The organism is Gemmata sp. (assembly GCF_051859125.1).
Classification (GTDB): Bacteria; Planctomycetota; Planctomycetia; order Gemmatales; family Gemmataceae; genus Gemmata.
The window spans coordinates 1-52,520 of record NZ_JBHYGG010000249.1; the positions used below are offsets into that span (position 1 = coordinate 1).

46 protein-coding genes and 1 pseudogene are annotated in these 52,520 nt (G+C 70.3%); 20 read left to right on the plus strand and 27 right to left on the minus strand.

Annotation, left to right across the window (positions count from 1 at the left end):
• Positions 1 to 155: 155 nt before the first annotated feature.
• The 5 genes and pseudogenes from ACTIGN_RS21795 to ACTIGN_RS21815 all read left to right on the plus strand — a co-directional run bounded on the left by ACTIGN_RS21795 (position 156) and on the right by ACTIGN_RS21815 (position 4,070).
• On the plus strand, positions 156 to 647 hold the full coding sequence (locus ACTIGN_RS21795; protein ID WP_439627752.1) for a winged helix-turn-helix domain-containing protein: 492 nt from the start codon (positions 156 to 158) through the stop codon (positions 645 to 647).
• A gap of 25 nt (positions 648 to 672) precedes the next feature.
• On the plus strand, positions 673 to 1,218 hold the full coding sequence (locus tag ACTIGN_RS21800) for an IS630 family transposase (RefSeq protein ID WP_439627841.1): 546 nt from the start codon (positions 673 to 675) through the stop codon (positions 1,216 to 1,218).
• Between the two features lie 225 nt (positions 1,219 to 1,443).
• The gene (locus ACTIGN_RS21805) at positions 1,444 to 2,331 is read left to right on the plus strand and encodes a sulfurtransferase (protein ID WP_439627754.1); all 888 of its coding nucleotides are present in this window, start codon (positions 1,444 to 1,446) and stop codon (positions 2,329 to 2,331) included.
• Positions 2,332 to 2,393: 62 nt separating this feature from the next.
• A pseudogene (locus ACTIGN_RS21810) lies at positions 2,394 to 2,556 on the plus strand (chromate transporter); the annotation flags it as partial.
• Between the two features lie 110 nt (positions 2,557 to 2,666).
• On the plus strand, positions 2,667 to 4,070 hold the full coding sequence (locus ACTIGN_RS21815) for a M20/M25/M40 family metallo-hydrolase (RefSeq protein WP_439627756.1): 1,404 nt from the start codon (positions 2,667 to 2,669) through the stop codon (positions 4,068 to 4,070).
• On the opposite strand, the gene ung is transcribed toward ACTIGN_RS21815, so the two are convergent.
• Positions 4,071 to 4,853, minus strand: coding sequence for a uracil-DNA glycosylase (gene ung / locus ACTIGN_RS21820; RefSeq protein ID WP_439627758.1), 783 nt, complete (start codon positions 4,851 to 4,853; stop codon positions 4,071 to 4,073).
• Between the two features lie 161 nt (positions 4,854 to 5,014).
• Between ung and ACTIGN_RS21825 the strand changes: the two genes are divergently transcribed.
• Positions 5,015 to 6,328, plus strand: a complete 1,314-nt coding sequence (locus tag ACTIGN_RS21825; protein WP_439627760.1) for a cation:proton antiporter — start codon at positions 5,015 to 5,017, stop codon at positions 6,326 to 6,328.
• Positions 6,329 to 6,436: 108 nt separating this feature from the next.
• On the opposite strand, the gene ACTIGN_RS21830 is transcribed toward ACTIGN_RS21825, so the two are convergent.
• Positions 6,437 to 6,673, minus strand: coding sequence for a hypothetical protein (locus ACTIGN_RS21830; protein ID WP_439627762.1), 237 nt, complete (start codon positions 6,671 to 6,673; stop codon positions 6,437 to 6,439).
• Between the two features lie 811 nt (positions 6,674 to 7,484).
• Here ACTIGN_RS21830 and ACTIGN_RS21835 point away from each other — a divergent pair.
• Positions 7,485 to 8,432 (plus strand): calcium-binding protein, encoded by a 948-nt coding sequence (locus ACTIGN_RS21835; RefSeq protein ID WP_439627764.1) that lies wholly within the window; start codon positions 7,485 to 7,487, stop codon positions 8,430 to 8,432.
• Positions 8,433 to 8,520: 88 nt separating this feature from the next.
• Here the strand turns inward: ACTIGN_RS21835 and ACTIGN_RS21840 are convergent, their stop codons facing one another.
• Genes ACTIGN_RS21840 through ACTIGN_RS21850 form a run of 3 tightly spaced genes read right to left on the minus strand, consistent with a single transcriptional unit; the run spans position 8,521 to position 10,147 of the window.
• Complete coding sequence (locus ACTIGN_RS21840) at positions 8,521 to 9,243, minus strand: ATP-binding protein (RefSeq protein WP_439627767.1); 723 nt, start codon at positions 9,241 to 9,243, stop codon at positions 8,521 to 8,523.
• Positions 9,240 to 9,929 (minus strand): class I SAM-dependent methyltransferase, encoded by a 690-nt coding sequence (locus ACTIGN_RS21845; protein WP_439627769.1) that lies wholly within the window; start codon positions 9,927 to 9,929, stop codon positions 9,240 to 9,242. The genes ACTIGN_RS21840 and ACTIGN_RS21845 overlap by 4 nt, the downstream gene beginning before the upstream one ends.
• The gene (locus ACTIGN_RS21850) at positions 9,926 to 10,147 is read right to left on the minus strand and encodes a DUF1653 domain-containing protein (RefSeq protein WP_439627771.1); all 222 of its coding nucleotides are present in this window, start codon (positions 10,145 to 10,147) and stop codon (positions 9,926 to 9,928) included. The genes ACTIGN_RS21845 and ACTIGN_RS21850 overlap by 4 nt, the downstream gene beginning before the upstream one ends.
• A gap of 154 nt (positions 10,148 to 10,301) precedes the next feature.
• Here ACTIGN_RS21850 and ACTIGN_RS21855 point away from each other — a divergent pair, with 154 nt between their 5' ends.
• On the plus strand, positions 10,302 to 10,559 hold the full coding sequence (locus ACTIGN_RS21855) for a DUF3072 domain-containing protein (protein ID WP_439627773.1): 258 nt from the start codon (positions 10,302 to 10,304) through the stop codon (positions 10,557 to 10,559).
• Between the two features lie 19 nt (positions 10,560 to 10,578).
• Here the strand turns inward: ACTIGN_RS21855 and ACTIGN_RS21860 are convergent, their stop codons facing one another.
• Positions 10,579 to 10,833: a hypothetical protein gene (locus ACTIGN_RS21860; protein WP_439627775.1), complete on the minus strand. Its 255-nt coding sequence runs from the start codon at positions 10,831 to 10,833 to the stop codon at positions 10,579 to 10,581.
• Between the two features lie 74 nt (positions 10,834 to 10,907).
• On the opposite strand from ACTIGN_RS21860, the gene ACTIGN_RS21865 reads away from it, so the two are divergent.
• Positions 10,908 to 11,927, plus strand: a complete 1,020-nt coding sequence (locus tag ACTIGN_RS21865) for a hypothetical protein (protein WP_439627777.1) — start codon at positions 10,908 to 10,910, stop codon at positions 11,925 to 11,927.
• A 25-nt stretch (positions 11,928 to 11,952) separates the two neighbouring features.
• Here ACTIGN_RS21865 and ACTIGN_RS21870 read toward each other — a convergent pair whose 3' ends face one another.
• The 6 genes from ACTIGN_RS21870 to ACTIGN_RS21895 form a co-directional block, all read right to left on the minus strand.
• Positions 11,953 to 12,360 carry a hypothetical protein gene (locus ACTIGN_RS21870; RefSeq protein WP_439627779.1) on the minus strand — a complete coding sequence of 136 codons (408 nt, stop codon included), beginning with the start codon at positions 12,358 to 12,360 and terminating at the stop codon, positions 11,953 to 11,955.
• Positions 12,361 to 12,382: 22 nt separating this feature from the next.
• Positions 12,383 to 13,315, minus strand: coding sequence for a DUF1559 family PulG-like putative transporter (locus ACTIGN_RS21875; protein ID WP_439627781.1), 933 nt, complete (start codon positions 13,313 to 13,315; stop codon positions 12,383 to 12,385).
• Positions 13,316 to 13,508: 193 nt separating this feature from the next.
• Positions 13,509 to 16,436: a VIT domain-containing protein gene (locus tag ACTIGN_RS21880; RefSeq protein ID WP_439627783.1), complete on the minus strand. Its 2,928-nt coding sequence runs from the start codon at positions 16,434 to 16,436 to the stop codon at positions 13,509 to 13,511.
• Positions 16,437 to 16,513: 77 nt separating this feature from the next.
• Positions 16,514 to 17,131 carry a MerR family transcriptional regulator gene (locus tag ACTIGN_RS21885; RefSeq protein ID WP_439627785.1) on the minus strand — a complete coding sequence of 206 codons (618 nt, stop codon included), beginning with the start codon at positions 17,129 to 17,131 and terminating at the stop codon, positions 16,514 to 16,516.
• A gap of 260 nt (positions 17,132 to 17,391) precedes the next feature.
• Entirely contained in the window at positions 17,392 to 18,453 is a 1,062-nt protein-coding gene (locus tag ACTIGN_RS21890) for an Ldh family oxidoreductase (RefSeq protein WP_439627787.1), read from the minus strand.
• A gap of 21 nt (positions 18,454 to 18,474) precedes the next feature.
• Positions 18,475 to 19,146, minus strand: coding sequence for an HAD family hydrolase (locus ACTIGN_RS21895; protein WP_439627789.1), 672 nt, complete (start codon positions 19,144 to 19,146; stop codon positions 18,475 to 18,477).
• A gap of 130 nt (positions 19,147 to 19,276) precedes the next feature.
• Between ACTIGN_RS21895 and ACTIGN_RS21900 the strand changes: the two genes are divergently transcribed.
• A complete protein-coding gene (locus tag ACTIGN_RS21900) occupies positions 19,277 to 20,905 on the plus strand; it encodes a hypothetical protein (protein ID WP_439627791.1) in 1,629 nt (542 codons plus the stop codon).
• Positions 20,906 to 21,071: 166 nt separating this feature from the next.
• Here ACTIGN_RS21900 and ACTIGN_RS21905 read toward each other — a convergent pair whose 3' ends face one another.
• Positions 21,072 to 22,142 (minus strand): hypothetical protein, encoded by a 1,071-nt coding sequence (locus tag ACTIGN_RS21905; RefSeq protein ID WP_439627793.1) that lies wholly within the window; start codon positions 22,140 to 22,142, stop codon positions 21,072 to 21,074.
• Positions 22,143 to 22,245: 103 nt separating this feature from the next.
• Here ACTIGN_RS21905 and ACTIGN_RS21910 point away from each other — a divergent pair, with 103 nt between their 5' ends.
• The 4 genes from ACTIGN_RS21910 to ACTIGN_RS21925 all read left to right on the plus strand — a co-directional run bounded on the left by ACTIGN_RS21910 (position 22,246) and on the right by ACTIGN_RS21925 (position 27,983).
• Positions 22,246 to 23,562: a Na+/H+ antiporter gene (locus ACTIGN_RS21910; RefSeq protein ID WP_439627795.1), complete on the plus strand. Its 1,317-nt coding sequence runs from the start codon at positions 22,246 to 22,248 to the stop codon at positions 23,560 to 23,562.
• Between the two features lie 40 nt (positions 23,563 to 23,602).
• Positions 23,603 to 24,016, plus strand: coding sequence for a hypothetical protein (locus ACTIGN_RS21915; RefSeq protein ID WP_439627797.1), 414 nt, complete (start codon positions 23,603 to 23,605; stop codon positions 24,014 to 24,016).
• Between the two features lie 219 nt (positions 24,017 to 24,235).
• Entirely contained in the window at positions 24,236 to 24,781 is a 546-nt protein-coding gene (locus ACTIGN_RS21920; protein WP_439627799.1) for a hypothetical protein, read from the plus strand.
• A gap of 100 nt (positions 24,782 to 24,881) precedes the next feature.
• A complete protein-coding gene (locus ACTIGN_RS21925; protein WP_439627801.1) occupies positions 24,882 to 27,983 on the plus strand; it encodes a hypothetical protein in 3,102 nt (1,033 codons plus the stop codon).
• 26 nt (positions 27,984 to 28,009) lie between these two features.
• Here ACTIGN_RS21925 and ACTIGN_RS21930 read toward each other — a convergent pair whose 3' ends face one another.
• Entirely contained in the window at positions 28,010 to 28,405 is a 396-nt protein-coding gene (locus ACTIGN_RS21930) for a response regulator (RefSeq protein WP_439627803.1), read from the minus strand.
• A 217-nt stretch (positions 28,406 to 28,622) separates the two neighbouring features.
• Between ACTIGN_RS21930 and ACTIGN_RS21935 the strand changes: the two genes are divergently transcribed.
• Together ACTIGN_RS21935 and ACTIGN_RS21940 are read left to right on the plus strand one after the other, a co-directional pair.
• On the plus strand, positions 28,623 to 29,138 hold the full coding sequence (locus ACTIGN_RS21935) for a general stress protein (protein WP_439627805.1): 516 nt from the start codon (positions 28,623 to 28,625) through the stop codon (positions 29,136 to 29,138).
• Between the two features lie 300 nt (positions 29,139 to 29,438).
• Positions 29,439 to 29,588: a hypothetical protein gene (locus tag ACTIGN_RS21940; RefSeq protein WP_439627807.1), complete on the plus strand. Its 150-nt coding sequence runs from the start codon at positions 29,439 to 29,441 to the stop codon at positions 29,586 to 29,588.
• Between the two features lie 97 nt (positions 29,589 to 29,685).
• Here ACTIGN_RS21940 and ACTIGN_RS21945 read toward each other — a convergent pair whose 3' ends face one another.
• Positions 29,686 to 29,925, minus strand: coding sequence for a hypothetical protein (locus ACTIGN_RS21945; protein ID WP_439627809.1), 240 nt, complete (start codon positions 29,923 to 29,925; stop codon positions 29,686 to 29,688).
• A 288-nt stretch (positions 29,926 to 30,213) separates the two neighbouring features.
• On the opposite strand from ACTIGN_RS21945, the gene thiC reads away from it, so the two are divergent.
• The 3 genes from thiC to ACTIGN_RS21960 all read left to right on the plus strand — a co-directional run bounded on the left by thiC (position 30,214) and on the right by ACTIGN_RS21960 (position 33,208).
• Positions 30,214 to 31,563: a phosphomethylpyrimidine synthase ThiC gene (thiC, locus tag ACTIGN_RS21950; protein WP_439627843.1), complete on the plus strand. Its 1,350-nt coding sequence runs from the start codon at positions 30,214 to 30,216 to the stop codon at positions 31,561 to 31,563.
• Positions 31,564 to 31,763: 200 nt separating this feature from the next.
• Positions 31,764 to 32,741 carry a DUF1559 family PulG-like putative transporter gene (locus tag ACTIGN_RS21955; protein ID WP_439627811.1) on the plus strand — a complete coding sequence of 326 codons (978 nt, stop codon included), beginning with the start codon at positions 31,764 to 31,766 and terminating at the stop codon, positions 32,739 to 32,741.
• Between the two features lie 23 nt (positions 32,742 to 32,764).
• On the plus strand, positions 32,765 to 33,208 hold the full coding sequence (locus ACTIGN_RS21960; protein WP_439627813.1) for a hypothetical protein: 444 nt from the start codon (positions 32,765 to 32,767) through the stop codon (positions 33,206 to 33,208).
• Positions 33,209 to 33,217: 9 nt separating this feature from the next.
• Here the strand turns inward: ACTIGN_RS21960 and ACTIGN_RS21965 are convergent, their stop codons facing one another.
• Together ACTIGN_RS21965 and ACTIGN_RS21970 are read right to left on the minus strand one after the other, a co-directional pair.
• Positions 33,218 to 34,951 carry a protein kinase domain-containing protein gene (locus ACTIGN_RS21965; protein ID WP_439627815.1) on the minus strand — a complete coding sequence of 578 codons (1,734 nt, stop codon included), beginning with the start codon at positions 34,949 to 34,951 and terminating at the stop codon, positions 33,218 to 33,220.
• On the minus strand, positions 34,948 to 35,565 hold the full coding sequence (locus tag ACTIGN_RS21970; RefSeq protein ID WP_439627817.1) for an RNA polymerase sigma factor: 618 nt from the start codon (positions 35,563 to 35,565) through the stop codon (positions 34,948 to 34,950). The genes ACTIGN_RS21965 and ACTIGN_RS21970 overlap by 4 nt, the downstream gene beginning before the upstream one ends.
• Positions 35,566 to 35,710: 145 nt before the next feature.
• Between ACTIGN_RS21970 and ACTIGN_RS21975 the strand changes: the two genes are divergently transcribed.
• The gene (locus ACTIGN_RS21975) at positions 35,711 to 37,957 is read left to right on the plus strand and encodes a cellulase family glycosylhydrolase (protein WP_439627819.1); all 2,247 of its coding nucleotides are present in this window, start codon (positions 35,711 to 35,713) and stop codon (positions 37,955 to 37,957) included.
• A 70-nt stretch (positions 37,958 to 38,027) separates the two neighbouring features.
• On the opposite strand, the gene ACTIGN_RS21980 is transcribed toward ACTIGN_RS21975, so the two are convergent.
• The 10 genes from ACTIGN_RS21980 to ACTIGN_RS22025 all read right to left on the minus strand — a co-directional run bounded on the left by ACTIGN_RS21980 (position 38,028) and on the right by ACTIGN_RS22025 (position 52,339).
• A complete protein-coding gene (locus ACTIGN_RS21980) occupies positions 38,028 to 38,423 on the minus strand; it encodes a hypothetical protein (protein WP_439627821.1) in 396 nt (131 codons plus the stop codon).
• Positions 38,424 to 38,497: 74 nt separating this feature from the next.
• Complete coding sequence (locus tag ACTIGN_RS21985; protein WP_439627823.1) at positions 38,498 to 39,424, minus strand: DUF1559 domain-containing protein; 927 nt, start codon at positions 39,422 to 39,424, stop codon at positions 38,498 to 38,500.
• Positions 39,425 to 39,620: 196 nt separating this feature from the next.
• A complete protein-coding gene (locus ACTIGN_RS21990; protein WP_439627825.1) occupies positions 39,621 to 45,530 on the minus strand; it encodes an alpha-2-macroglobulin family protein in 5,910 nt (1,969 codons plus the stop codon).
• Positions 45,527 to 46,096: a sigma-70 family RNA polymerase sigma factor gene (locus ACTIGN_RS21995; protein WP_439627827.1), complete on the minus strand. Its 570-nt coding sequence runs from the start codon at positions 46,094 to 46,096 to the stop codon at positions 45,527 to 45,529. Before ACTIGN_RS21995 ends, ACTIGN_RS21990 begins: the two co-directional genes overlap by 4 nt.
• A gap of 129 nt (positions 46,097 to 46,225) precedes the next feature.
• The gene (locus tag ACTIGN_RS22000) at positions 46,226 to 47,059 is read right to left on the minus strand and encodes a hypothetical protein (RefSeq protein ID WP_439627829.1); all 834 of its coding nucleotides are present in this window, start codon (positions 47,057 to 47,059) and stop codon (positions 46,226 to 46,228) included.
• On the minus strand, positions 47,056 to 48,222 hold the full coding sequence (locus tag ACTIGN_RS22005; protein ID WP_439627831.1) for a Gfo/Idh/MocA family protein: 1,167 nt from the start codon (positions 48,220 to 48,222) through the stop codon (positions 47,056 to 47,058). The genes ACTIGN_RS22000 and ACTIGN_RS22005 overlap by 4 nt, the downstream gene beginning before the upstream one ends.
• A gap of 7 nt (positions 48,223 to 48,229) precedes the next feature.
• Positions 48,230 to 48,835: a Uma2 family endonuclease gene (locus ACTIGN_RS22010; RefSeq protein ID WP_439627833.1), complete on the minus strand. Its 606-nt coding sequence runs from the start codon at positions 48,833 to 48,835 to the stop codon at positions 48,230 to 48,232.
• 15 nt (positions 48,836 to 48,850) lie between these two features.
• Positions 48,851 to 49,786, minus strand: a complete 936-nt coding sequence (gene ispH / locus ACTIGN_RS22015; RefSeq protein ID WP_439627835.1) for a 4-hydroxy-3-methylbut-2-enyl diphosphate reductase — start codon at positions 49,784 to 49,786, stop codon at positions 48,851 to 48,853.
• An 85-nt stretch (positions 49,787 to 49,871) separates the two neighbouring features.
• Entirely contained in the window at positions 49,872 to 50,585 is a 714-nt protein-coding gene (locus ACTIGN_RS22020) for an SOS response-associated peptidase (RefSeq protein WP_439627837.1), read from the minus strand.
• 125 nt (positions 50,586 to 50,710) lie between these two features.
• Positions 50,711 to 52,339, minus strand: a complete 1,629-nt coding sequence (locus ACTIGN_RS22025; RefSeq protein ID WP_439627839.1) for a hypothetical protein — start codon at positions 52,337 to 52,339, stop codon at positions 50,711 to 50,713.
• Positions 52,340 to 52,520 lie beyond the last annotated feature (181 nt).

Genomic DNA, 52,520 nt, shown 5'->3' on the forward strand with positions numbered 1-52,520 from the left:
CCACGCGGCGGGTGCGCACCGGCACCGAGCTTATCGTGAAGAACATCTAATGGTTCCGGACCTGGAACGCTTGGTTCCGGACGTGGGGTGTCTGATACCGAATCCGATTGATGCGTTCCTCACTCCAAAGTGGTGTCACCTGGGAGGAGAACACCATGGCTCGGATCGACGTGGCTCCGCACCTGACGGCGGACGAGATCGAGGAGCGGTACCGGAGCTGCCGCGACGCGGCGGAGAAGACCCGCTGGCACCTGCTGTGGCTGGTCACCCGGCCGGACCCGTCCCGGTCCGTGGCCGACGCCGCGCGGGTGGTCGGCCTCACCCCGCGGTGGGGGCGGACCCTCGTCCACCGGTACAACGGCGCCGGGCCGGACGCCCTGGCCGACGGACGGCGGAGCAACGGGGCGACCGCCAAGTTGACCGCCGAGCAACGGGCCGAACTGCTCGCCGCCCTCGCCCAACGGCCGCCCGACGGGGGCCTGTGGAGCGGCCCCAAGGTGGTCGCCTTCGTGCGGCACCGGTGGGGCGTCGAGGTGGTGCCGTCCACCGGGTGGCAGTGGCTCACGGATCTCGGGTTCCGCCTGGTCGTTCCCCGCCCGCGGCACCCGAGGGCGGCCTCCGGGGAGCAGCAACGGGGGTGGCTTTGACCACCTCGGGCAGCGGCTGGCGGACCTGCGGGGAGAACACCCGGACAGGACGGTGGAACTGTGGTGCGAGGACGAGGCGCGGGTGGGGCTGAAGCCGGTGACGCGGCGGGTGTGGGCGCGGCGGGGGACCCGCCCGGCGACCTGTGGGCGGCACCAGTTCGAGTCGGCGCAGGTGTTCGGGTTTGCGCACCCGGCGAGCGGCCGGAACCGGCTCTGGTTGCACCCGAAGGCGGACACGGTACGCATGGGCGAGGTGCTCGCGGCGTTCGCCGACTGGGCCGACCCGACCGGGTCGAAGGTGCTGGTGGTGCTCGTGGACAACGCCGGGTACCACACGGCGAAGCGGCTGGTGGTGCCGGCGAACGTGCGGCTCCACTTCCTACCCAGTTGCACGCCCGAGTTGCAACCGGCCGAGCGGCTGTGGCCGGTGCTCCGGGAGGCGGTGGCGAACCGCGTGTTCGACGACCTGCCGGCCCTGGCCGCCACCGTCACCGCCCGCGCCGCGTGGATGGCCGATCACCCGGAGGTTGTCGGAGGAGTCGCCGGCTTCCACTGGGCCGTCGCCGCCTGACGGTCACGGATCAATCGAATTTGGTATGAGTCGCCCGGAACCATTCTCGCACCGCACCACAACGACGCGCTACGGCTCACCCGCTCCTGTCCGGGTACTGGTCGCATACCCGTCCGCGGCCCCGGGACCGCGCCGGGGTGGCGAGGGCGGCCGACAGGGGTTAAACTGGCGCGTCCGCACTGGAACGGATGGAGCCGGAGACGCCCGCCGGTCAGGAGGAATCCCGTGACACGATTCGCCGCTCTCGCAACAGCCGCACTGCTCGCCTCGGCCGGTGGAAGCCGCGCCGGGGACTACCCGCGACCGGACCTGTTGGTCGAACCGGCCGCCCTCGCCCAGCCCGATGCGCTCAAGGGGTTCGTGATCCTTGACGCGCGGCCGCGGGCAAAGTATGAGGCCGGTCACGTGCCGGGCGCGCGGTGGGTGGACCACGCGGACTGGGCCAAGGGCTTCGGCGACGGCAGGGACGCGGCCGCGTGGTCGAAGCGGATCGGGGGCCTGGGCCTGACCGCCGACAGCCGCGTGGTCGTGTACGACGACAACCAGGCCAAGGACGCCGCCCGCGTCTGGTGGGTGCTCCGGTACTGGGGCGTGAAGGACGCCCGCCTCCTCAACGGTGGCTGGGTCGGGTGGGAGAAGGGCAAGCACCCGACCGAGAAGGCGGAGGCCGCGGTCACATCCACCGAGTTCAAGGCCGTCGCCGCGGCCGAGCGGTTGGCGACGAAGGACCAGCTCCTCAAGTCCCTCACGGGCGACAAGCTCCAGATCGTGGACGCCCGCTCGGAGGGCGAGTTCTGCGGAATTGACGGGATGAAGAACGCGCGGGCGGGCGCGATCCCCGGCGCGACGCAACTGGAGTGGATCGACCTGATCGACAAGGACTCGCACCGCTTCAAGTCGCCGGACGAGTTGAAGAAGCTGTTCGACGGTGCCGGCATCAAACTGGACCGCCCGACCGCCACCCACTGCCAGTCCGGGGGCCGGGCCTCGGTCATGGCCTACGGGCTGGAGCTGATGGGGGCGAAGGACGTGCGGAACTACTACAAGAGCTGGTCCGAGTGGGGGAACGCGGACGACACGCCCGTGGTCAAGCCGGAGCCGAAGAAGAAGTGACCGGCGGTTCCCTGCCACCGGTCCCGCGGCCGCCGCTCGCCGCCGCGCGGGAGGCGACCGCCCTGTTCCTCCGGCTGGGGCGACCTCGGTCGGCGGCCCGCGGCGCAGGTTGCCCCGATGCGCGACGAGGTCGTCGGCCGGCGGCGGTGGCTGTCGGACGAGCAGTTCCTCGACCTGGTCGGTGCCCGCAACCTCATCCCCGGCCCGCACTCGACCGAACTGGCCCCCGCGTCAGCGACCACGCCGCCGGTCGGCGGGGACTAGCATACCACAGCGGGTTTACCCGGACGCACCCGACGGCTAGAGTGATCTCAACCGGACACAGGGGACACGCCATGCTGCAGGCCGCACTCGACTGGCTGGGCAAGAACCACGAGGAGATCGTCCGCGGGCTGGCGGACCTCGTCGCCATCCAGAGCATCAGCACCGACGGCGAGCACCACGCCGAGATCGACCGCACCGCGAAGCTCACGTGCGACATGATGCGGCAGGCGGGGCTCCACAACGTGGAGACGCTCCGCGTCGGCGGGTCGCTGCCCTACGCCTACGGCGAGTGGCTCGACGCCCCCGGCAAGCCGACGGTGTTCCTGTACGCGCACCACGACGTGCAGCCGGTGAACTTCGTCGAGCAGTGGCAGTCCGACCCGTGGAAGCTGACGCGGCGCGACGGCCGCCTGTTCGCCCGCGGCTCGGCCGACGACAAGGGCGCGATCTCGGCCATGCTCGGCGCGATCGCGGCGTACCGCAAAACGGGGAACACCCTCCCCGTGAACGTGAAGGTGCTGGTCGAGGGCGAGGAGGAGATCGGGTCGAAGTACCTCCTCAAGTTCTTCGAGGCGCACAAGGAGCGGATCAAGTCCGACGTGGTCGTGGTGTGCGACACCGAGAACGTCGAGGTGGGCATCCCGAGCCTGACGTACTCGCTCCGCGGCATCGTCGGCGTCCAGGTGGAGGTGAGTACCGCCAGGACCCCGGCGCACAGCGGCATGGCCGGCGGCGCGCTGCCCGACGCGGCCATCGCGCTCAACGCGATCCTGGGCCGGCTGTACTGGAACAACGGCCCCCTGCCCGTTCCGGGCATGTACGACGAGGTCCGCCCGCTCACCGACAAGGAGCGCGCGGCGTTCGGCAAGTTGCCGTTCGACCCGGACAAGTTCCGCACCGGGGTCGGGATGGTCCCGACCGCCCGGCTCGCGACGGAGGACGGGTACAACGCCTACGCCCAGACGTGGCGCCGGCCCGCGGTCACCGTGATCGCCCAGGAGGCGAGCTCGATCAAGGGGGCGTCGAACCAGGTGCTCCCGAAGGCGTCGGCGCTCGTGAGCTGCCGGATCGTGCCGGACCAGAAGCCCGAGAAGGTGCTCGCGGACCTGACGGCGTTCCTCTCGAAGGACCCGCCGTGGGGGTGCGAGGTGAAGGTGACGCCGGCCGGGCCGCCGGTGGACTGGTGGATGACCGACCCGAACGGCCCCGCGTTCGAGGCGGCGCTCGCGGCGATGCGGGGCGGCTTCGACCGCGACCCGGTCGCCATCGGGTGCGGCGGCAGTATCGGGTTCGTCGGCCCGCTGTCGGACCTGTTCGGCGGCGCGCCGGCCCTGCTCATGGGGATCGAGGACCCGGCGAGCAACGCCCACGCCCCGAACGAGAGCCTGCACGAGGGCGACTTCAAGAAGCTGATGGCGTCACTCGTCCGGCTGTTCGACAACCTCGGGAAGCTCCCGCCGAACCGGGTGAAGTGACTACCCCTCCGTGACCGCCTCGGGGAGCTGCCAGTTGATTGGCGGTTCCCCGAGGTTTTCCAGCGCGGCGTTGATCTTCGAGAACGGCTTGCTGCCGAAGAACCCGTTCGCGGCCGAGAGCGGCGACGGGTGCGCCGACTTGAGGACCACGTGCCGCGACTCGTCGATCAGCTTGATCTTCTTCTGCGCGTACGCCCCCCACAACAGGAACACGACCGGCTGCTTGCGGTCGCTGACCGCCCGGATGGCCGCGTCGGTGAACTTCTCCCACCCCTTCCCCGCGTGCGAGTTCGGCGCGTCGGCCCGGACCGTCAGGCAGGCGTTGAGCATCATCACCCCTTGGTGCGCCCACGACGCGAGGTACCCGTGCTTCACCGGCGCGATGCCGAGGTCGTCCTGCAGTTCCTTGTAGATGTTCCGCAGCGAGGCCGGGAGCCGCACCCCGGGCCGGACCGAGAAGCACAGGCCGTGGGCCTGGCCCGCACCGGGGTACGGGTCCTGGCCGAGTAAGAACACCTTGATCGACTCGAGCGGCGTGTACCGGAACGCGTTGAAGACGTCCGCGGCCGGCGGGAACACGGCGTGTGCGTCCCGCTCCCCGGCCACGAACCGCTGGAGGTCGTTCCAGTACGGCTGGTGCGTCTCGGGCTCGAGGTGCGCGAGCCAGGACGGGGACAGGTCCGCGGGGAGCGGGAACTCGGCCTCGGTGGGCGGTGAGGGGGCGGGAGGGTTCGGTTCGCCCTCGAAGAGAGAGGGGGTTACCGCCGTTCGCTTCTTCGCCATAGCCGACCTCGCGGAAGGGAGTTTCGCACCATTTTACTCCGCCGCGAGTGGCCTGCGATGTCGGCAGCGCCGTCGGTCCGCCGGTCCCACTTTGACCGGATTCGGAGCGGCCCGAGCTTTGCACGGACCCCGGTGCTCGCTCCCCGCCCCTCGAGCCGGACATGCAAGACACCGCCTGGTTTCTCTTCCTCGGACTCCTTCTGACCGTCATGGCCCTCGCCGGGTCAGTGGTCAAGCGCGTCCCGCTGTCGGCGGCCATGTTCTACCTGGTCGCGGGGTACGCGATCGGCCCGGCCGGACTCGGCCTGCTCGGCCTCGAGTTGCCGCCCGGTGCGCGGGTGGTCGAGCGGGTCGCCGAGGTCGCCGTCATCGTGTCCCTCTTCACCGCCGGGCTCAAGCTCCGCGTCCCGCCGGGCGACCGCCGCTGGCTCCTCCCCGTCCGCCTGGCCTTCCTCTCGATGGCCGTCACCGTGGGGCTCATCGCTCTCGTCGGTGTTTACCTCCTCGGCCTCCCCCTGGGAGCGGCCGTTCTCCTGGGCGCGGTCCTGGCCCCGACCGACCCGGTCCTGGCGGCCGACGTGCAGGTGACGAACGCCTGGGACCGGGACCACGTGCGGTTCGGGCTGACCGGCGAGGCCGGGTTGAACGACGGCACGGCGTTCCCGTTCGTCTTCCTCGGCCTCGGGCTGCTCGGGCTCCACGACCTCGGGGCGGGCGGGTGGCGGTGGTGGGCGGTCGACCTGGTGTGGGGCCTGGCCGCCGGCCTGGGAACCGGCTGGGCGCTCGGCGGCGGGGCCGGGCGGCTGGTCCTTTACCTCCGACGGGGGCACCAGGAGGCGGTCGGGCGGGACAACTTCTTGACCCTCGGGCTGATCGCTCTGTCCTACGGGCTCGCCGACGTGCTCGGGGGGTACGGGTTCCTGTCCGTGTTCGCGGCCGGTGTGGCCCTGCGGCGGGTCGAGATGCAGGAGAGCGGGGGGGCGTCGCGGGAGGAATTGAGGGAGCGGCGGAGGGAGGTCGCGGAGGACCACCTGGCGACCGACCCGGACACGGCACCGGCCCACCTGGCCCGCCAGGTGCTCCGGTTCAACGAGCAGGTCGAGCGGATCGGGGAAGTGGCCGTCGTGCTGGTGCTCGGCAGCCTGCTCTCCCTGAGTGCCCTCGCGCCGGCCGGGTGGTGGTTCGCGCCGCTGGTGTTCCTGGCCGTGCGCCCGGTCGCCGTGTGGATCGGGTTGGTGGGATCGGGGGTCACCGGGCACCAGCTGCGGCTGATCGGGTGGTTCGGTGTCCGGGGGGCCGGGTCGGTGTACTACCTGGCCTACGCCCTCACCCACGGGTTGCCCGAGCCCCTGGCGAGCGAAATATCCCGGCTGACGCTGACCACGGTCGCGGTTTCGGTCGTGGTCCACGGCATCTCGGTCACCCCGCTGATGAACCTGTACGGTCGAACCGCTCCCCCGCAGACGGGGAAGTGATCGGGTCAGGACCGTGTGTGGTTGGAGCCTTGGCCGGGGTTCCGGTCGGTGGGTTGCTCGAACCGGCTATCCCGTTCGGGACCACGTTCAATTGTGCATCGGGGGCGGTCAGTGTCCGGTGACGCCCGTGTTGTGCTCGCCGGGGTCGTTGCACGCATCGTTCCTCTGCTCCCCGGACTGGCCCCGGTCCCCGCGGCCCGCCCCGGCCGTCGGAAGGTGCGGAGTGGGGCGCTCGTCGCCGCCGCCCGGACCACGGGGCACCTGACCGACGTCGCGCGGCAGGGTGTTCGCGTCGGTCCCGGTCCGGGCGGGCTCCGGTTCGCGTCGCTGTTCGAGATCGGCCATCGTCGGGCTCCGTTGAATTGTGCTTCACTTCGCCTCAGGGCGGGGCACGAGGGTGAGTGCAACGGCGGTGCCGTGAAGGAATCGCCGCGGGAACCTGGGCCAACCGAGGAGGTGATCCCTGGCCCGCCTCATAACAGGCCCGCCCCCACCCACCGCTACAACCGCACTCTTGCCCACGCGAGGGGTCAGCCGCGAACGCGGGGTCGCGTCGCGGGGCGAAACGGAAACGTGTTGCACACGAAACGGCAGCGTGCGGCGGGTCTCAATCCCCCGCGCACCCATCTGGTTGATTGTGGAAGTCACGACATTGATCCCGAGACGTGAATCGGTAGCTGGCTTGCGGCCATTACGGTGAAAGCAAACCCGGGGGCCGGTTCGGGACCCGAAGTTGCATTAGGCTTCCACCATACAACACCTGACACCTGGTCAGTGACAAAGGGTCGAGGCCCGCGAGCGGTGGTTCGCTCACGGGCCGTGCCGGCGACGCCCCCCACCCTGAACATTCTCACCGCGCCCGACGGAGCTGCGGACGGAACCTCGCCCGAATCGGCGCGAGGTTCCGCCCCCGGCGACGTTTCGCCCAACGTCGAGCGCGACCCTCCGAGAATCGGTCCCCAACCCGAACCGCGTTGACCGCGAGACCGCGTCAGCAGGTTCCCAGCCTGCTCCAGGCGTCCGGCGGTTCCCGCCGGCGTGTTTCATTGCATCGCATTCTTCTCCAAGGAACCGTATTATGCGTCGCACATCATCGCGTCTTAGCATCGAAGCTCTCGAAGGCCGCACACTCCCCGCAGCGGGGCTGAACGGATCGGTGTTGACCATTGTCGGCAACTCCGACGCCAACACCATTGTTGTGAGCCGGTCGGGCGACAACGCCCTCGTGACCTTCAACAGCGTGGGTTCGCTGTTCCCGCTGTCCGCGTTCAACACCGTCCTGATCACCGGCGGGATCGGGGCCGACACCGTCACGGTCACGCTCGACAAGAACGTGACGTTCCGGGGCGGCGACGGGGACGACACGGTTACACTCAGCGGCGAGCCCGGGAGCTTGTTCAAGGGCTCCGCGGCGGTCGATGGAGGGAACGGTGACGATACCGTCACGACCAATACGAAGGGCGCGGCGACCGTCGCCGGAGGCGAGGGCAACGACACGGTCACAGTCGCGGGGGCCAGCTCCGCGGTCGTCACCGGTGGCAACGGCAACGACAAGATCACGTGTGGAACTCCGGGCACCGCGAGCATCATCGGCGGCACCGGCAACGACACGATCACGTGCGACTCGGCGAGTCGGGCGGACCTCAAGGGCGAGGCCGGCAACGACACGATTACCGCAATCAACGTCAAAAAGGTCACCGTCACGGGCGGCACCGGCGACGACACGATCAACGTGACGGCGACCAGTAAGGTAAAAATCAACGGCGACGGCGGGGCCGATGGCATCACGTTCGCCACGCTCGGGAAGGCCAAGATCGACGGCGGCACCGAGAACGACGCCATCCTGAACAACGGCACCGGGTCCGCCAAGATGAAGGGCGGTGATGGTAACGACACGCTCACCGGCGGCACCGGCTCCAACAAAATCGACGGCGGCAACGGTGAAGACAGCATCACGGGCAACGGCGTGACCGGGGACTCGCTCCGCGGCGGCGGCGACGCGGACTCCCTCACCGCTTCGGGCGGGATCACCACGCTCTACGTGGACCAGTTGGACGCGGTCACGGCCCGGCCGACGGACCTGATTTACTTCGCACGTGTTTGAGCCTTGAACTGATGCGAGTCGTCGGTCGGGTCAGTCACCAAAGCCCGACCGACGAGCCAAGCCTCCCGCCACGTCTCACCTGACCTCGTCACGCCATCACCAACTCGCGGAACACGAACGGCGGGGAGCAGTGGACGCCGCCGAGGGCGACCGCGACCGGGCGGGCGAACACCGGCCCGTCGAACGCGAACGAGTGGTACTCGCCCCGCTCCCCGCACGGATCGACCCCTGCCGGGAGCGCCGCGGCGAAGGCGGCGTCGAGCTCCCGCCCGCAGTGCCCTTCAGTCAAGCGATCGCCGTCCACGCACACGGTGACGGCGCGGAACCCGGCCGCACAAAACTCTCGGTACAGTTCGCCCGTGTTGCGGCCCCAGAGCGGGTACAGACCCTCCAGCCCCGCGGTCGCGAGGAGCCGGTCGCGGAACGCCCGCAGGTCTTCGAGGAAGATGTCCCCGAAGACGATCACCTCGACTCCGGCGGCCTTGAGGCGGCCGAACGCGGCGAGCATCGTCGGGGTGTACACGTCGTTCGGCGGGAATGCGGTGCCCGGGGCCGCGTGCGGCACCGGGGCGTCGGGGCTTGGCGGGCCGGGGATCGACACGAACTCGACCTGCAGCCCGACCGCGTCGGCCTGGGCCACCATGAGTTCGCGGCGGACGCCGTGCATCGACACGCGGTCGAACGCGGCGCTCAGACAGGTGACCAGCGTGACGATGCGGACGTCGGGGTGGGCCGTTCGGACCGCGTGGAGCACGAGGGCGCTGTCCTTCCCACCACTCCACAGGAGCGCGGCGCGCCGGGGCTCGGTCACGGGACGCTCCCGGGCGGGGCGAGTTCGAAGACCGCGACGGGCCGGGCGTCGGCCCCTTCTCCGATCGACCACCGCGAGTGGGCGACGCGCCACCCGGCGGCCGCCAACTCCTCCAGGAGCGGCAGCGACTCGGCCCGGAACGGGTCGGCGAGCAGCACGCGGCCCCCGGGCGCGAGGTTCCCCTCGAAGATGCGCCGCAGGTACTCGTGGTTGAGGTACGAGTACAGGATGTCGGACCCGATGAGCCAGTCGTACTTGGCGGGGTCGGCCCACGCGGCCCAGTCGGCCTCGCGGTACTCGATGCCGCGCGCCCCGTTCCGCTCGCCGTTGAGCCGGCAGACGTGCAGCGCGAGTTCGCTCCAGTCGCTCTGCACCACGGCGGCCCCGGCCGAGGCGGCCACGATCCCGGGCAGGCCGGTGCCCGCGCCGAGTTCCATGACGCTCCGGCCGCGGAACTCGGCGCCCCGGAGAGCGATCTCGTGCGACAGTGCGATCGCGCCGGGCCACAGGGCGACGCCGTAGGGCAGGTCGTGGGCCGCGCGCGACAGGTACCGCGACTCCTCGGCGCGGGTGACCACGGCCGCGGTGTAGAGGACCGCCCAGTCCCGGCCGCCGACGGCGAGCCGGCACTCGCCGAGCGGGAAGTCGCCGACCGAGGTGCGGAGCACGTTCGCGGGCGTCGTCACGATCCGGCCCCCAGAAATGCGAACCGCGGCACCTCGCGGCCCTCGACAGTGACCGACTCGACGAACATCTGAAGCGGCCGGACCCACAGCCCGCCGTCGCCGTACTCCGGGCGGTACACGACGAGGTCCTCGTGCGTCTCGCTGTGCCGCGCGACGCCGACGACGGTGTACTCGTTCCCCTTGTAGTGCCGGTACCGGCCCGGCCGAACCGCGTCCATCTCCCGCCCTCGTGTGCCGCCGGCCAACCGCCAACGGAGGTCGTCAAGATACGGACCGCCCGCGGCCCGCGACACCCGGCCCGGACGGGCACGCTTCTTGCTGTACATATTGCCAGTTCACCGCAGTGGTGGACGGGACACGAAGGAGAACGTGATGGCCACCAAGAAGACGAGCGCCCCGGCCGCCAAGGACCCCGCCGATTGGGTGACCGGGGACGAGCCGATGACCGGCCCGCAGGAGTCGTACCTGAGCACCCTCGCCCGCGAGGCCGGGGCCGAGGTGCCGGCCGACCTCACCAAGGCCGAGGCGTCCGAGAAGATCGAGGAGCTGCAGGAGGAGACCGGCCGCGGCAAGCCCGCACCGCGGCCTGCCCGGCCCCGCAAGGCACCCCCGAAGAAGAAGGAGTCGTGACAGCGACCGCGGTCGCGGTTCACGCCCTCCGGAGGTTCCCGGCGGGAACGACGACGAGTTCCCCGTTATCAAGGCGGACCAAGTGGTTGTTCGGCGGCCGCTTCTCGCCCGCCCGGTTCGGCCGGAACACGAGCACGGCCGGTACCGCTGCGGGGCGCGCGCGGCCCGCGGGGGCGACCACGGTGCCCACGCGGTCGTGGTGCGGGGTGGCCGCCCGGGCGCGGGCATTGTAGCGGAGGCGGACACGGGTGCCGGGCGGCGGGGACGAGAGCATGGGAATCCACCCGGGGGCGCTATCTCCTCAGTGGGTACAATAGTATACCCGTATCGCTCCTCGCGAGATCACCGATGCCCGCGCCCAAACTGTTCGCCGCCGCACTCGCGTTCGGCCTCGCGGCCGCGACGGTTCCGGCCGCCGGTCAGCCTCCCAAGAAGGAGAAGGCCGGTGACGGGTGGTTCCTCGCCGTCGGCCACGGCGGGCACCGGATGCTCTCCCGCGACGGCACGGCGTGGGAGAAGCACCAGTCGTGGGGCGAGCCGAAGCACGACCAGAACGACCTCAACGTCGCGGCCAACTTCAAGGGCGCGTTCTACGCAGGCGGCGGGTTCTTCAGCGGCCGCATGACCGCGACCCGCGACGGCGAAAAGTGGTCCGACGGCGTCCTCCCGGGAAGCTCGCCGATCTTCGGCCTCGAAGTGCTCGACGACGTACTCTACGCCATCGACCTCCGCGGGGCCGTGTTCAAGACGGCCGACGGCGAGAAGTGGGAACTGGTGGCGCGCTCGGAGATGCCGAGCAAGACGCACTGGGTCCGCGGCACGGCACAGGGCAACGGGATGATCGTCGGCTCGGGCGACTTCGGCCCCGCGATCGCGTTCGACCCGAAGTCGGGGAAGATCACCGTTACGCAGATGGCCGGGCAGGTCGACAAGCAACCCGGCATCCATCGCGTCGCGTTCGGCAACGGCGTGTTCGTCGTCGTCGGGCAGGCCGGGCTGATCGCGGTGAGCAGTGACGGGAAGAAGTGGGAGAATAATGTTGCGAACCCCGACCGGCCCGACTTCGACTGCGTCGCGTTCACCGGCAAGGAGTTCGTCGCCACGCACGCCAAGGGGTTCCTCCACTCGAGCGACGGCCGCACATGGGCGAAGGGCGAGGGCACGATGCCGCGGCAGGTGCGGCGGGTGAACGGCTGGCTCTACGGGTACGGGTGGCCGCCGAGCAAGATCAGCCGCAGCGAGGACGGCGCGAAGTGGGAGCCGGTGCCGAACGAGAAGAACTGGCAGGGCAAGGCCTACGCGTTCGGGCCGCTCGCAGGCGGCGAACCGCCCGCGATCCCGCAGCCGAAGGCCGCGCCGAAGAAGTGACCCGCAACCACGCTGGCCGGCGGGCTCACCCGCCGGTCTTCGCCTTTGTGTCGAGCTTGAAGTCGAACCGGTTCGCCGCGCCGGGGGCGACTTCGGCTCCGAGCGTGGTCTGCTCGTTGAACTGCGGCGGGACATAGCTCTGGTACACGAAGTCGTCGCCCATCGCCCCCTTCCCCGGCACCTTCCGCGACGCGGCGATCTTCACCTTCTTCTTCCCGGCGGGCAACTTCAGCGAGTACGCGCCGCGCTCGATCCGGCTCGCGCCGGGGGCGGTGCCGTTGTCGGCCGCGACGAACACGATCTCGCCGTCGTCGATCGGCACGCCGTCGAGCGACACGGTCCCCGTGACGTCGTACACCGCCGGCTGTGAGTGGCACCCGACCGCGACAGACAGCGCCAGGAACAGCCCCGGCGCACCGAACCGTGAGCCCATCGTCGGCACCTCGCGTTGTGTGTCAGTAGTCGCCGGCGGGCTCTTTGCCGTCCCGAGTGCCGAGCGCCAGGTACACGCCCGGCACCACGCCGTTGCTCACGAACCGGATCGACCCGTCGGCGAGCGCGAGGTTCACGCCGCCCGTGTGGTAGCTGCGGGCGAGGTTGAAGGCGTTGCTGTTGCTCGGGGCCGCGGTACACGGAGCCTTCGGGAGCGGGATGCAGAACCCCTGCGTGTTGTCGCCGATCGGGCTATTCGGCGGGTACAGTGTCGTGAACAGCCCGCCGGTGTGGATCGCGTTGTAGTACCGGCCGCGGAGGTCGTGGGTGGTCGTGTCCCGGGAGAGGATCAGTTCGCCCAGGAACGCGGTGTTCGAGGTGCCGTCGCCGATGTCCGTCAGCCGCACCTTCGACTTCGCGAAGAACACGCCGCCGAGCGCCGTGCCGTCGGCCCCGCCGCTTGGGGTGAAGGTGGTGTCGCCGGCGCAGGCGACCACGTTCCCGTGGAACCCCTGCGACGCGGCCGGGGTGGCCGCGCCGGCGGTCATGAACTTCGGGTTCGCCGGGTCCGACGGGCACATGAACGCCGGGATCACCGCCTCGTGGCCGGGGAGGAAGGTCGTGTGGCTCCCGGTGCCCATCGCGGCCTGCATCTTCTCGTACACCGCGCCCTGCTCGAGGTACGGCAGGACGAAGTACGACCACCCGCGGCGCTCGTACCCCGGGTCGGGCGGGTACAGCGCGGCCACGACGCCGGGCGGCAGCGCGCCCTTCGAGTCGTGGTGCGCGAGGCACGCGAGCGCCACCTGCTTCATGTTGTTGCTGCACTTGGCCCGTGCCGCCGCCTCGCGGACCTTCTGGACCGCGGGCAACAGGAGGCCGACCAGGATGGCGATGATGGCGATGACGACGAGCAGTTCGATGAGCGTGAACGCGAGGCGACGGGGTCGGGGCACGGTCGAACCCTCCGGGAGTGGAGTGCGAGGTTCGGTTCAGGCGTGAGTCGCGGGCGGGGTGTCGGGCGGGCGAGCTTGTTGCAACTATCGACTGGATATTCCCGAGAGTCAACGCCCAACTCAACGGAACGCGCCGGGCGGGGAACGGGCCCGGCACCGTTCCCCGCCCGGCGCGAAAATCGCACCCCGCGACTCAACTTCCCCGCTTGATGTGGTACGCGCGGCTGTCGCCGACGTTCGCGACGAACATCAGCGGCACGCCCGTGCGCCACGCGCACAGCACGATCGTCGAGCCCATGTTCTTCAGGTTCGGGTCGGCGGCCCCGAGGGCCATGATCTCCTCGTTCACCGTCACGATGGCGTCGCGGATCGCGGCCTTGATTCCCTCCGCACTGATGAGCCCCGGGAGGCTCGCGGCGAGCAGCTTGCCGAGCGACTCAACGGCCGTCTTGCTCGCGACCTCGCCGGCCGCCTGCCCGCCCGTGCCGTCGGCGACGAGGCACACGGTCCAGTCGCCAAACCGCACCACCGCAACGGCGTCCTCGTTGTTCTCGCGGTAGTTCCCCTGGTGGCAGCACGAACCCGTCGCGAGCGAGTCGTCGGCACCGATCACCGCGACGACACAGGAAGCGTTGTCGCGCGAGCCGCTGTCGAGCGCCAGCTTGACGAGCCCTTCGGCAGCGGCTCGCGGGTCGGTCGCGGCCCGCATGAACGCCAGCAGATCCTCAGCCGGCACCACTCCCGTGACGCCGTCGGTGCAAAGCACGAACCGGTCACCCGCACCCCCAGGAACGACGAGCACCTCCGGCCCCTCGCCGACTTCCTTGCTGCCGAGGTACTTCCACAGCACGTTCTTGAACCGGTGGTCGCTCGCCTCTTCGCGCGAGATGGTCTTCGACTCCACCATCGCCTGCACAACGCTGTGATCGGTGCTGAGCTGTGCGATCTCGGTCTTGGCTGCGGGTTCGGGGGCCGGCGTGTTGGGCTTGCCGGGTGCTGGTGCGGCAGCTCGCTTCCGGTAAGAGGCCGCACCGCCGTAGTTCTTTTTCGGAGCGGCGCGGTAGTGGCTTTCGGCCGGTGCGTCGGCACACGCCTCAAGGAAATCGAGTGGCGGCGACTGGTTCGCCTTCGCAGGGCTCGGGGTCATCGGTGCGGGAGCCGCACACGGTGCCGGCCTCGCCGCGGGCGGCGATCCTGGAGCGGACTCTGCAATCCCCTTCAGACCCTTCCTGAACTCCACTGGTTGTGAAACATGTGGCTGGACGCCACCGGCCAGCGCACCCAGCAACCGCTTGCCCAGGTTCAGAGCACCTTCCACCCACCCGGCCGGGGCTTCGACCGGTTGCGCGACCGCGTGGACCTCGCCGCCAGCGTTCACGACTTCAGAGCGGTCCACGGCGACGAACGCGGTGAAGCGGCACAGCACGCCGAAGCGGAGCGAGGTCTCGACGATCTGCTTCGCGAGCTTCGCATCAGACGAGATCGCGTACTGATCTTCGAGGGCGCGCACCCTGCCCCGTGCCCAGGCGTGTTCGACGGCCGGCGTCTCGGCGACGGCCGCGGGCGCGCTCGCGTGCCACGGTTCGCCGTCGGAGCCGCCGGCGCGGACCGCGATGCTGGCCGGCGTGGCGCGGTAGCGGCCGAAGACCGTCAGCGCGCTGCCCGCGAACAGGTCGGGCAATCGCGCTGGCGTGACGGAATCGCGGACGATGTTCAGGTCGCCGCCGAGCTTCACGTCCATCAGGACCGGCGTGCCGAGGTGCCGGTGAACGCGGTCGGTGACCTCGTCGAGCCGCGCTTCGGACTCGATCAACTCGCACGCCCCGCGGCCCAGCCCCGCCAGCCGGTTCAGGAAGCCCGCGTTCACCGCCTGATCGATACCGAGCGCGAACACCCGTGCGCCGCGGATGCGGGTCGAGAGGTGGTTGAGGATCTGATCCTCGTTGCCGATCTGCCCGTCGGTCACCAGCACGAGGATTCGCTCGCGGTCGGAACTCGTCTCGCGGAGCGCCTCGGCGGCGTGTTCCAGCGGAACGGCCATCTCGGTGCCGCCGCGGGCGTCGAGCGTCGCGAAGAACTGGTCGGCGAGGTAGCGGTTGCGGTCGGTCGCCGCGACGAGGTTTCGCGACTCGAAGCCGGGCGGCACGTCGATGCGGTCGTCGAACGCGAGTGCGGCGAAGCGGTCCCGCGGCGTCAGCGTCTCGACCATGCGCGCCATCGCCCGCCGGGCCGCGACCATCTTCCACCCGCCCATGCTGCCCGAGCGGTCGAGCACGAACGCCACGTCGCGCGGCCGCTGTCTCCCCGCGAGTCCTGCGGGCGGCACCAGTGTGAGAGCGAACGTCCCCTCCCCCGCGGCCTTCTGGTCCGGCGTGCAGATCAGCGACGCCGTGACCGCGGCCCCGCCGACCTTCCACCGCAACACGAAGTCGCGGTCGAGCCGCTCGCCGGGGTGCAGCGCGACGCGGTGGGTGCCGTGGGCGTTGGTCGATTCGAGGACCGCGTGCAGGCTACAGCGGAAGTCGGTAGCGGGCGGCTGCGGGTCGATGTCGAGGCTGAGCGCCAGGCGCACGGGATTGGGGTAACCGGGGAGCAGCACGGCCGGCGTGATGCGCGAGGCATCGGGCACGGCGTCGGTGTCGGGTGCGGTGCCGGTGCCGACCTGTGAGCGTTCCAGCGCCGCGCCCGGGATGTACCGCGGCGCGACGACGAGCGGGAAGCGGAACGTCGCCTCGCCGTCGTGAAACGCGAGCGGTCCCGACAGGTCGAGCCGCACGGTCGCCGACTCGCCCGGCATCAGGTTCCCGACCCGCATCGTGAACACGTCCGGCCGGTCCTCCTCGGCAATCGCGGCCCGGTGCCCGGCCTGGATCGCCTCGGCGTACTCCTGCCGGGCCTGCTCGCGCTCCTTGAGTTGCCCCTCGATCACCCGGCCCGCGACCTCGAACCGGAACCGCGTCACCGCGAACCGGTCCGGCAGCGGGAACACGTAGGTCGCTTCGAGCGGCTCGGCGTGCGTGTTCACGAACGTCTGCGTCACCGCGTTCCGCACCAGCAACCCCGTGACGCGACCGCGGACCTCGAGCGCCGCGAGCGGCAGGTTCCCCCGCGTCGTACTCATCGAACCGAACCCCGACTCCCCCGACGCAGGAGCGGCACAACGGACCTCGTCGTCGGTCAAGCACGGAAGCGCGTTGGTCATGTGGACTCCTGGTCAGGGGGTTGGGGTTGCGCGTGAATCATGCGGAGCAGCGGCCCGGCCGCGGCCCGGAGTGCGGCGGCGTGTTCGGCCGAGATCGGCTCGGCCGCTTCGACCACCAGCGACACGGTGTCGGACAGCCGAACGAGCTGAAGTGTTCGGGCACCGGACGGAGCGGGCACCGGAGCCGGCGGCGTCGCCCAGAACGCGACGGGTGCGGGCCGGGGCGCGGCGACCGCCTCGGCGCTCTCCTTCGCGGCCGGTTGCTCGATGACGGCCGGCAAGCGAGCGATCGGTTCCAGCGCCGCGTCCGCGAGGCCGACGAGTTGCTGCTGGACCTCGACCAGCGACTTGCCCGAGGCCTGGAGCCGCTTCACGGCGACGACCTGCAGCAGGTGCCTCCGACTGTACAAGGCAGTTCGGCCCCGCATCTCGGCCGGCGGATCGACCAGCCCCAGCGAGGCGTAGTAGCGGATCGTGCGGGCGTCGGGCACGTCGCGGACCTGGCCGTTGCGTGCGCCGTCGTAGTCGATGGCCAGCGCCCGCTCAACGGCGGCCCCGAGTTCGGCGATCGTCCAGCGTTTAGCGTGCGACTTCATGCCGACAGTATACGACACTGTTTCATTCACTGTCAAGTAAACTCCGCGCGAACTGTCGCGATGCGTGCGGAGCGCAAACGTCGAGTTGCGAGGAGCAGGACCTTGAGTGCGTTGAGAAAACGTCTACTTGCGACGAGTCGGCGGCGGTCGCGAAGAGTTGGCGTCGGTCGCGAGGAGTACGCGTCGGTTGCGAGGACCGGTCCCCCGGTGGCCCGCAACCAATGCGCAGAGAGAAAAGCCGAACGCGTGCGCGTGGTCCCGGCTGAGAAGTGTTCGATTCAGATCACGGGCATCGGAGGGGGGACGGTGAACCTGGCCGCGAACGGTGCGAGCGCGTCGAGGATGCCGGGGTAGAGCGCGACGCCCTCGGCGAGCGCCCGGCGCTTGCGGTCGAGGCCGCGCTGGCCGGGGAGCCGCACCGCGTCCACGCCCGGGACCGGGGGCGTGGCCCGGCACGCGGCCGCGAGCCACGACGTCTCGCGCGTGAAGGCGTCGCGGCCGCCGAACGCGCCGGGGTCGGTCACCTGCACGAACACCGCCGCGCCGAGCCCGCTCGGGGCCTCGGCCCGCCCGAACCCGCCGAGCCCCTGAGTCAGTGCCTCGATCATCAGCGCGAGGCCGTAGCCCTTGTGCCCGTGGTCGGCCCCGCCGACGGGGAGCAGCGCGCCGGGGGCGTCGCCGACGAGCGCGTTCGGGTCATCGGTCGGCACGCCTTCGGCGTCCACCGCCCACGGCCCGGGGAACCGCTTCCCCTCGCGGCGCAACCGGCCGGCCATTCCGTTGGTGGTGATCGACGCGCTCACGTCGATCAAGATGGGATCGCCGTCGGTCGGGATGCCGACCGCAAGTGGGTTCGGGGTGAACACCGCCCGGCGGCCGCCGAACGGGGCGACGCTCGCCGCGGCCGGGTCGGAACTGGCGATCGTAACCATCATGCCGCGGTCCGTGGCCCGCTGGAGGAACGCCGCAAGGCAGCCGATGTGGTGGCTCCGGCGGACGACGACCGTGCAGACGCCGTAGATCGCGGCGCGGTCGGCGGCGAGGTCGACGGCCCGCGCCGCGAGCCACACGCCGGGGAACCGCCGGCCGTCCCAGGTCACGCACGCGCCGCGGTCCGCGACCGCCTCCGGCTCGCCCCGCGGCGACATCGCGCCGCCTTCAAGTTCGGCCAGGTAGACCGACGCGAGCTGGAGCCCGTGGGTCGTGTGGCCGAGGAGGTCGGCTTCCACCAGCCCGCGGGCGATCACGTCGGGCTTGTCGCCGTCGCACCCGGCGGCCGCGAACAGCGCCGCGGCGAACTCGACGAGGGCACTTGCGGGGTATCGCACGTCTGTCGCCATCGCCCTTCCCCCTCGAATCCGTCAGCCGCCGATCAACGCGGCGACCTGTTCCACCGTGACCTCGGCCAGCGAGCCGACCACGAGGTCGGCCCCGGCGGCCCGGAGCCGCTCGGCCGAATGGTGACCGACGAACGTGACGGCGACGCACCGCATCCCGCCGGCCCGTGCGGCCTCGACGCCCGCAACCGCGTCCTCGAACACGACGCACCACTCGGGAGCGGCCCCCAGCTTCGCCGCGGCCGTCAGGAACACCTCGGGGTCGGGCTTCCCGCGGGTCACGTCGTCGCCGGAGACGAGCGCACCGAAGTACCGCCGGATGTTGGTAACGCCGAGGAGCAGATCGAGGTTCCCGAGCGGGGCCGACGACCCGACCGCCTGCGGGCACCCGCGGGCCGCGAACCCGCTCAGGAGCGCCGCGACCCCCGGGAGGAGTTGCGTCCCTTCCTCGCGGACCGACGCGCGGTACAGGTCTTCCTTGCGCTCGCCCAACTCGCGGCACCGCTCGTCGGTGGCGTCCGGGAAGAACAGTTGGCGGAGGATCTCGGGGTTCCGCATCCCGAAGGTGGCGGCGAAGTCGGCCCGGGTGAACGGGAGGTTCAACTCGGCCGCGAGCTTGCTCCAGGCGCGGAAGTGCTGCTCGGCCGTAACCACGAGCGTGCCGTCGACGTCCCAGATGATTGCGGGTGGGTGCATGCCGCAGTTGTATGGCTCGGGTCGCCAACGGGGACCGGGGGCGGAGGTTCTCGGAACGCGCACGTTGCGGTTTGTCCCCCCGTCCGATAGTTTGGCAACGCCTCACGCACTCGTGTCACGGAGACCCTTCATGCGACTCAAGTTCCTCGTCGCGGCGGCGGTACTGCTCGCCCCGATGACCGCCCTCGCGGCGGACCCCGCGGTCACGTTCCAGACCCAGCCGGCCGGCAAGATCCTCAACGACGTCCGCTCGATTGCGAAGCTGATCGGCGGCGAGAAGGCGGCCGCGGAGTTCAACAACAGCCTCAAGGAGAAGCTCGGGGACAAGGGGCTCGACGGGCTCGACCTCGACCGCCCGGTCCTCGGGTACGTCGTCCTCGCCGAGAAGATCGACGACAGCGTCGCCGTGGTGGCGGTCCCGGTGACCGGCGAGAAGGAGTTCCTCGCGCTGCTGGAGCGGCTCGAGGCGCCGAAGCCGAAGGCGGGCGACAAGGGGCTGTACGAGTTCCCCACGGAGAACGAGAAGGCCAAGGTGCTGATGCGGTTCGAGGCCCGGCACGCCTACTTCGCCATCGGCAAGGACCCGACGGCCGCGCTGGACCCGAAGGCGCTCGTCCCGGCGGCGAAGCTCCACGACCCGGCCGAGAAGGGCTTCGCCTCGTTCAAGGTCCACTTCGACCGGTTCCCCAAGGCGCTCCGGGACGAACTCGGCAACGGCCTGAAGGAGCTGAAGACGAAGCTCGACGAGCTGCGGCTGCCGATGGACGCCGGCGAGTCGGCCCGCAAGGCGGTCGATGAACTGGTGAAGCTCGGGAACCGGTACGCCGACCTGCTCCAGGACGCCGAGACCGCCGGGGGCCGGCTCATCCTCGACGCCGCGTCGGGCGAGGCGGCCGTCGAGATCGGGCTCACCGGCAAGCCGGGCTCGGCGTTGGCCAAGGTCATCGGCGAGCGCAAGCCGAGCACCAACAAGTTCGCGGGCCTCATCACCCCGGACACGGTCGCCGGGTTCAAGCTGCAACTGCCGCTGTTCGCCAAGGAGGTGCAGTCGGCCGCGGTGATCGGGCTGGAGGCCGGGCAGAAGAAGCTCGCCGAACAGGTCCCGGCCGAGTTCAAGCCGGTGATCGAGGAGGCGTTCAAGGGGCTGATCCGGACCGTGAACGACGGCGAGTTCGACGTGGCCCTGTCGCTCCGCGGGCCGAACAAGGACGGGCTGTACACGGTCGTCGGGGCCGTCGCGTTCGAGGACACCGCGGCGCTGGAGAAGGAGCTGCTCGCGCTCTACAAGAAGGAACTGCCGCCGATGTACAAGGGGTGGTTCAACCTCGACGTGGCGAAGGTCGAGAACACCAGCATCCACCAGATCAAGGTCGGCGGGCTGCTCCCGCCCGAGGTCCAGAAGGTGTTCGGCGAGGAGTCGTCGGTCGCGCTGGCCTTCGCCCCGAAGGGGATCTACGTCGTGTTCGGGCCGGACGCGGTCAACGTGATGAAGGAAGCGCTGGCCGTCAAGAAGGGGCCGTCGCCGGCGTTCGAGGTCGTCGTGAACCCGGGCCGGATCGGCAAGCTGGTCGCCGCCGCCGGGGTGGAACTCCCGCCGGGCTTCAACGGCCAGGACAAGGTGATCCAGGCGCTCGCCGTGTCGATCGAGGGCGGCAAGGAGCTCCGGATCAAGATCGGCACGAACCTGAAGGCGTTCGAGGGGATCGGCACGTGGCTCCCGGGGGCCGGGGCCGCGCCGGCGACGAAGTTCAAGGACTGACGCCAAGTTTTGGTGAGTGCTGACTGTAGCCGGCCTCTGTGAGGCCGGGCCTCGGGAGTTCCCCAGGCACCGGCCTCACAGAGGCCGGCTACAGAAATCCATTAACCGGGTCTGGTAGTACGCGAACCGCGGGGCCGCCCAGTTGGGCGGCTCCGCTCTGTTCGGGTCACTCGCGGACGATCTTGAGCACACGCCCGTTGTTCGCGTCGGAGATGTAGATCTCGCCGGTCCTCGGGTGAACGATCACCCCGTGCGGCTGGCTGAACTCGGCCCTGAGCGGGTCGCCGCCCGCACCCGAGTTGCCCTTCTTGCCCGTGCCGGCCACGGCGGTGATCGTCTCGGCCTTCGGGTCGTACCGCACGATCCGGTGGTTCTCGGTGTCGGCGATCAGCACGGTCCCGTCGCGGTCGACCGACAGGTGCTTCGGGCCGTTCAGCGCCGCCTCCTTCGCCTTGCCCGTCCCCATCCCGGCCTTCCCGGTGCCCGCGACCGTGCGGATCCGGCCCTTCGCGTCCACCACCCGCAGGGCGTGCCCGCCGCGCTCGAGGATCCACAGGTTGCCGTCCTTGTCCACTGCGTGCGCCCGCGGGTCCACGAGCGGCTGCTTGGTCGCCTCCTCACCGTCCTGCGGCACGCCCCGCTCGCCGGTGCCGGCCACGGTCGTGACCACGCCGGTCCTCAGTTCGACCTTGCGGATGCGGCGGTTGTCGAGGTCGGTGATGAACAGGTTCTCCCGGGCCGGGTCGAAGCTCACGCAGAAGACTCCGCCGAACTTCGCCTTGTCGGCCGGGCCGCCGTCGCCCGCAAACCCCTTCTCGCCGGTGCCGGCGAACGCGGCGACCGTGCCCGCGGCCGGGTCGTACTTCCGCACGCGGTTGTTCCAGGTGTCGGCGAGGTAGACGCACCCGTCCGGGCCGGTGGCGAGGCTGTGCATCCCGTTGAACGTCGCCTTCGCCCCCGGGCCGCCGTCGCCGTCCTTCCCCTTCACGCCCTCCTGGCCCGCGAGGGTCGCGAGCGCCCCGGTGTCGTCGAGCCTCCGGAGCCGCTCGCCCTTCGCCATCTCGACGACGTAGGTGCCGGTCGGGGCGAAGTCGACGCCGAACGGCTGGATCAGTTTCGCCTTGGTGGCGTCGGGGCCGTCGGGACCGCCGCCCCCGCCCGCGACGAGGACGAGTTTGTCGGCCGACGCCGCCGAGGGCAGCGCGACGAGCAGAAGTAGTGCGTGGACCGGACGCATGGCAGCTCCTGTGGGTGTGGAGAGGATCGTAGGCGGGCGCGGGCGTGACTGTCAACGACCGGCCGGTATCTTGATCCGCAGGCACGCACTCAGGGAGGGAGCGGTGGTTCACCCCGTGGAACTGGTTCTGGCGCTGCTCGGCGCGGCCGTCGCCATCGCCGTCCTGGCCCGCGCGCTCGGCGTCCCGTACCCGGTCCTGCTGACGCTGGGCGGCCTGCTGCTCGGGCTCCAGCCGTGGACGCCGCCGGTCAACCTCGACCCGCACGTGGTGTTCGTGCTGTTCCTCCCCCCGCTGCTCTACGGCGGGGCGTTCCGGACCGAGTGGCCCGAGTTCCGGCTCCAGCTCCGCGCGATCACGCTCCTCGCGGTCGGCCTCGTGCTGTTCACGACCACGCTCGTCGCGGCGGCGGCGCACTACTGGGTCGGCATCCCGTGGGCGGCCGCGTTCGTCCTCGGGGCGATCGTGTCGCCGCCCGACGCGGTCGCGGCGATGGCCGTCACCCAGCGGCTCCGGGTCCCGAAGGTCATCACCACGCTCCTGGAGGGCGAGAGCCTGGTGAACGACGCGTCGGCGCTGGTGGCGCTGCGGCTGGCGATCGGCGCGCTCGGGGCCGGGGCGTTCTCGGTGTGGGACGCCGGCGCGCAGTTCCTCGTGGTCAGCGCCGGGGGGATCGGGATCGGGATCGCGGGCGGGCACCTCATCATCCGCCTCCACCGGTGGCTCAACGCCCGCGACCTCACCGACAACCCGCTGACCATCACGATCACGCTGCTGACCCCGTTCGCAGTGTACCTGCCGGCGGAGCACCTGGAGGTGTCGGGGGTGCTGGCGGTCGTGGCGGCCGGGCTGTGGGTCGGGAGCCGGTGCGAGCAGGTGTTCTCGTGCGACTTCTATGCCGAGGCCCGGGCCGTGTGGGAGTGGGTCGAGTTCATGCTGAACAGCCTGATCTTCATCCTCATCGGGCTGAGCATCCGGCCCGTGCTGGAGAGCGTGAGCGACCAGTACAGCGTCGAGCAGATCCTCACCGCCACGGCGCTCGTGTCGGCCGTCACCGTGGCCGCGCGGCTCCTGTGGATGTACCCCGGGGCGTACGTGCCGCGGTGGCTCGACCGCCGGGTGCTCGGCTCGGGCGACCCGTACCCGTCGTGGCGGGCGGTCACGGTCGTGGGGTGGACCGGGATGCGGGGCGTGGTGTCGCTGGCCGCGGCGCTGGCGCTGCCGCGCACCGCCCCCGACGGGAGCCCGTTCCCGTGCCGCGAGTTGATCCAGTTCCTGACGTTCGGGGTGATCTGCGTCACGCTCGTCGGCCAGGGGCTCACGCTCCCGCTCCTCATCCGGTGGCTGGGCGTGACCGCCCCGCCCGGGGAAGTCGCGGAAGCCGACGGAAACGCGCATGACAACCCGCGGTGCGCCGAGTAACGTGTTGCACATACCCGTCCGGGAACAAGGAGACGAAGTCATGCGGATCGTTCTGGGGTGCGCCGCGGTCCTGGCCCTCGCGTGCGGGGCCACGTTCGCGGGCCAGGCGAAGGTCGACGCGAAGATGCTCACCGGCAAGTGGGAGCCCGCACCGGAGAAGGTGGACCCGAAGGACAAGGACAAGAAGCCCGCGGCCGGTCCGGTGATGGTGATCGAGTTCACCCCGGACGCGAAGACGCCGACCGCCGGGGTGATGTCGATGACGGTCCTCGACAGCGGCAAGGACCTGAGGGTCGACGGCAAGTACACCCTCGCGGCCGACAAGTTGACCGTCGAGATGCGGCTCGCGGACAAGGACATCAAGGAGACGCTCACCATCAAGAAGTTGACAGAGTCGGAACTGACCACCGAGGACTCGAAAATGAAGCAGGAGACGCTGCGGCGCAAGCGGTGACGGGAAGATAATGGTTGACCGCCGCCGCGCGAGCGCGTTAACTGGTCCTTCCCGGGCGAACCTTTTTCGCCCGCCGTGCGAATACTTGGTGGCGCCCGACCGTCTCCGGTTGTGCCAACCCCGCGACCGCGAAAGGTCGCGCCCGCCCAGCGGTATTTCACACTGGCCTCTCGCCGCGACCGGAACTGGTCCGAGCGCGGCTCACCGTAGGAGTGCATCATGCGTCTGTTCCGCACCCTGGCTCTCGGCCTCGTCGCCGCCGTCCTCGCCGCCCCGGTCCAGGCCGACGACCTCAAGTCCGGCCCGGGCGAGAAGATCGCCGGCCCGTTCACCGTGAAGGCGATCACCGGCGAGAAGAAGGGCACCGACCTGTGCTACGTGTGCAAGTTCAACGGCGAGGCCCGCCCGGCCGTCGTCCTGATCTTCACCCAGAAGGCCGACGAGAACCTCGCCACGCTCGTCAAGGCCGTTGACGAGGTCCAGAAGACCAACGCCAAGCTCGGCACCGTGGTCGTGGGCGTCAGCGGGGTCGCCGCCGCCGACTTCGACAAGCTCCAGGAGACGCACAAGCTGACCACCGCGCTGACCATCGCCGAGGACGCGGACGGCCCCGCGAAGTACAAGCTGAACAAGGACGCCGCCGTGACCGTGCTCGTCTACAAGAAGGGCGGCGAGATCAGCAAGAGCTTCGCGTTCAAGGACACCAAGGCCGCCGCGGACAAGGCCAAGGACATCGCCGCCGCAGCCACCGAAGTCGTCAAGTGACCTCGGCCGGTGCCTGATCGACCGCACCTCGTTCCGTTCGGCTGCGACGCAAGGCGGGGCGCTCCGCTTCGCGTCGCGGCCCACGGAACGAGGTTTTTTCATGCTCTCTCGCGCCGCGCTCGCCGCCCTTCCCCTCGCCGCGGTCCTCGCCCTCTCGCTCGCCGCCGCACAGCAGCCCGACGTATCGGGGCCGATCAACGTCTCGCCGAAGCATGTCTTGACCGACCCAACGGTGAAGCTCGACTACGACCTCGTCTACGTCCGCGCCCCGCGGAAGGGCGACGCCGTCGGCACCAACTGGCCCGAGATCGCGAACCCGGTGTTCATGGACGCCGGGGCCGACCTGATGTTGCTCCGCCCGGACGGCACCGAGGAGGTGCTCGTAGCCGGCGGCGCGGGGTCCGTCACCGACCCAGTCGTGTCGTTCGACGGCGAGTGGGTGTACTACTCCCTGTTCCACGACCTGAGGGGCGCGACGACGGCCCGGGGCGGCCCGGCCGGCGCCGACGTCTACAAGCTCCACGTCAAGTCGCGCAAGACCGTGCGGCTCACGACGCAACATTTCACGCCCAACACCGGGGCCGGGGACTGGTCGAGGGACTTCCACACGCCCGAACCGGGCAAGAACGCGATCACCTACGGCGTGTTCAACACCGGCCCGTGCCCGCTCCCCGGCGGGAGGGTGATGTTCACCAGCAACCGCAACGGGTTCCGCCCGCCGAAGCGGCTCCCGCACACGATGCAACTTTTCGTGATGGACGACGACGGCGCGAACGTCGAGTGCGTCGGGCACCTGAACCTCGGCATGGCGCTGCACCCGACGGTGCTCCGCGACGGCCGCGTGATGTTCTCGTCGCTCGAGTCGCAGGGGCTCCGCGGCTCGACGCTCTGGGGACTGTGGTGCATCAACCCGGACGGCACCGGGTGGGGGCCGCTCGCCAGCGCGTTCGCGGTGGGCGGGAACCCGAGCGCGTGGCACTTCCAGACGCAGCTCTCCGACGGCACCATCGTGGCCCAGGAGTACTACAGCCAGACGAGCAGCGGGTTCGGCGGGTACGTCAAGTTCCCGCCGGCGGTCCCCGCCGGAGAACTGGCGTTCGGTCCCGGGTACGTCGGCGACCCCCGGAACCCGCCGCTGCGGCACGGCCGGCTCGACAACGGGCAGCCGCGGGTGCGGCGGTTCCCGTTCTCGCCGTTCGGCCTCGAGAACCTGACCCCGTTCGCCCGCACCGACGAGGGGCCGGCCGACTTCTCGGTCCGCGGGCAGCGCTCCTCCCCCCGCGTCGGTAAGGTCACGCACCCGTCGGCGGCGCCGGACAACCACCTGCTCACGGTGTGGTCGCCCGGCCCGGTCAACGGCGGGTACACGGTCCACCAACCGGCGGTGGACGGCGGGCTGTACCTCATCAAGGGCGGCAAGTCGGTCGAGGAACCCGGCCAGATGCTGCTCATCAAGAACGACCCGAAGTTCAACGAGCAGTGGCCGCGGGCGCTCGTGCCGTACAAGCGGGTCCACGGCGTCGCCGAACCGAAGGCGCTGGTGCCGCTGGCCAACGACGGGACGCTCTCGAAGCACCTCCCGGCCGGGACGCCGTTCGGGCTGGTCGGCACGTCGAGCTTCTACAAGCGCGAGAGCTACCCGAACGGCGTGGTGAGGCCCGGCACCGTCGCGGCGGCGTTCGCGGGCGGCGACGACCCGACCGGCACGCAGGGGCTCGACCCGTTCAACCCCGCCGGCGACGCCCCGTCGCCGAACTGGTTCAACCAGGGGGCCGACGCCGGCCGGTACACGAACGACGACGTTCACGCGGTCCGCGTCCTGGCGATGGAGCCGACGACCGACCGCACCACCGGGCCGAAGTCCGGCCGCACGTTCCGGAGCCACGCGAACGAGCGGCTCCGCATCCTCGGTGAGGTCCCGCTCCGGAAGTTCGCCGGCGGCGCGCAGCCCACCGACCCGGACGGCAACCCGGACACCAGCTTCCTCGCGAAGATCCCGGCCGACGTCGGGTTCACGTTCCAGACGCTCGACCGCCGCGGCATGGTCCTGAACATGGCGCAGACCTGGCACCAGGTGCGGCCGGGCGAGGTCCGGCACGACTGCGGCGGGTGCCACGCGCACAGCCAGAAGCCGACCGACTTCAACCTCACCGCCGCCGCGAGGGCCGACTACGCCGTCTTCGACCTGACCGATAAGACGCCGCTGCTCACGACCAAGGCCCGCGACGAATCGAAGCGCACCTGGGACGCGGCCGACGCGACCGGCCTGCGGTACGAGGCGGGCGTGAAGAACGTCGAGTTCTTCCGCGACGTGAAGCCGATTCTTGATCGGAGCTGCGCCGCGTGCCACAGGCCCGGCGAACCGGGTGCGGCACCGACCGGCGGCAACCTCGTGCTGAACGACGACGCGATCGTGAACCTCCCCGATTCAAGCGACGTGCCGGGGACGTACTACCGCCTCGCGATGGACTACGCGGCCCGGTTCGGGCACAAGCCGCTCGTCGGCTCGTGGAAGCACCAGAACGCCTCGCGGTACGTCCGCATGTTCCAGTCGCGCCGGAGTTTGCTCGTGTGGAAGGTGTTCGGCGAGCGGCTCGACGGGTGGGCCAACGACGACTTCCCGACCGAAGCGAAGCCCGGCGACCCGACCACGCTGAAGCTCAAGGGGCAGTCGGTCCCGAACACGCCGGCCAACCGCAACCACGCGGACCTCGATTTCACCGGCAGCGCGATGCCGCCGCCCGAGGCCGTGAAGGCCGGCAAGGTGCAGCCGCTGACCGACGAGGACCGGTTCACGCTGGTGCGGTGGATCGACCTGGGGTGCCCGATTGATCTCGATTACGACGCGAAGAACCCCGCGAACCGCGGGTTCGGGTGGGCACTCGACGACCAGCGGCCGACGCTCGCGGTCGCGTCGCCTCGGGCCGGCGCGAACCCGCCGCTGGAGCGGATCGTGATCGGGGCGCACGACTACGGCTCCGGGCTCGACCCCGCGAGTTTCGAGGTGGTCGCCGACTTCGCCGTCGACGGGACCGCTGCGGGCCAGAACCTCGCGCCGAAGTTCAAGCCGGTCGGGGGCGGCGTCCACGAGTTGGTGCTTTCCGCGCCCCTCCGGGTCGAACGCGGGCGGCTCACCGCAACGGTGAAGGACCGACAGGGGAATGTCACGCGGGTCGAGCGGACGATCTGGACGAGCAAGTAGCGAGCGAGGTGGGGGTGCGGGGGCGGTCACCTGCCGGGGGCCGTCAGGCGGTTGAGCGCACCGACGAGCTGATTCGGGCTCACTGGCTTGAGTAGGTGAAGGTCGAATCCGGCGGCCTTGATGCGGTCGACGCTCTGCTCGTCGCCGCGTGCGGTCAGCGCCACCATCACCGGGTGTTCGCCCTTGAGCGCCGTGCGGAGCCGGGCCGCGAGTTCGTCACCGTCCATCCCGGGCATGTCCAGGTCCAGCAGGCACACGCGCGGGTGGAACGTCTCGGCGATGCTCAGCGCCGACCGCCCGTCGTAGCACACCTCGACCTCGAAGCCGACGACCTCGAGGAGCATCGCCTCCGAGTCGGCAATGTCCTTGTTGTCGTCGACGCAGAGCACCCGTACGGGCCAGGTGCGTTGGTACGATTTCACAGCTCCATCTCCTACGGTCCCGCTCCCGACTCGGGCGCGCGACCGAGACCTGGGCACCTGGGGTCAGGCACATTGTGTGCCCTCGCACCGCCCGGCGCACGGGTTCCTCGCAACTCCTTTCGCGCCCGTTGCTCTCGTTGGCACACCCATTGCAAGTTCTCCCCCCGTTCGAACGTGGTGTGAACCGTCAGTTGAAGAACCAACGGGAGGAAGCATCATGGCAACGAGTACCTGTACCACAACGGCCGGCGTCTTCGCGACGCGGGCCGACGCGGAAAAGGCGGTCGCCGAGCTGCGCGCCGCGGGCTACCGCGACGACCAGATCGGTCTCATCGCCAAGGACCCCAGTGGCAAGGCGGTGCGGTCGAACGGGGCCGGCACCCCCGACACCAACGCGGGCGAGGGCGCGGCCGTCGGAGCGGCGGTGGGGGCGGTGGCCGGGGCGGGCATCGGGGCCGGCATCCTCGCGGGGTTCATCCCGGTGATCGGCCCGGTCCTCGCGCTGGGGACCCTCGGGACCATCCTCGCCAACGCGGCCGGCGGCGCGGCGCTCGCCGGACTGGCCGGGTGCCTGATCGGGTGGGGCATTCCGGAGGAGGACGCCCGCTACTACGAGGACCAGGTGCAGGCTGGCCGGTACCTCGTCACGGTCGAGTGCGGCCAGGGTAACGACGCCCGCGACGTTCTCGCCCGCCACGGCGGGTACGACCGGGTGACCTCGCCGGTGATGTGAGGCCCATGCCGATGCGACGAGCGCCACGGGCCGGGAATATCCCGGCCCGTGGCCTTTTATTGTCTGTGCAATTTCGGGCGACTCGTACGGTAATCCGAATCGCCCCACTCGTGGGGCGACACTTTTGCGCGACAGCAGAAACCATTTTCTCTCGGAGCGGAAAGCCAGTTCCTGACAGGCACGTCAGGAGCGGCGGACGTGGTCCTTCCCGCGTGCCGGGGGGCTTACTCTGCCCGGCACGCCGCGTGCTGACACTGGGGAGGAGAACGGACGACCCCTTCCGCCCATCAGGATGGACCGATGAACGCGACTCACGTCTCCCTCCCCCGCACGTCCGCGCAGCGCCGCCGCAAGCCCGCCCGCCCGGTCCAGAGTGTCCTCCTGGACCTCGCCTACTTGTTGCACGCGAACCGCGTCGTGCGCCGCGACACGGGGGCTCACGGAAAGTGAGACCCGGAGCGCCGCGCCTGGTTCAACGCGGCGGACCCGCGGCCCAACACGGGCCGCGGGTCCGCCGCTTGTGTTCGTGTCGCGACATCAACTCGGGTCACGCTGTCGGGGTGACGGCCGCGTTCTCGACCGCCGCTTCGATCTCACCGGTCGTGGGGAGCGTGTCGCCGTTCCGCTGGATCACCGGAACGCCGTCGACCAGAACCGCGAACTCCCCCGCCACCCCGTCCTCGACCCGGGGGTGGAGGCCGAGGCCCTTGATCGCGTCCACGACCGACGGGGTGTGGTCGCGGATCGCCTGGCAGTCCGGGCACCGCTTGATCGTCACCTGGCTCATGACTCGCTCCTGTCGGACACTGGAACTGGTGCGGGTTCCGCACGCGCCGTGCCGAAGCCGCGCCCGCCGGTGCGAACTGGTTGTTGACGTCCCCCGGTGCGGGTGCGTAGAACGGCACTATCGCCAGGGGTGCCCGCGCCGGGTGCGCGGGCTGAGAGTACACCCTCGAACCTGCCCGGGTCATGCCGGGCTGGAAGGCGACCCCAAGTCGGGCGCGGAGTGCGACCACCGGAACCGGAGACCCTCTCCCCGCCGCGTTCCCCGTGCCGCCCGCCGCGCCTCGTTCCAATCCGCAGCCAACAGTCCATCATGACACAACTCGAATCGGCCCGTAAGGGCATCGTCACCCAGGCGATGGAGTTCGTGGCCCGCCGCGAGGACCTGGACCCGGAGCTGGTCCGGGCCGAGGTCGCCCGGGGCCGCATGGTCATCCCCGCGAACATCGTTCACCTCTCGAAGAGCCTCCAGCCGATGTGCATCGGGGTGGCCGCGAAGTGCAAGATCAACGCGAACATCGGCAACTCGGCCGTGACCGGCAAGGTCGAGGACGAGCTGGAGAAGCTCCGCACCGCCGTCGACCTCGGGTCCGACACGGTGATGGACCTGTCCACCGGCGGCAACATCGACGGCATCCGGCAGGCCATCATCGAGGCGTCGCCGGTGCCCATCGGGACCGTGCCGGCGTACCAGATCATCCAGAACGTGAAGGACCCGAAGGACATCACCCCGCGGATGCTGCTCGACATGGTCGAGCACCAGGCCAAGCAGGGCGTGGACTACATGACGATCCACGCGGGCGTGCTGCTCGAGTACGTCGCGCTGACGAGCGACCGCGTGACCGGGATCGTGAGCCGCGGCGGGTCGCTGATGGCCGGGTGGATGGTCGCGCACCACAAGCAGAACCCGTGGTACACGCACTTCGACGAGCTGTGCGAGATCATGCGGGCGTACGACGTGACGTTCTCGCTCGGCGACGGGATGCGGCCCGGGTGCCTCGCCGACGCCAACGACAAGGCCCAGTTCGCCGAACTGAAGACGCTCGGCGAGCTGACCAAGAAGGCGTGGGACCACGGGTGCCAGGTGATGATCGAGGGGCCGGGGCACATCCCCATGCACCTCGTGAAGATGAACATTGAGAAGGAGCGGGAGCTCTGCTACGACGCCCCGTTCTACGTGCTCGGGCCGCTCGTGACGGACATCGCCCCGGGGTACGACCACATCACCAGCGCGATCGGCGCGGCCCTCGCGGCCCAGGCCGGCGCGTCGATGCTGTGCTACGTCACCCCCAAGGAGCACCTCGGGCTCCCGAACAAGGACGACGTGCGGCAGGGGGTGATCGCGTACAAGATCGCGGCCCACGCCGGGGACATCGCCCGCGGCCGGAAGAACGTGCGGCAGCGCGACGACGAACTGAGTAAGGCCCGGTTCGAGTTCGACTGGAACCGCCAGTTCGAGCTGAGCCTGGACCCCGAGACGGCCCGCCGGATGCACGACGAGACGCTCCCGCAGGACGTGTTCAAGAGCGCGAAGTTCTGCTCGATGTGTGGGCCGAAGTTCTGCTCGATGCGGATCACCCAGGACGTCCGCAAGCTGGCCGGCGAGGCGAAGAAGTTGAGCCTCGAACTCGCGACCGTGTGACACTCCGCGAACGGCCCCGCCCGATTTCGACCGGGCGGGGCGCCCCAGCCGCGTATCGCACACATCTGTCCGACTTTCGGTCACCCCAGACGAAAAGCACGCCGGATTGCGCTTGCGGCCTCGTCCGGCTCGTGGTTGGATGAACACATCTCTTCCGCACCTCTCTGCCCGGATCGTCACGTCATACTGGAGAGTCGGCCATGATCGAGGCCACGTCGCAGGGCCGCCGCGCCCGCTGCGGGTTCACGTTAATTGAGCTGTTGGTCGTCATCGCCATCATTGCCATCCTCGTCGGGTTGCTCCTGCCGGCCGTCCAGAAGGTCCGCGAGGCCGCGGCCCGGATGAAGTGCTCCAACAACCTCAAGCAGGTGTGCGTCGGGTTCCACAACTACCACGCGACGCACGGGCGGTTCCCCGCCGGAAACCTCTACGCGGGGGGGCACTTCGCGAGCGGGTTCTCGGCCACGAACAACGAGACCACCTGGGTCACGTACCTGCTGCCCTACATCGAGCAGCAGGGGCTGTACGACCGCGTCGACTGGAACCAGAACATGGGCGGCCCGTCCGGCCCCAACGGGGCGGTCGACAACTCGCTCGTCGCGCGGACCGCGATCCCGACGATGGTGTGCCCGAGCGACCTGCCCGAGGGGGCGATGTTCTGGTCGTCCTGGACCCGCGGGAACTACGCGGCCAACCACGGGATCGGCCCGTTCACCAGCGTCCACTCGAACCCGACCCCCGCCGCCTCGATGCCGAACGGCCTCGGGCCGGTCGGCCTGAACTCGCGGTGGACCGTCGAACAGATCTCGGACGGGTCGAGCAACACGGCGCTGCTCTCGGAACTGGTCCGCAGCCCGTCCTACGGCGACGTGCGCGGGGTGATGCACTACCCGGAGGGCACGCTCTACACGCACAACTACACGCCCAACGACCCCACGCCCGACCTGTCGCGGAACGGGTGCGTGAGCATCCCGGAGGCCCCGTGTACGGCCGGGCACGGCAACTGGGCGGACCGGAACATCATCCTCACGGCCCGGAGCCGGCACGCCGGCGGGGCCAACCTCGCGCTCTGCGACGGCAGCGTGCGGTTCGTCAGTAACGGCGTCCCCTCGGCGACCTGGAGGGCGCTGGGCACGATCCAGGCGGTCCCCGGCGAAGGCGTCCCGGCGAACTACTGACCCACCAGAAGCGGGAGCCCGACATGTTCGGCCGCCGGCTCGCACCCGGGAGCTCTGTTCTCGGGTGCCTCGTCCTGTTCGGGGTGGCGGGGTGCGGCGCGCCCGGGCCGTCCGCCCGCGGGACCGTAACCGTCAACGGAGAGGCGCTCTCCGACGGGAGCGTTTCGTTTGAAGCGCTCGACGGCGCGAGCGCGTCGGTCGGAGCGAAGGTCACGGACGGGGGCTTCGTGGTGCCCGAGTCGGCGGGGATGAGGCCCGGGCCGAAGCGGGTGACGATCCGCGGGTCCATCAAGACGGGGCGACTGGTTCAGGCCGCCCCGCCCGCGCCGCCCGGCGTACTCGTCGACGACCTGAAGTACCTCCCGCCGCACGGGGGCCGGCCCGAGGTCCGCGAGGTCGAGGTCCGGGACGGCGACAACGAGTTCCGCTTCGAGATCCGGTCCGGCCGCGCCGACGACAAGAGGTGACCGCGGCCGTCACGGCGGCGCGCCGTCGAACGCGACCACGGTCTCGTCGGCGGTGCGGGCCGCGAGCCAGCGGCCGTCCTTGATGAACAGAACGCCGATCACCCGCGACCCGGCCGGCGGGAGCCGCAATAACATCCGGCCGTCCTGGTCCTGGAGCTCGAGGACGCCGTCGTCACCGATGCGGGCCGTGCGGCGGCCGTCGGGGCTGACCGCCTGGGGCGTCGGGTGCAGGTGGACGTCCTCGAACCCGTGCCGCTGCGAGTCGGCGAGTTTCAGGTCGATGCGCGCCGGGCCGTGGACGCGGTTGAGCAGGTAGTACCACTCCCAGTTCCGCTCGTCGGCGTCGCCCGCGGCCGGCTTGCACGCCCCGAGGATCGCCTCGGCCCGTTCGCCCTGGCCCGACGCGAGCGCCTGAACCGCGAGCGCGATCCGGGCCGCGTACAGTTCTCGCAGCGCGTGCTCGTGGCGCACCAGGAGCTGAGCCTCTTGTGCCGCCGCGGCTTCGGCCCGTAGGCGGTCGTCCCGGTGCCGCAGCGCGACCAGCACGCCCCCCACCACAAGGACCGCAACGAGCAGCGCCCACGGAACGGCCGGGCCGGGGTTCCGCCGCACACTCGCGACGAGGCGGCCGGCCCGCGACCGCGGCAGCGCGGAGACCGGCCGGTTCGCCAGGAACTGGTCGAGGTCGTCGCGGAGCGCGCCGGCGGTGCGGTAGCGCCGGTGCGGCTTCTTCCTCAGGCACTTCAGGCACACCGCCGCCAGCTCGGGCGGCACGCCGGGAACGAGCAGCGGGGGCGGGACCGGTTCCCCGGACTGCACGAACTCGAGCGTGTCGCGCCACGTCTCCCCCGCGAACGGGGCGCGGCCGGTCAGCAGTTCGTACAGGATGACGCCGAGCGCCCAGACGTCGGTCTCGGGGCCGATGCTGCGGTGGTCGCCGCGGGCCTGCTCCGGGGCCATGAACTCGGGCGTGCCGAACACGTCGCCGGTTCGCGTCTGGCGGTTGGTGTCGTCGAGGAACCGGGCCAGGCCGAAGTCCGCGACCTTGGGGGTCAACGTCGCGCGGTCGGTGGCCGGCGCGTCGCCGCAGAGCAGCACGTTGCCCGGCTTCAGATCGCGGTGGATCACGCCGATCTTGTGGACCGCCGCGGTCGCGTCGGCGAGCGTGCGGACGAGCCTGGCGGCGGCCTCCGGGGGCCACGGGCCGCCCATCGCGTGCCGCAGGGTGCCTCCCCCGACGTACTCCATCACCAGGAACGGCTGGCCGCCGACCTCGCCGACCTGGAAGAGGGGCACGACGTTCGGGTGCTGGAGGGCCGCGAGCGCCTTCGCCTCGCCGAAGAAGCGTGCGAGCTGCGAAACGTGGTCGGCGAGGTCGGCCCGCAGCACCTTGATCGCGACCGTGCGACCGAGGGTGAGGTCCCGCGCGCGGTAGACGACGCCCATGCCGCCGCGGGCGACTTCTTCTTCGATCGCGTAGCCGGGAACGACCGGGTCGTCGCGCGTCGCGGGGCCGGTCGCGGCGTACCGCACGGCGGTCTTGAGCCGGTCGAGGAACCAGCCCTTGGGTTCGTGGTCCGGCCGCGTTTCAGCGAGAAGAACCCAGTTCGCACCGGGGTCGGCGCGGTCGAGCCGCTCGCGGCAGCGGGCGCACGCGGCGAGGTGCTCGAGCACCGCGGGCGGGACCGCGTCGGGGTCGGTGGCGACCTGCTCGATCGCCTCGGACGGCGGGCACTCCCTCATTCCGCACCTCCGGCCTGCGCCGCCAGTTTCGCGAGTTCCTCGCGCATCATGCGGGCAACCTTCGACCGCGCGACGATGGCCGTTGGCACCGCGATCCCGAGCCGCTCGGCGACCTCCTTGCCCGAGAGCCCTTCGACGGCCAGGAGCCGGAACGCCTCCCAGGTGTGCGGCATCACCCGGGCGCGGACGCGGACCGCGGCGCGCTCGAGCAGCTCGCGGTCGGCCTCTTCTTCGATCTTGCGGACGAACTCGTCGCGGGCCGGGGCCGACTCCAGGAGCCGCCACACGCCGGTGTCGCCGGTGCCGCCGCCGGGCCGCTTGCGGGTTTCGAGGAACCGCACCCACGCGCGGTACGCCACCGTGCGGAGCCACGCGCGGAACCGGCCGTCCGGGTCGTAGCGGAACCCGCGCATCTGGCGGGCCAGTTGGAGGAGCACGCCCTGGGTCACGTCCTCGGCGTCGGCGGGCTGGAGGTTCCACCCGCGGCACCAGCGGAAGATCATGCGGCCGTAGCGGTCCACGAAGGCGTCCCACGCCGCGTCGTCGGCCGGCTGTGCGGCCACCCGGCGCAGGAGCGTGGTACTGGTGCTGATCTCGTCGTCCAATTCGCTCATGCGTTGCGTGCATTTTGAGGGCGGAACGGGAGGATTATACGTCACCCGCGGTCTTTTTCCGCTCGCTGTTATTTCGGAGCGATCGGCTCGCAAGGAGGAGTGCGGTACCGTCGCTGTTCATCACCTCGCCCACGAGTCTCACACCATGTCACGCGCGCGCCTCTCGCTCACCAGTCTCGACCCTCGCATCATGCCCGCCGGGCTCGACCTGACCCCGGCCGCGACGTACCAGCTCACCAACGACTGGGGCGGCGGCTACCAGGCCGCGATCACCCTGGTGAACGACCAGGGCACGAGCATCAAGGACTGGAAGCTGTCGTTCGACTACGGCCGGGACGTGGGCCAGATCTGGAACGCGACGGTGCTGAGTAAGGTCGGCACGCGGTACGTCGTCGGCCCGGCCGCGTACAACGCGACGCTCGCGGCCAACGTCTCGCTGTCGATCGGCTTCCTGGGCACCGGCGGTTCCGCCTCAACGACCCCTACGGGGTACTCGCTGACGTGGGACGACGGCGTCGCCGCACCCCCGCCCAGCCCGCCCGTGAGCCCGCCGCCCGCACCGCCAACCGCTCCGCCGCCCGCACCGGCCCCGACGACCGCGGCCGCCGTGTCGTTCAAGGTGGACAGCCAGTGGAACACGGGGTTCACGGCGACCGTCTCCATCAAGAACACGGGCACCACGGCGGTGTCGGGCTGGACGCTCGGGTTCGAAGCCGGGTTCACCGTCACGAACGTCTGGAACGCGAGCGTAACCGGCCACAGCGGCACGCGGTACACGATCACGGACGCCGGCTACAACAAGGCGATCGCGCCGGGGGCCACGGTCACCTTCGGCTTCCAGGCGTCGGGCGCCCCCGCGACGCCGACCAACTTCGCCCTCAACGGCACCGGCGTCGGCACACCGACGTCACCTCCAACGACACCGCCCACCACGCCACCGACCACGCCGCCCCCCGCCCCGACGCCGAGCGTCTCCGTGTCGAACGTCACGGTTAGCGAGCCGAGTCGGACCACGGTCGCGAGCGGGTGGCTGAGCACGTCCGGCAACCAGATCGTGGACGCGAGCGGCAAGCCGGTGCGGATCGCGGGCGTGAACTGGTTCGGCATGGAGAGCGACACCTACGCCCCACACGGGCTGTGGACCCGCGGGTACAAGGAGATGATGGACCAGATGAAGGCCGAGGGGTTCAACACCATCCGGCTGCCGTTCTCGAACCAGCTCTTCGATTCCGGCAGCCGGCCGAACGGGATCGACTTCTCCAAGAACCCGGACCTGGCGAACCTGACCGGCCTCCAGGTGGTGGACAAGATCGTGGCCTACGCCGGGCAGATCGGGCTGCGGATCATGCTCGACCACCACCGCTCGGGGGCGGGTGCGGGGGCCGAGGGGTCGGGCCTGTGGTACACGTCGGCGTACCCGGAGGGCCGGTGGATCAGCGACTGGACGATGCTCGCGGGCCGGTACGCGAACAACCCGACGGTGATCGGCGGCGACCTCCACAACGAGCCGCACGGCCCGGCCACCTGGGGCACCGGCGGACCGAACGACTGGCGGCTCGCGGCCCAGCGGGCCGGCAACGCCATCCTCGCCGTGAACCCGAACTGGCTGATCGTGGTCGAGGGGGTCGAGAGCGGCCCGAGCGGGAACTACTGGTGGGGCGGGAACCTGTCGGCCGCCGGCCAGTACCCGGTGCAACTCAACGTCCCTGGGCGGCTCGTGTACTCCCCGCACGACTACCCGGGGTCCATCTACCCGCAGTCGTGGTTCTCGGCCGCGAACTACCCGAACAACCTCCCGGCAGTGTGGGACGCCAACTGGGGCTACCTGTTCAAGCAGAACGTCGCGCCGATCCTGCTCGGCGAGTTCGGCACCAAGCTCCAGACCGCCAGCGACCAGCAGTGGCTCGCGGCGCTGGTCAACTACCTGGGCGCGACCGCGCCGGACGGGCAGCCGCAGGGGCCGAGCTGGACGTACTGGAGTTGGAACCCGAACAGCGGCGACACGGGCGGCATCCTGGCCGACGACTGGCGCACGGTGAACGCCGCGAAGGTGAACGCGATCCGGTCCATCGAGTTCGGCACCATCCCCGCGACGACCGGCGGCAGCGGCACCACGCAGGCGACTTTCGTCCTGCAACTCTCGGCCGCGAGCAGCACGCCGGTGACGGTGAAGTACTCGACGGCCGACGGGACCGCGACCGCCGGCCCGGACTACGTCGCGACGAGCGGGACCGTGACCATCCCCGCCGGACAAACCACCGCGACGGTCACGGTCACGGTGAACGCCGACGCGCTCACCGAGCCCGACGAACTATTCTACCTGCTGCTGACCGACCCGACGGGTGCGACGCTCTCGGTGAACCGCGGCACGGGGACGATCAAGAACACCTGACCTCCCGCCCGACCCGGTTGGAAGCGACCGGGGGCGCGGCCGCGGGGGCGCTCACCCCGCGGCCGCGGGCCTACCGACTCGATAGGTCGATGTTGAACGTGACCGGTGGCGCCCCGGGCTCGACCGCGAGCGTCAGCCCGCTCTCGTTCGGGTTGCGGTACCTCGGCGGAAGGAAGCTCACGACCGGCTTCCCCTCCATGTTCGGCGGCGACTTGTAGCAGTCCACGCGGATCACGTACTTGCCCGGCAACAGGCCGTCGCCGGGGACAAAGCTCTTCGCGGTGTAGTTCCCCTCGGCGTCGAAGTCGCCGGTCGCGGGGCGGAGCGGACTTCCCTCGGTCGCCGCCGATTCCGGGTTGAAGTAAATCGTGCCGGGGCCGGGTGGCTTCGCCCCGTCGAGTGTGACGCGGCCCGAGACCGGCACGCACTGCGGACCGGATGGGCCGCACCCGGGGGCGGTCAGCACGAGCGCAGCGGAGATCAGGGCGCGAGGCGGAGTCGGGACATGGGCGGCGTTCCAGCGGGGCGGGCGGGGACGGATCAGTCGAGGGAGGCGGCCTCGCCGCCGGCCCGGGTGCCGGCGGCGTTGTACACCCGGTAGTCCACCGCGGTCGCCACGAACTTCACGCTCCCGTCGCCCATCGCGAAGTTCGCTCCGCCGGTGTGCTTGCTCTTGAACCCGCACACCCGGAACCACTGCGAGTCCACCGCGCTCTGGAACGTGTTCAGCGGGATCGACGTGCCGGACAGTGGGAAGTTCTGGCTGAACACGCCCATGAAGGTGCAATCGGCCGGGAGCGTCTCGCCGGCCAGGAACGTGCCCGTGAGGCCGTCGGTCACGTCCGTGAACCGGACCGTCCTGACCGGCGTGCGGCCGAAGATGCCCGCGAACGACCCGGCCGGGTACCCGCCCCCCGCGGTCGTGCCTAAGTTCCACCCCTGGCAGCAATAGTTCGTGTCGGACGGCGTGCTCCCCGCGGGGCAGAACGGGCAGTCGTCCATGTGCGTCGGACCCATGCTCGCGGGGTACCACAGCGCAAGCGCCGGCGAGGCGTTGTGGGCCGCGTACCGGGGCATGACGGGGGTGGCCGCCGCAGGGTCGGTCGGGCAGATGAACAGCGGGACGATCCGCTGCACGGCCGTCGCGTTCACGGCGTTCCTGAGGCCCGTTGAGACGGTCAAGTTCAACGATTCCGCGAGGCTCTTTTGCTCCGCGAACGGCAGGATGTCCACCGTCCAGTTCGGCCCGGTCGGCGTGCAGCACACCCCGGCCCCGAACGGGAACCGGCCGTAGGAGTCGTGGAACGCGTGGACCGCGAGACCGATCTGCTTCAAGTTGTTTTGACACTTCAGGCGGCTCGCCGCCTCGCGGACCTTTTGAACCGCTGGGAGCAACAAGCCGATCAGAATTGCGATGATCGCGATGACGACGAGCAATTCGATGAGGGTGAACGCGGACCGCTTCATGACCGTGACCGGAGACGGAAGTGGGGGTTGAATCGTTGTCCGAGTTTGCACGATCGGCGACGACAATGCAAGCGCGACCCCCGACGGCGTCGCGCCGCCCCACCGGGCCGCGCGACGCCGAGCCGAACTACTTATCCCCCCCCAGCGGCGCCAACGGACCCGCGAGGGGCGGCACCCAGGGCTTGGGGTCGGCGGTTTAGTAAAGGTAACCGCGGCACGCCCGCCCCCGGTACACGCCGGGCGCGTCGCACACGAGGTCCACCGTCAGCGCGACCTTCTGCTCGGGTGCGAGTTCCCGCCAGTACAGCACCAGCTCGCGGCCGCGGACCTCGAAGAAGCTCACGACCCCCTTCTCGCGCAAGTCGGTCAGTTGCTTCATGTCGGTCGGCACCTTGAGCCCGGCCGGGATGCCGACGACCGCGACGGCCATCCCCTGCCCCTGCTTCTGGAGGTTGTCGAACGTGACCGACAGCGGTACCGTGTCGCCCTCGTTCGCCTCGGCCCTGCCGAGTGACGTGCCGATCTTCACCGCACACTTCGGGTCACTCGCCGGCGTCAACGTCGTGTAGGTGTAGCTCAGGGCGAACGGGTACGCCTGCTTCGCGTCGGTCTCGACGATCACTTCGAGCTTCTCGCCGCCCTTGAAGAGTGCGTCGGGGTTGGGAACGTCGAGGCCGATCACGTTCACGTCTTCGGGCGTGAACTTCCGGGTACCGGCGAGTTGCCCGTTGACCAGCAGCCGGAACTCACCGGACTCGGCCGGGTGCGCCATCTTCTTCGCGTACACGGTCAGCGCCTTGAGCGCGAGGATCGTGGATTGCGTCGATCCGAACCCGCCGCGGCCGCCGCGCTGCTGGCTGATCCACTTCGTCGCGGCCTTCACGGTCGTCGCGTACTTCGGGTCGTTCGCCCGGAGCCACCCGAGCATCGCGAGGGCGGTCGCCTCGATGTCCAGGTCGCGGCCGCCCGAGCGGGTGATGCTCGTCACCGCCCCGGTCACCGCCCCGCCGCTCGTGTTCTTCTCCTGCAACCGGTCGAGGAGCTTGTGGGCCGCCTCGCGGTCGCCCCGGTGGAGCAGCACGTTCGCCACGAGCGCCACGAAGTACGAGTCCTTGCCACCGGTCGAGCTCTCGTTCAGCGCCTCGGCCTTGATCGCCGCGATCTCGCGCTTCAGGTCCAGCTTCTCGGCATCGTCCGGGTCGCTCTCGACGAGCGCCCACACGATGTAGGCGTCGGTCGTGTGCTTCGGTGCGCCGCCGAACCCGTCGAGGGCGCGTGCGTTCCGCCGGAACCCGCCGGCCCCGTCGCGGCGCGATAACAGGAAGTCCTGCGTCCGCTTGATGAGCTGCGGGTCCACCGGGTGGACGCGGGCCATGTCCTTGAACTGGAGCAGGCCGTACGCGGTGAGCGCCTCGTGCTGCGCGTCGGCCGCACCGAACCACTCGAACCCCTGGCGCACGCGGGCCGGCGTGTCCGGGCACTCGAACGACGTGAGCCGGGAGTAGCCCGACGCGAGCAGCGCCTTCGCACGGGCCGCGGCCTGCGGGTTCGCCTGGTTCGACTCGTTCAGGTAGTTCAGGATCATCGCGTTCGGGTAGTTCGTCGTCGAGGTCTGCTCGAAGCACCCGTGCGGCTCGCGGAGCAGGCCGTCGAGCCCGGTGACGAGGTCGGACATCGTCGTCGGGTAGACTTCGAGCCGCACCTTCAGCGTGCCGGGGACGAGATCCTTCGGCAGCCTGACCGAGCCGCGGGACTTGCCCTCGACGGTGTCGCTGAACGAGCCGACGCCGGGGAACCCGTCGGGGACGATGCGGATCGTGCGGGCGATCGTGTCGTTGTCGGCCCCGCTACTGGCCCCGGTGACGAGGACCGTCGCCTCGCCGTCGAGCTTGTCGGCGGTCATGCGGACGATGCGGCGGCCCTTGCCGTTCGGGCCGAGATCGAAGACGTCGCTTGCCCTGCCCTCGACCTTCAGGCCGCTCGTGCCGAGCGTGTACCCCACGGTCCGCTTCGCGTCGGTGTCGTTGGTCGCGCGGATCGCGACGTCCACCTTGTCGGTGTGCGAGATTTCGAGCGGGAGCTTCGGGTCGAGGCTGAACGGCTTGCGGGCCTCGATGGTCTTCGTGACCGCTCCGACCCGACCGTTGACCGTGTGGCCGGCGACGAGCACGCGGTAGCGGGCGATGTCGTCGGAGAGCTGGAACTCGACACTCGCCTTGCCGCTCTCGGGGAGCACGAGCACCGGGTTCCAGTACACCGTCTCGGTGAAGTCGGCCCGCACGTCGCCGAGCGCCGGGTCGCGCTGGTGGGCGTACTCGCGCACGACGCCCGGCATCGCACCCAGGCCGTCAACGCCCTGCACGGGAGACAGTTGCTCCAGCCGCGGGTCGCGGTTGAAGTTGGGGGTGTAGCCGAGTTGCCGCTTGACCTGCTGGATATCGTAGGGCCGGCGCGGAGCGTCCGGGTGCCGGAGCAGCGTTTCGAGGTTACAGCCCTTGTTCACCGCGAACGCGACGAGGTCCGCTTCCTCGTCGGTCAAGTCGTACGACACGGTCCGCAGATCGGGGAACGTCTGCTGAACATTGAGATCGCGAACCCCATCGACCGCGATCACGGTTTTATCGGCGAGCAGCGTGGCCACCCGCCGCGTCGTGCCCTCCATCCAACTGGCGACAATGTCGACCCGGGAGCCCGGCCCCACATACCCACCCGCGGCCTTGCCCGCGGTCATGGGGAGGGATGCGCGTCTCGCACCGTTGGCCGGCGGCACGACCCGGCCGTTGGCGACCTCCTTCGCCTCACGATTCCGGTCGCCCGCAGCGGGCCGCGCCACGTTGGCCGCAGGCGGCACCCGGGCTGCGAGGTCGCGCGGCGGAGCCTTTGGGTCCATCGGGTTCGCCCAGTCCCCCCCGACAACGCGCGTCGGGCGGTTCTCGAACCGATCCATCGCTTTGTCGAGCTGCAACACCGCCTCGGGGGTCATCACCGGCACCGGTGCCGCCTCGGCGCGATCCATCGCCGGCGCTGCGGCCATGCGTTCGTTGCCCCATCCGCCGTCGTTCACTGCGCTGCCGACCTTGCTGAACGTATTGTTCGTGTTCTTTCCCATGCCGGTGATCGCGACGGTGACCGCAAACGCCCCGATGACCGCGAGCGCCGTGGCCTGCAAAACCCCGATGCTTTGTGAGTTCGCAACCACGCCCCTGATGAATAGCAACACCACGGCGAGAACGGCACCCGCGATCAAGCCGCGGGTGAGGAGCCATTCCGCGCCGTCCTCAAGATCGGCCCTCTTGCGGCTCACCGCGGCGGTCGCACGGCGGACCTGCTGATCGGCGGCGTCGGTGGTTTGACGGACGGCCACGACCTGCGCCGCGGGGCCGCCGGCGGCCGGGTCCGTTGTCGCGGTCAGCTTCTGCTGCGCCTCGGTGCGGCGGATGGCGAGCGGCTCCAGCGTCGGGCGGTACTCGGCTTCGAGGCGCTGCTGTTCGAGGCGGATCAACTCCAGCGGCGCGCTCGGTTGCTGGCCGTGCGACACGAGGAGCTTCTGCACGTCGGGCCGGTCGAGCGGGTTCGCGGGCGGTTCCTGCTGCTCGGCGAACCGCCGCCAGCCCTGTGTGCCGAGGAGCAGGTCGAGGGCGGCCGCGGCCCTCGGGTGGTCGGTCAGCAGGAAGTCGGCGTGCTCCAGTTCCGCCGGGTGCCGCACCTCGCCCGAGAGCAGGAAGTGCGTCGGCATCAGCCGGTTGGTCTTGTTGTCGGCCATCGTGACGACGCTCTGGTTCACCACGCCGACGAGCAGGATCGCCGCCTTCGGCTGCCCCTTCTCGTCGTGCGCCAGCAGATCGAGCCGCACCCTGCCGCCGGGCGAGTACCGGGCCTTGTCCGGGTTCACGTTCAGCATCAGCTCCTCGCCGGGCTTGCGGTAAACCAACCGCTCGGCGCGTGGAACGAGCCGCGTCACCCGCGGGTCGTCGCCCTTCACCTCCTCGAACACCGTGACCCGCGTGACGCCGCCGGCGACCGCGTCGCCCTGGAGCTTCACCTCGACCGGCGTGCCGGCCGCGGCGTCGAGCTTCTGCTGGCCGATGAGCCGGCCGCGAGCGTAGGCACCGACGTGCAGCGTCTTGGTACCCTGCCCCACCTGCACCCGCACGCGCACGTCGCCGCCGCGAGCGGTCACGGCATCGAGCGCCGTGAGCGAAACGCCGTCGGGCTTCGCAACCGGCAGCGGGAAGCCGCTCGGCGTCGGCGGGTTGATGCCGATGGGCGTGGCGACCTTGAGGAAGTATTGCGTGCCGGCCTTCGGGGTGAACTCGAAAACGCCCTGGCCGCGGTTCACGCCGGGGTTCTCGGCGTCGGTGAGCGTGGCGGCCTCGGCAACGGTGTTGGTGCCGTCGGTGATCGTGCCCTTCACGTCGGCCGGCTTGCCGAGCGGCGTGCGGACCTGGAAGTACACCCGGCCCGGCACGCCGGCGATCATGTCGCCGCCCTCGGGGAAGAACTCGACGTTGAGCGTCTTGGTGACGAGCGGCACCGGCCGCACAATCGCCTCGGCGTCGCTGCCGTCCTGAATGTTCACGCTCAGCGTCGCCGACGGGTGGGTATTCTTGGCCTTCTCGAAGATGTCGGCGGGGAGCTGAAACCGCACGTTTAGAACGGCCTTGGCGACGCCGCCCTCGGTCACGATGGCGAACTTCGCGGCCTTCTGGGAGAAGCACTCGCGGCCGTCGGCCGTGGCGACGACGTTCGCGGTGGCGTCCTTCATCGGCCCGCCGGCGGTGCGGGTGACCTCGATGCGGGCCTGCACGAACTCGCCGGCCCCGTAGCTCTTGCCGTCGAACTCCAGCTTCTTCTCGAACGTGTCCGGGACGTACCGGTTCACGAGGAACTTGCGGGTTTCGAGCAGCACCTCGCGGCCGCGGACCGTCTCGTACAGGTCGAGCTTGTACTCGCCGCCGGGCGCGTCGGCCGCGATCTTGTGCTCGCCGACGCCGATGCCCCGGAGCGGCTTCTGGTCCGGCCCGAGGACCGGGGCGAGGGCGTTGATGAGCCGGCCGTTGCCGGAACCCACGGGCACGACCGAATCGGCCGGGTCGCGCAGCCGGAAGCTCAGGTGCGTGTCGGTCGCGGGCGGGCGGAGCGTCGAGCGCTCCAGCGTGAGCGACCGGAATCGCACCGTCTCGCCCGGCTTGTACAGCGGCTTATCGGTCGCCAGATCGGTGACGTACACCGGGCGCGCGAGCGGCAGGCGCTCGACTAGCGCGTTCTTGCGGTCGTCGTCGGTGAACGCGACGACTTCGAGGAACAGGTCCGCCCCGGGCTTCACCTGCGACCAGAACGCGGTGCCGAGTTCGAGTGTCGCCGCCCCGACCGGCTTGTCATCGACCTGCTTGAAGAGCTCGGCGTCCTTCGCGTCCCGGACGACGAGTTCGAGCTTCTTCGGCCGGCGGACCGCACCGTGCCGGAGCGTCTCGACCTGCCACGTGTTCGGCGCGCCGGGCTCGACCTGCTCGGGGCCGGTGAGCCGCACGGTGAACTCCTTCGCCTCGGCCGCCTTCCGCGCCGCGTCGAGCGCGGCCCGGTACTTCTCGGCCTGCTCCCGCTCCTTCGCGGCCGCCTCGTCGAAGACCTTGCGGGCCGCGTCCTGTGCGGCCTGCTGCTGCGCGGTGACGCGAGCGAGTTCGGCGCGGCTCGCGTCGGCCACGGCCTGCGCCGCCGCCGCCTCGCGCTTCTTCTCGGCGAGGTCGGAGTAGTGGTACGCCGCGACGGTTCCCACCGTCCCGACGACAACCAGCACCGACGCGGCGATGGTCCACTGTTTTCGCGAGAACTTCGAGAGCTTCATGGGCCTGTCCTCTCGGGTCTGATGTGGTTTGGGTTCGGCCTTCGGTTCAGCGGGGCCGCGGGCGACCGGCTCGGGCAGCCCGGCGACGTGCCCGATGAGGTCCGCGTAGAAGCCCATGAACCGCAGGTAGTGGGCCTCGGCCTCGGGGTGCGTCAGCACCAGTTCTTCGAGGCGCTGCAACTGCTCGGGGGTGGCCGACTCCTCGCACAGGTGGTCGAGGATGGTCTGGAGTTCGGCGACGATCGGGGATTGCGGGGTCACGCCTGCGCCTCCCGGGCCAGAGTTTGCTGCACGCAGTCGAACAGGGTCTGCCGGATCTTCGCGAGCGACTTGTAGACCGCCTCGACGGAGCGGCCGACCTGCTCGGAGGTCGATTGGGTCGTCGCGCCGTCGGCGAACCGGCGGGCGAGCAGGTCGCGGTGCTTCGGCTGGAGCCGCTCGACGCACCGGGCCAGCGCGTCGCGCCGCGCGTCCGCCTCGGAGACGTCGGCGCTCGCGGCCGCTTCGGACACGCGGTCGAGGAACGCCTGACTCAGCCGCGCCCGGGCGCGGCCCGCCTTCTTGTAGTGGTCGAGCACCTTGTGGTACGCGACCCGGCGGCCCCACGCGAGGAACTCGGTCGGCGGCTCGGCCGGGTCGAACTTGTCCCACATCACGATGCTCGTCTCCTGCAACACGTCGTCGGCGTCGGCCCGGTGCGGGACGAGCGCGAGGATGTAGGCGTACAGCCGCCGCTCGTTCTGGAGGAACGTGCGGAGGAACAGCTTGTGCTTGTCCGCGGCGGGGGCCGCGGGCGCACCGGTCGCGGTGTCGGCGTCCGTACCCATAACAGGCACCCGGGGTGAGAGGTACTCGGCCGGGTCCGGCTCCGGCGGAGTACCTACTGAGTTGACACAGCCAGCCGAGATTGGAAGAGAAATTCCGCGAAGTGTCGTTCGGCCCGCTCCGGGTTCGCGTCAGAGCACAAACCGGAACACGATTGCGACCAGCAGCGCAAACCCGACGATGTACAGCGCAAGGCGGATCGTGTCGTCGAGCGTGCGGCGCGCCAGGAGCCGCCGCAGCGCGGCCCGGTCGCCGGACTCGATCGCGATCTGGAGGTTCAGTTCGTAGTTGCTCGACGGGTAGTCGCGGACCGCCTCCTCGGTCAGCGGCGTCGCGAGCCCTGCCGCGGCGGTGATGCCCGGCCCGGCGGCGAAGTGGAAGCCGAGTTCGTCGGAGAACGCGAACGACGCCGGCCACCGCTCGGCCCGCGTGCGGTCGGGGACCAGTTGCCACAGCTCGCGAACGAGCGTGTCCTGCGGGGCGTCGCGGTGAACGATCACGCGGTTCCCGTCCACGATCGCCTGCGCCGCGGCGAGCAGCAGCGGGCCGTCGCCGTGCTTCAAGATGGAGTCGAGTTGCTCGACGGTGCGCTCCGGCAACACCTCCTTGGGCCATTCCAGCTCCGGCAGCGGGCCGGTCGCGGCCCAGTCGACCGGGTAGCGGTCGGAGATCGCAAACGGGTCGCCGAGGTGCGCGTAGAGGTCGCGGGCCAGGATCAGGAACCGGAACGCGAGCGGGTCGCCCGAGCCGGGGCGGTCCTCGACCCGCACGACAGCGACGTGCTTCCCCCCGAACGGGCACGCGAAGTGCGCGGCGGGGCACTTCACCCCCGCGGGCCGCGCGCCGAACAGCGACGCGACGCGCTCGGCCTCGGCGGTGTCGAACTCGGGGGTACTCGCAACCACCCGCACCCCGCGGGCGTCGGCGGTCGCGAGGGCTTGTTGAACGCGGAGGTCGGGTGTCATGCGAGGAATTCGCGGACGGTGGTGACGCGGTGCTGCGTGGCGGCGGCGAACACGGCCGCGCACAGTGCGACGGTCTCGACGTTGTCGCGGCCGGAGATTTCGGGCTCGGTCCCGTCCTCGACCGCGACGAGGAGCTGCGCCATCGTGCCGACGAAGGCGTCGGGGAACCACACCTCGTCCCACGTCGGCCGGACCCACACGCCGGGTTGCCGCCGCGTGCTGAACTCCAGCGTGCTCGGCTCGCGGGTCGGGTACTTGGGCCAGCCGATCGTGCCCTGCATCAGCCCCTCGGTTCCCTCGATCCGCCAGCGGATGAAGCGAGAGGGGGAGTCCGGGAGCGGGGGAGACGGGGGGATCGAACCCGCCTGGCGGTCTTCTCCTCCTCGGACTTCGAACGGCCCGGCCCACACGTCGTCCCACGCGCTGGCCCGCGGGCCGTGGTCGTACTCCAGAATGTAGAGGTTGATGCCGTCGGCGTGCGGGAACTTGGTCCGCGGGTCGGTCCGCGTCGAGGCGAGGACGCGGTCCGGGGTGCCGAGCCAGTACCGGAACGTGTCGAGGTGGTGGATGCTCATCACGAACGTGGACAACGACGGCAGGTTCTCGGCCCACGGCATCCAGTGCGGCACGGCGCGCATGTCGATGGTCGCCAGCACCACCTCGCCGAGCCACCCGCGGTCGAGTACGTCCCTCGCGGCCCGCACCGACTGGTCGAACCGCATGTTCTGGTTCACCGCCAGCACGATCCCGGCGTCGGCACAGAGGCGCACCAGGTCGCGGGCGTCGGCGACCGACAGGGCGAGCGGCTTCTGCGCCAGGATGCCGCGGAGCCGGCCCCGCCCGAGCGCGACCGCCCGGCGGATCAGGCCCGGCTGTGCGTCCGGCGGGACCGCGACGTCGAGGATTTCGACCTGCGGGTCGGCGAGCAGTGCGTCGATCGACTCGTGAACCGTCGGGATGCCGTGCCGCGTCGCGACCTTCTGCGCCGTCACCGGGTTCCGTGAGGCTATGGCGACCGGGTTGAACCCGGCGCCGCGGTACGCGACGAGGTGGCAGTCCGCGACGATGAACCCGGCCCCGGCGCACCCGATCCGCCAGTCCGTGCGGCGGGGGAGCGTCGGCCGGAAGTTCAGAGCGAGGCCGGGAGAGGGGGACGGTGACATCGCGGTGTCACTTGTGGGGGTCGATGAGGAGCGCGAAGCCGGGGAGGAGTTTCGTCGCGAACTTGGAGCCGAACGGGAACGCCCGCACCACCCACCGCTTCCCGTACCGCCGGTGCTGGATCAGCGTCGGCTCCTCGGGGTTCTCGCGCCCGTCGAGTACCCAGTATTCCCTGATACTTGGCACCGAAAGGTAAAGCTCGACGTTTCGCTCCAGGTCCTTGGCGGCTTCGCCATCAACCAGAACTTCGACCACGATTACCGGGGCGACGTCTTCCCATCGGAGGCGTTCAAGGGCGTGGCCCTTCGGAAAGTCCTGATACGCCGTGACGTCCGGTTCTGGAACCGTCGCCGCAGTGCCCGACCGGGCGAACACTCGCGCCTTCGTCGTCACATAGTTCAGCACGGTCGGTTGCTGCGCGGAGTACAGGTACAACTTCAGGAACAGCCACATCTCCAATACGTTCTCGGCCGGGTTGGGCAGCGTGGACACGTACAGCCTCCCGTCGATGAGTTCGTACTTGAACCCCGGCTCGAAGTCGGCGTCGTCGAAGTCATCGAGGGTCAACGGGTGGCCGTGGTCGGCCGGGCCGAGCTTGAGTTGCACGCTCGCCATGTCGGTCCTCCGGCGTCAGGCGTTGGCCAGGACGCGCAGCTCGCGGGGCAGCGGGAAGCTGACGTGTTCCTCGCGGACCACCCGCGACTCGACCGCCGCCCCGTACTTCGCCCGCAGGTAGTCCACGCACCCCTGGACGTGGTCCTCGGGGGCGCTCGCGCCGGCGGTGATGAGGACCGTGTCGGTCGGCTTAAACCACTCGTCGCGCAGCTCGGTCGCGCGGTCGATGAGGTACGAAGCCCGGCCCGCGGACCGGGCCAGTTCCGCGAGCCGCTGACTGTTCGAACTGTTCTGGCTCCCGAGCACCACGACTACGTCGGCCGCGGGCACCAGTTCGCGGACCGCCTCCTGGCGGTTCTGCGTCGCGTAGCAGATGTCGTCCTTGTGCGGGCCGACGATCTGCGGGTACTTCGCCTTCAGGGCGTCGATGACCACTCGGGCCTCGTCCACGCTCAGCGTCGTCTGCGTCAGGTACGCGAGCTTCGCGTCGGCCGGCAGCGCGAGCGCGGCGACGTCGTCGGTGTCCTCGACGAGCACCATGTTCGCGGGGGCCTCGCCCATCGTGCCGATCACCTCGTCGTGCCCCTCGTGGCCGATGAGGACGATCGTGAACCCGTCGCGGGCGAACCGGATCGCCTCGTTGTGGACCTTGGTGACGAGCGGGCACGTCGCGTCGATGGCCCGCAGGTTCCGCTCGGTCGCGTGCTGGCGGATCACGGGCGAGACGCCGTGCGCGCTGAACAGGACCGTGCCGCCGTTGGGCACCTCGGAAATGTCGTCCACGAACACGACCCCGCGGCCGCGGAACCGCTCGACGATCGGCCGGTTGTGGACGATCTCGTGGTACACGTACAGCGGGCTGCCGAACAGCGCGAGCGCCCGCTCCAGGCTCTCGATCGCCATGTTGACGCCCGCACAGAACCCCCGCGGGTTCGCCAGAATGATGTTCATCGTTGCCCTCCGGTGACGGCGTTATGGTACGCCGCGGGCCGACCCCGTGCCAACCGCAAGCGGCCGCTTGGGGCAACTCGGCCCGTCACGCCACGTCGAACAGGCTCGGTTGCACCCACGCGGGCTTGGCGGGTTCGGGGACGGGCAGCAGCAGGTCCGGGTCGTCGCTGCCGACGGCGTTGACGCGGTCGCTCACCGGCCACCGCTCCATTCGCTCGGCCGGGAACGGCAGCAACAGCGGCAGCAGGTTCCGGGGGTCCGTCTCGCGGGGGTCGAGCCACGCGGCGATGGCGCCTTCGGACAGGATCGCGGGCATCCGGTCGTGCATCGGCTCGACGAGGTCGTTGGCGGGGACGGTGAGTACCGCGACCGTTTCGACGGGACCGTCGGGCCCGGTCCAGGTGTCCCAGAGCGCGGCGAACGCGACCACGCCGCCGCCGGCCCGGCGGAAGAAGTACGGCTGCTTCCGCTTGCCGATCTGCTTCCACTCGAAGAACCCGTCGGCCGGGACGACGCACCGGCGGAACCGGAACGGGTCGCGGAACGCCGGCTTCTCGGTCGCGGTCTCGGCGCGGGCGTTGACGTACCCGGCCCGCTTCGGTCCCTTGGCCCAGTGCGGCACGAGCCCCCAGCTCATCTCGACCAGCTCGCGCCGCCCGCCGGCGGCCCGCACGACCGGGACGGGCCGCGTGGGCGCGACGTTGAACCGCCGCCGGCTCCCGACGCCGAGGTCGTCGGAGAGGCCGAACAGGTCGGCGATTTCGGATTTGGCGGTCGTGAGGGTGATGCGGGCGCACATGGCGCAAGGCTCCCCGGTGGTGAGGTGAAGTGTACCACACGCACCGGTGACACCCCGATGTCAGTGGGCGCGCGAAAACGCCCGCCCGGGTTCCCGGGCGGGCGCGTGGGCGGGTCGGGCGGTGGCTACTTCATCTTGAACTGCTCGAGCCCCGACAGGAGGCGAACGCCCTTCCCCTTCATCCTCCCCTTCACGACCAGCGAGTCGCCGCCCGTGACCGTGACGCTCAACGTGTCCCTTCCGGCCGGCGACTCGGTGCCGAAGGTGTCCATCAGCAGCGCCTTCACCTCGTCGGGCTTCAGGTCCTTGCCGACGAGCGGGAGCAACCGGGCGAACGCGACGTCGAGCGCCACGACCGGAGCGGCGACCGGGGCGGCCTTCAGGCCCGCCTTGAGGGCGGTGCCGTCGGGCTCGACGCTGAACGCGATGTGATCGGCCGACGTCGCGAGCCAGACCTTCTTGGTGCCGAACAGCTTCTCGACGTCGTCCGGAACGGTGTTCACGGTGACGGAGTGGAGGGTGAACGCCCCGACCTTCTCGACGTCGAAGTCGAACTTCACGGCGTCGCCGAGGAACGGGCCGAAGTCCTTGGCGAAGTCCTTCACGAGCTTCTCGATGTCGGCCCCGCCCTTGACCCCGACGGCCCCGAGGAGCGTGTGGTGCCCCTTGGCGTCCGGGCCGCTCAGGGCGACCGCGACGTCCAGGTCGCCGGCCTTGAGGGTCGGGGCGAGCGTCTTCAGCGCCCGCTCGGCGATCGGCTTCTGCTCCTCGGGCACGTCCTTGAGGATCTCGACGATCGCGGCGTCCACGACCTTGCCCAGGTCCTTCTTCACGCTGTCGGGCACGGCGGCCGTCGCGGTGAACCGGGCGACCGCGTCCTTCCCGGTGCCGACGATCGCGGCCGGCAGGCTCTTCCGCCCGCCGAGGCCGGTGAAGTTCTTCGCGAGCGTGCTCCCGGCCTTCGCGGTCAGCGTCAGCTCCCCCGACAGGTCGTCGGTCTTCTCGTCGATGAACACCCGGAACTGGAGCTCCTTGGCGTCGTCGAGCAGGGTCTTGAACCCGCTCGTGATGTTCTCCGTGGCCCAGTCCGTCATGGCCTTCTGGGCGGCGTTCTCGTTCGGGCCGTCCTTCCTCCGCTGCTCGGCGATGCCCATCTCGAACTGGCCCAGGACGAACGCCTTGAGGTCCGCGGGGACGGCGTCGAACCGGACGATCACCGACGCGACCGACCCGTCGTCTTTCGCGAAGAACGCCTTCGGGGTCGGGAGCACCTTCGGGTCCAGGTCCTTCACCGAGCGGCCGATGTACACGTAGTCGTGGGCGAACCGCAGGTACACCTCGTTGATGACCGGCACGGCCGCCTTCAGGGTGCCGCCCTCGGCCTTCTCGGGGGTGATCTCCAGGCGGTCCTTGAGCATCGCGAGGAACCGCTCCTGGTCGGCGACCGGGACCATGACGGTCAGCGGGCTGCTGACGACGTCGCCCGAGAGCGTGCCGGTGAGGCCGAACGGCCGCTTCGGGTCGATCCCCTCGATCCCCTTCCCGTCGGTGCTGAGCTGCTTGAGGAGCGCCCGGACCTGCTTGATCGCCTCCTCCTGGCCCCCGAGGCCGGCGACGTACTCGGCCTTGTCGAGCAGGTCGTTGACCGACCGCAGCCGGACCTCGACGGTCGGCTCGGCCTTCGCGGGCTGCGCGCGGGCCGCGCCCGAGGCAACGAACAGCGCCGCAAGTGCCGCCAGCAACCGGATTCGCATGGGTTCTCCACCTGTGAGTGCCGGGACCGTGGCCCGGGGTGCATGTTATACCCGGCCCCGCGGGGCCGGGTGTCAGGCGCGGGTTGAAATCATAAAAACCACACGGTGCCCGGCTGAGTTCTTCGCCCCCACGCGGGCCGCCACGGAGGGCGGCCCCTACAAACCCAGGTGTTTCGTAGGG

What these genes read in the sequence shown, in the direction of transcription:
- ACTIGN_RS21955 (WP_439627811.1), top strand. Translation starts at nt 31,764, where the DNA reads ATGATCGAGGCCACGTCGCAGGGCCGCCGCGCCCGCTGCGGGTTCACG.
- ACTIGN_RS21985 (WP_439627823.1), bottom strand. Translation starts at nt 39,424, where the DNA reads ATGAAGCGGTCCGCGTTCACCCTCATCGAATTGCTCGTCGTCATCGCG.
- ACTIGN_RS21970 (WP_439627817.1), bottom strand. Translation starts at nt 35,565, where the DNA reads ATGAGCGAATTGGACGACGAGATCAGCACCAGTACCACGCTCCTGCGC.
- ACTIGN_RS21895 (WP_439627789.1), bottom strand. Translation starts at nt 19,146, where the DNA reads ATGCACCCACCCGCAATCATCTGGGACGTCGACGGCACGCTCGTGGTT.
- ACTIGN_RS21795 (WP_439627752.1), top strand. Translation starts at nt 156, where the DNA reads ATGGCTCGGATCGACGTGGCTCCGCACCTGACGGCGGACGAGATCGAG.
- ACTIGN_RS21995 (WP_439627827.1), bottom strand. Translation starts at nt 46,096, where the DNA reads ATGGGTACGGACGCCGACACCGCGACCGGTGCGCCCGCGGCCCCCGCC.
- ACTIGN_RS21865 (WP_439627777.1), top strand. Translation starts at nt 10,908, where the DNA reads ATGCCCGCGCCCAAACTGTTCGCCGCCGCACTCGCGTTCGGCCTCGCG.
- ACTIGN_RS21830 (WP_439627762.1), bottom strand. Translation starts at nt 6,673, where the DNA reads ATGGCCGATCTCGAACAGCGACGCGAACCGGAGCCCGCCCGGACCGGG.
- ACTIGN_RS21915 (WP_439627797.1), top strand. Translation starts at nt 23,603, where the DNA reads ATGCGGATCGTTCTGGGGTGCGCCGCGGTCCTGGCCCTCGCGTGCGGG.
- ACTIGN_RS21975 (WP_439627819.1), top strand. Translation starts at nt 35,711, where the DNA reads ATGTCACGCGCGCGCCTCTCGCTCACCAGTCTCGACCCTCGCATCATG.
- ACTIGN_RS21825 (WP_439627760.1), top strand. Translation starts at nt 5,015, where the DNA reads ATGCAAGACACCGCCTGGTTTCTCTTCCTCGGACTCCTTCTGACCGTC.
- ACTIGN_RS22000 (WP_439627829.1), bottom strand. Translation starts at nt 47,059, where the DNA reads ATGACACCCGACCTCCGCGTTCAACAAGCCCTCGCGACCGCCGACGCC.
- ACTIGN_RS21925 (WP_439627801.1), top strand. Translation starts at nt 24,882, where the DNA reads ATGCTCTCTCGCGCCGCGCTCGCCGCCCTTCCCCTCGCCGCGGTCCTC.
- ACTIGN_RS21860 (WP_439627775.1), bottom strand. Translation starts at nt 10,833, where the DNA reads ATGCTCTCGTCCCCGCCGCCCGGCACCCGTGTCCGCCTCCGCTACAAT.
- ACTIGN_RS22005 (WP_439627831.1), bottom strand. Translation starts at nt 48,222, where the DNA reads ATGTCACCGTCCCCCTCTCCCGGCCTCGCTCTGAACTTCCGGCCGACG.
- ACTIGN_RS21960 (WP_439627813.1), top strand. Translation starts at nt 32,765, where the DNA reads ATGTTCGGCCGCCGGCTCGCACCCGGGAGCTCTGTTCTCGGGTGCCTC.
- ACTIGN_RS21945 (WP_439627809.1), bottom strand. Translation starts at nt 29,925, where the DNA reads ATGAGCCAGGTGACGATCAAGCGGTGCCCGGACTGCCAGGCGATCCGC.
- ACTIGN_RS22020 (WP_439627837.1), bottom strand. Translation starts at nt 50,585, where the DNA reads ATGTGCGCCCGCATCACCCTCACGACCGCCAAATCCGAAATCGCCGAC.
- ACTIGN_RS21890 (WP_439627787.1), bottom strand. Translation starts at nt 18,453, where the DNA reads ATGGCGACAGACGTGCGATACCCCGCAAGTGCCCTCGTCGAGTTCGCC.
- ACTIGN_RS21870 (WP_439627779.1), bottom strand. Translation starts at nt 12,360, where the DNA reads ATGGGCTCACGGTTCGGTGCGCCGGGGCTGTTCCTGGCGCTGTCTGTC.
- ACTIGN_RS21905 (WP_439627793.1), bottom strand. Translation starts at nt 22,142, where the DNA reads ATGCGTCCGGTCCACGCACTACTTCTGCTCGTCGCGCTGCCCTCGGCG.
- ACTIGN_RS22025 (WP_439627839.1), bottom strand. Translation starts at nt 52,339, where the DNA reads ATGCGAATCCGGTTGCTGGCGGCACTTGCGGCGCTGTTCGTTGCCTCG.
- ispH (WP_439627835.1), bottom strand. Translation starts at nt 49,786, where the DNA reads ATGAACATCATTCTGGCGAACCCGCGGGGGTTCTGTGCGGGCGTCAAC.
- ACTIGN_RS22010 (WP_439627833.1), bottom strand. Translation starts at nt 48,835, where the DNA reads ATGGCGAGCGTGCAACTCAAGCTCGGCCCGGCCGACCACGGCCACCCG.
- ACTIGN_RS21815 (WP_439627756.1), top strand. Translation starts at nt 2,667, where the DNA reads ATGCTGCAGGCCGCACTCGACTGGCTGGGCAAGAACCACGAGGAGATC.
- ung (WP_439627758.1), bottom strand. Translation starts at nt 4,853, where the DNA reads ATGGCGAAGAAGCGAACGGCGGTAACCCCCTCTCTCTTCGAGGGCGAA.
- ACTIGN_RS21850 (WP_439627771.1), bottom strand. Translation starts at nt 10,147, where the DNA reads ATGGACGCGGTTCGGCCGGGCCGGTACCGGCACTACAAGGGGAACGAG.
- ACTIGN_RS21940 (WP_439627807.1), top strand. Translation starts at nt 29,439, where the DNA reads ATGAACGCGACTCACGTCTCCCTCCCCCGCACGTCCGCGCAGCGCCGC.
- ACTIGN_RS21920 (WP_439627799.1), top strand. Translation starts at nt 24,236, where the DNA reads ATGCGTCTGTTCCGCACCCTGGCTCTCGGCCTCGTCGCCGCCGTCCTC.
- ACTIGN_RS21855 (WP_439627773.1), top strand. Translation starts at nt 10,302, where the DNA reads ATGGCCACCAAGAAGACGAGCGCCCCGGCCGCCAAGGACCCCGCCGAT.
- ACTIGN_RS21880 (WP_439627783.1), bottom strand. Translation starts at nt 16,436, where the DNA reads ATGAGTACGACGCGGGGGAACCTGCCGCTCGCGGCGCTCGAGGTCCGC.
- ACTIGN_RS21935 (WP_439627805.1), top strand. Translation starts at nt 28,623, where the DNA reads ATGGCAACGAGTACCTGTACCACAACGGCCGGCGTCTTCGCGACGCGG.
- ACTIGN_RS21965 (WP_439627815.1), bottom strand. Translation starts at nt 34,951, where the DNA reads ATGAGGGAGTGCCCGCCGTCCGAGGCGATCGAGCAGGTCGCCACCGAC.
- ACTIGN_RS21900 (WP_439627791.1), top strand. Translation starts at nt 19,277, where the DNA reads ATGCGACTCAAGTTCCTCGTCGCGGCGGCGGTACTGCTCGCCCCGATG.